We start from the raw sequence: 56,926 nt of genomic DNA, 5'->3' as shown, positions 1-56,926 counted from the left end.
GCGGCGGCCTCCATCACGGATTTTTTTGATGGCTACCTGGCGCGCATCTGGAAGCAGACCTCCAATATCGGCCGCATGCTGGATCCGATCGCAGACAAGCTGCTGGTTGCCTCGGTGCTACTCCTGATGGCAGCAGACGGGACGATTGCCGGCTGGACGATCTGGGCCGCGATCATCATTCTCTGCCGCGAGATCCTGGTCTCCGGCCTGCGCGAATACCTGGCGGAACTGAAGGTCAGCGTGCCGGTCACGCGGATCGCCAAGTGGAAGACGACGATCCAGATGTTCGCCATCGGCTTCCTGCTGGCCGGGCCGGCGGGCGCCAAGTACCTGCCCTATACGACGGAGATCGGCATCGTGCTGCTGTGGATTGCCGCGGCGATCACGATGTATACCGGCTACGACTATTTCCGCGCCGGATTAAAGCATATCGTGGACGAACGATGACCAAGCTTGTCTATTTTGCCTGGGTGCGCGAGCGGATCGGACGGGACGAGGAGGAGATCGACCTTCCCGGCCACGTCAAAACCGCCGGCGACCTGCTGCAGCACCTGAAGACACTCGGCGAGGAGTATCAGATCGCGCTTGAGCACGAGAACGTCATTCGCGTCGCCGTCAACCACGAGCACGTCGAGCATCGGGACTCGATTGCGGGTGCGCGTGAAATCGCCCTGTTCCCGCCGATGACCGGCGGCTGAGCCATGACCGGCGCGGCCACCAATTCCGTTGCCGCCCCGCCCGTTGTGGTGCGGGTCCAGCGCGAGGACTTCGACGCCGCGGCGGAGACGGCGGCCCTGACGGAAGGGCGCCGCCAGATCGGCGCGATCGTCACCTTCACCGGCCTGTGCCGCGACGAACGCGGCAGCCTTTCCGCCCTCGAGCTCGAACACTATCCCGGCATGGCGGAGGCCGAGATCCGGCGCATCTGCAACGAGGCCGTCGAGCGGTTTTCGCTGGAGGGCATCGCCGCCATCCACCGCGTCGGCCGGATCGCGCCGGGCGGGAACATCGTCCTCGTCGTCGCCACCGCCCCGCATCGCCACGCCGCCTTCGACGGCGCCTCCTTCGTCATGGACTACCTCAAGACCTCCGCTCCCTTCTGGAAGAAGGAGCATCGCGCCGACGGCAGCACCGGCGGCTGGGTGGAGGCCAAGGACAAGGACGATCGGGCCCGGGACAGGTGGAAGGAATAGCTGGCCGCCTTCGCTGAACAGGACTCACGCATCGTCCCGTCACGCCGGACTTGATCCGGCGTCCAGCAGCGCCCGTCGGCGGCGCAAAAGATTCTATTGCGCTCAATGACTTGAGCGCGCTGGATGCCGAATTGGGTCCGGCATGACGGGAGTGAGAAAGCGGCGCTGAATTCATTCCTGGCGTTGACGCCGGCAGGGGCACTCGACCTGCCAGCCGCTACGGGATCGCCCTCTCGCGGCGGAAGATCACCAGCAGCAGCACCAGCGCGGAATAGATCGCGAAGTCGCGCCAGAGAAACGCGCCGTAGGCGTTCCAGATCGTTTCGGCGAGCCCGATCGCAGCTCCACCGAGCGCCGACAGGATCGGCGTCGAATAGCCGCCGATGGCGGCGATGAACAGCACTTTGACGCCGAAGTTGAGGCCCGCGCCGAAATCCATGTTGCCGTAATAGCTGGCCGCCAGGATGCCCGCGAGGCAGGCGATCAGGGCGGCAAGCGCGAAAGCGGCGAGGAAGACACCGCCGGAATCGACGCCGCAGAGTTCTGCTGCCTTGCGGTCGTCGCAAACGGCGCGCCAGCGCCGGCCCCACCCGGAGCGGGAGAGGAACAGATGGCCGGCAAGCACAATTGCCGCCATCAGCGCGGCGTTCACCATCTGCAGGACCGTCAGCGTCACCGGGAAGGAAGGATCCCACCACAGATCCAACGGCCGGCTCAGGAGCGGCGGAAGCCAGAGGTTCCGGGTGTTCGAGGCCAGCCGCGCCGTCTCCATCAGCACGAGCACGACGCCGAGCGCGGCCACCACGACCGTGTTGTCCGAGGAAAAGGCAAGCGGACGCATGACGTATCGGCCCGTCACCATGGCCGCCCCCATGCCGAAGACGACGGCCATGGCGGCACCCAGCGCAAGTGCTGCGGGAAAAACGAGCCACAGCCGGTTCCAGCCGTAGTCGGCAAAGAGGATGAACATCTGCGCAGCGAAGGCAAAGATCGCACCGAAGCTGATATCGGCGCGCCGCGTCACCGAAAAGGCGATCGCGTAGCCAAAGGCAAGCACCGCATAGAGCGCGGCAACCGGGACGGCATTGGCAAATTGCTGCAGGAAATAAGCCATTGACAGCCTCGCAGGTGACAGCCGCATTATAACTGGTAAAACGAAAATAACCAGTTAGGATGTGCCGATGACCTTTTCCTGGACACCGCATCGTTTCTCCGGCGGCGCTCTGGCGCTGGACGTGGCGAATTCGGTCGTGCTGCGGTCCGATCCGGCGCGGCGGATCGACCGCTATGACGATGCGAAGACGATGGACGCCTTTGCCGGCGGGGCGAACCACTATTGCGCCGAACGGGCGTGGACGGGACCGCTTGTCCCGGTCGCACCGGAGCGCCGCGCGGCGTTTCTCAGCCTGCGCGAGGCGATCGACGACCATTTTCGCGCCGAGGCGCGCGGCGAAGGCACGCCGGCGCAACTGGCGCTGCTCTTGGAGGCGATCGCCGACACGCTGCGCCATTCGGGCGGCCGTGCCGGCGCGCTCGACGCCGCCACGGCGCATTCGGCTCTGCGCCTGACCGTCAACGCGGCACCGGACCGGCTGAAGATCTGCCCCAATTGCGGCTGGCTCTTCCTCGACAAGAGCCGCAACCGATCGCGAAACTGGTGCGACATGGCCATCTGCGGCAACCGCGCGAAGGCAAGCCGGCACTACTATCGCCACCGCAAGGAACCGGGGACATGAGACGTATGGCCGCTTTCGGCAGACTGCTTTCGCTGGCGCTTTCACTTGCGATGACGCTCGCCGCCTGCCAGCGCGAGACCGGCCCCGATCCGTTGCAACTGACCGGCAAGCTGTTCGTCTTCAACTACAGGCTGGCTTACGCGACCTACATGATCACCCTCGACCGGACCAAGCCCGTGCCCGATGGCTCGACTGTCACCGCCGAATTCGAGAACCCGGCCGGCGGCGAGCCGCTGGTGCTGACGCGCAAGCTCTTTCCGCAACTGGAAAAGGTGGTGCTGGAAAGCCCGGACATCACCTGCGTGAAGAAGGCAAGGCCCTATCGGGTGACGATCCGCGTCAACGGGCCGGATGGGGCCGTGCTTCAGACACTGGAGACGACCGTCACGTCCGATGCCGACCAGAGCATCCTTCCCGCCGAACCCCTCGTCATTGGCCCCGCCTACGAGAAGAACCCGCGCGTCTTCAGAAACGGCAACGCGCCGGAGCACTTCGAGATGGCGAAATGTCCGGCTGACCTCAGCCGCTAAAGGCGTCGGCAAAGGTCCGCGCACATGGGCGTCGGTGACGACGCGATGGATTTCACCCATCGCCACCAAACGAAAATCGCCCGAAGCGCAGGCTCCGGGCGATTTGTCATTTCAGGTGTTCTTGCGCGCCTTCGCCAAGCCCATTCAAGAACTTGCGATCAAGGCCTGCAAAACCGGATCAGCCGACGATCTCGGTGCCGGAGAACCAGTAGGCGATTTCTTCGGCGGCGGTTTCCGGGGCGTCGGAGCCGTGCACGGAGTTTTCGCCGATCGACAGGGCGTGAACCTTGCGGATGGTGCCTTCTTCGGCGTTGGCCGGGTTGGTGGCGCCCATGACTTCGCGGTTCTTGGCGATCGCGTTTTCACCTTCGAGAACCTGGACGACCGTCGGGCCGGAGGACATGAACTCGACGAGTTCGCCGAAGAACGGACGGTCCTTGTGGACGGCGTAGAAGCCCTCGGCTTCGCGGCGGCTCATCCAGACGCGCTTCGACGCGACGACGCGCAGGCCCGCGTCTTCGAGCATCTTGGTGATGGCGCCGGTCAGGTTGCGCCTGGTGGCGTCCGGCTTGATCATCGAAAAGGTGCGTTCAATCGCCATTCTCTCGTTTCCCTTGGTGTTCGTGAAAAGTGGCGGTTCATTACCCGCCAATGCCCCGGAAAACAAGAGGGACGCGACAATCGCGCCGCGCGGCATCGAAGTTTCACGCTGCTGTCACACGATGGCCGACGCCGCCGTGCAGGTCGAGGCAGCGATTGAACCAGTCGGCGACCGGATCGTCGTTTTCGAGCACCTTCGTACAGGCGGTGGTGCGCAGCCATTGCAAGGCACCGAAGACGATGTAGTCCGAAAAAAGCGGGCCCTCGCCGCCGATGAAGGGCTGAAATTTCAGCATGTTGCGCAGCGGCTGCAGTTTTTTCGCGAAGCCTTCGACCTCAGCTCTCCCGGCGGCGGCGATGTCCTCCAGGGAGGCGCCGAGCCGCTCCTCGCGGCTGCGACGGAAATATTCCTGGTCCGCAGGCCGGAGCAGATTGTGGATGTCGAGAATGGCGATGCGGGTGACGGCCATGTGCAGCGTCGATTGCGACCACGTTTCGATGAAGCGCGCCATCGCCTTGCCGCCCTCACCGCCGAACAGCGACGGGCGGTCGGGATAGGCCTCGTCGAGGTAGAGCGCGATATCGTAACTGTCGCGCACCAGCCGTTCGCCGTCGCGAAGCAGCGGCACGGTGGAGCTGCCACCGCCTTCGATGGTCGGGATCTCGGTGAAGCCGACCGGAACCGTCTCGTAATCCAGGCCCTTGTGGGCGAGCGACATCACGCTCTTCCAGACATGCGGGGAAAACTGGCGCGTCCTGTCGGCGCCGCTGAGGGCATAGAGTTTGCGTGTCATTGCTTCTCCCTGGTGAAGCGAGCCATCTGGCACAATCCAGAGTTCCCAATCAAATCAGAAAATTTCATCTGTTGCATCACCGCCAATGAGGCGACGGGATGATAGGCTGTACGCCATCTCCAACGCATCCGCCGGAACCAGCCATGCTCAATCACTACAAGATGTTCGCCGCCTACAACGCCTGGGCAAACAGGATCCTTTATGCGGAGGCCGCGGCCCTGTCGCCCACTGCCTTGCGCGAAAACAAGGGCGCCTTCTTCGGCTCCCTGCTCGGCACGCTGAACCATATCCTCGTCGCCGACCGGATCTGGATGCGCCGCTTCACCGGCTCCGGCGACGTTCCTGCCCGCCTCGACGCCATCCTCTTCGAGGACATCGATGTTCTGCGGCAGGCGCGCATCGCCGAGGATCAGCGGATCATCGACTGGATCGGCTCGCTCGACGAGAAACGGCTCGCCGATACGATCAGCTACGTCACGGTGACCAATCCGGTGCAGATGAGCCAGCCGCTTGGTCCGGCCCTGGCCCATTTCTTCAACCACCAGACCCACCATCGCGGACAATGCCACGCGATTCTGACCTCGCTCGGCCGGCCCAGTCTTGTCCTCGACCTGCTCTACTTCCTGCGCGCCGAAGGCGCTGAGTGGATGCATCGCTGACCCCGTTCCCCTCGATAGACCGGGCATTCTTTCACCCTGTTACCGCGGTGACAGGGTGTCGCTCCGGCGGATGCGATAGTCCGGCCGTCGCGGCAGCCGCAGGGCCCCTGCAACTGACAGCCCGGCGAAACGAGGGAAAGACATGGCAAGAACAACCGAGGAATGGAGCGCCCTTCTGGGCAGCACCCTGTCGAAGATGGCACTGGTCTATGAGACCAACACCCCCGATGCCTATCTGCCAGACGATTGCTACCCGGTCATCGAAAAGATGTTCGAGGCGGCGATGAAGCAGGCGCGCAGCGAGGGCTATGCGGCAGCCGTTCGCGACCTCCAATACGGCGCAGCGCCCCCGAGGGATACGGGCGGCGACGGGGTGATCCGACAGGTGATCCGCGCCGTCCCGCTGGCTCGCCGGTTCGCCTGATGCCGGCACCGGCAACGATCGACGGCGACGACGGTGGCGATGGCGACGATGCACCTTGCCGACACGGCGATGCGGTCGGGATTCAACGCTTCTTAATGCTCTTCAGCTAAAAGTTGTGACCACGGCCGGTTCGAGCCGGTGTTCCAGGCAAACTGCCCAACTGCTGGTGACTTATGAACGCTAAGGTGAATGCATCGGAGACGCTTGCCCGATCGGCGGCGGTCATGGCGAAGGTCTCGCATCTGATGACCCGGCTGGAAATCCCGGCGATCCCGCGCAACTACGCCCTTCTGCACGAAGCCCTCACCGGCAGCAACACCGCGCTCGGGCGCGAGATCACCGCACTCGGCAAGGCTCCGCCGCAGGAGGCACTCGACGCCATCGGCGTTCGACACGGCCTGCCGGACCACAATTCGCTCGTTCTCGGCCATAGCGCCACTGACCTGATGCGTACCATCGAGGCGCTGACGGCAGAAGCCGAAGCCGAGCGGCAGAAGCGGACCAATGCCCTCACCCAGATCAATCACCTGCTCGGCAAGCTCAAGGCCGATCCGGTCATGGCCATGTCCGACTTCGCCGGCCAGGCGGATCTGCTCGTCTCCGCTGTCGAGGCGCTGATCGGCAGCGAGAGCGCCCATTGCCAGCGCCTCGAAGCGCTGGTGGCGCGCCTGGAAAACGTTGCCTCGGGCGCAGCCGCAAGCGAGACGGCGCTGCTGCACGACCCGGTCACCGGCCTCGCCAACCGCGCCGCGCTGATGAACCGGCTGTTGGCCGCCTACGATGGCGAGGACAGCACGGGCAGCGCGCTGCTGCTCATGCGCGTCGACCGGCTGAAGAACCTTTCCGACAGCCACGCCGCCGGGGCCAGCGAGGAGGCGGTCAAGCAGATCGCGACGCTGTTCCGCAAGTCGATCAAGAAGCTCGACTTCGTGGCACGCGTCGGCGGCGACGGCTTCGCCTTCCTGTTCGAAAAGGTCGACCGCGACAGCGTCTTCTCCATCGCCGAGCGCATCCGCAACCGGATCGAGGCGGAGGTGTTCCGGATATCCGGCCGGGAGTACCTTCCCGGAACGCTGTCGCTCACGATCGGAGCGGCCTTCACGGAGGATGCCCCCTCCTCCAACGAGTTGTATCGCCAGGCGATGCTGGCGCTGGATGCGGCCAATGAGAGCGGCACGTGTGTCTATTCGCTGGATCTCTCCGAACGGGCGGGGCGCAACTACCGGCGCGGCGCCGCCTGACGCGACCCCGCTTCTTGCACAGGGGCGGCCGTCCCGGACCTTGAAGCAGTTCGCCTGAAAAGAGGTTTGCTGGGAACTGTCGCAAAGGTTCGTCTCATGCGTGTCTTTGTCCCCGCAACCGGTCCGACTTTCGCAAGACATGCTTGAAAATTTGCTCGTGTGCATGTCTTTGTCCGCAAACCGGTTCCCACTTTCGCAAGACTTGCATTATAGACGCCGATCATGATCACGATTTCCGGCCTTTCCGCCCGCATCGCCGGGCGCCTGCTCCTCGATAATGCCTCCGTTTCGCTGCCGACCGGCACGAAGGCGGGGCTCGTCGGCCGCAACGGCGCCGGCAAGTCCACGCTCTTTCGCGTCATCACCGGCGATCTCGCTTCCGAGGCTGGCACGGTCTCGCTGCCGAAGAACGCCCGGATCGGCCAGGTCGCGCAGGAGGCGCCCGGCACCGACGAACCGCTGATCGAGATCGTCCTGGCCGCCGACAAGGAACGAGCCAGCCTGCTCAAGGAGGCGGAGACGGCGACCGACCCGCATCGCATCGCCGAGATCCAGACCCGGCTTGCCGACATCGGCGCGCATGCGGCCGAGGCGCGTGCAGCCAGCATCCTTGCCGGCCTCGGTTTCGACCACGAGGCGCAGAAGCGGCCGGCCAAGAGCTTTTCGGGTGGATGGCGCATGCGGGTGGCGCTGGCGGCGGTGCTCTTTGCCGAGCCGGACCTGCTGCTGCTCGACGAGCCGACCAACTATCTCGACCTTGAAGGCACGCTGTGGCTCGAGGACTACGTGCGGCGCTACCCGCACACCGTCATCATCATCAGCCACGACCGCGACCTCCTGAACACCGCCGTCAACGCGATCGTTCACCTCGACCAGAAGAAGCTGACCTTCTATCGCGGCGGCTACGACCAGTTCGAGCGGCAGAAGGCCGAGGCCGACGAACTGCAGATGAAGGCGAAGGCCAAGAACGAGGCCGCGCGCAAACATCTGCAGAGCTTCATCGACCGCTTCAAGGCCAAGGCGACCAAGGCCCGCCAGGCGCAGAGCCGCGTCAAGGCGCTGGAACGGATGGGCACGGTCGCCGCCGTGATCGAGGAGCACGTCCAGGGTTTTGCCTTCCCCGAGCCGGAGAAGCAGCCCGCCTCGCCGATCATCGCCATTTCCGGCGGCGCCGTCGGCTACGAGGCGGACAAGCCGATCCTGAAACGGCTGAACCTGCGCATCGACAACGACGATCGCATCGCGCTGCTCGGCTCGAACGGCAACGGGAAATCCACCTTCGCCAAGTTCATCTCGGGCAAGCTCGCCGCCGAAAGCGGCGAGGTCAGAACGGCACCGGGATTGAAGATCGGCTTCTTCGCCCAGCACCAGTTGGACGATCTCGTTCCGACCCAGAGCGCCGTCGAGCACGTGCGCCGGCTGATGCCGGACGCACCGGAGGCCAAGGTGCGCTCGCGGGTCGCCCAGATGGGGCTTGCGACCGAGAAGATGGACACCCCGGCCAAGGACCTCTCCGGCGGCGAGAAGGCGCGGCTCCTGATGGGGCTTGCCGCCTTCGATGCGCCGAACCTTTTGATCCTCGACGAGCCGACGAACCACCTCGACATCGACAGCCGGCGCGCTCTGATCGAGGCGCTGAACGACTATCCCGGCGCCGTCATCCTGATCTCGCACGACCGCCACCTGATCGAGGCGACCGTCGACCGGCTGTGGCTGGTGAAGGACGGGACGGTGTCGAATTTCGACGGCGACCTCGAGGAGTACCGGACACAGATCATCGGCGGGCCGAAGCCGAGGGAGGAGAAAGCGCGTCCGGCCCTGACGGACGAGGGTCTTTCCAAGGCGGACCAGCGCAAGGCGAATGCCGACCGACGCGCCTCGCTCGCGCCGCTGAGAAAAAAGATCAGCGAGATCGAATCCCTGACGGCAAGGCTTGAAAAGCTGATCCAGGCGCTTGATACCGAGCTTGCGGATCCGGCGCTCTACGAAAAGAGCCCGGCCACTGCAGCCAAGAAGGCAAAGGAACGCTCCGATGCGGCCGACCGCCTGGCCGCGGCCGAAGAAGAATGGCTGCTGCTGTCCTCCGAATACGAGGAAGCGATGGCGGGCTGAGCCACGTCGCGGGTGAGTGGCCCAAATGGCGTGCTTTTCATTGCCGCCGAGACCGGTGCAACGCTTTTGGGCCACCTGCGGTGCTCCCAACGTCCGTATTCTGGAGCCGTGCCGCGATCCACTTTCGACTTGGCATCGCGAGCCATGTCGAACACGAACAAGCCACGGCCGGGCGCGCCGATCCGGATGTCAGTCCCAACTCCGCCAGGGCGATGGCTGTAGAGCAGCCGAACACATTGCTCGCCCGCCGGGACAACTCCCGCCAAGATCCGCATCCGCTCGAAACAGGGCGGCAGGCGGCAAGGAATCTCTACAACGAAAGTCGCATCCCTTCGTCGCGCACGGCCTCAGCCCTGCGCTTGAAACGCTGTTGCCGGCATGTTTAGGTTCACCGTGACCAAAACAGCGGACCCGCCGGTCCGCTTCCTGTGGGAGGATAGGAATGGATCGTCGTTCATTTATGAAGAAAGCCGGCGTGGCCGGCGCTGGCGCTGCGGCATCTGCCGTACTGGCCGCACCCGCGCTCGCCCAGAGCAACCCGAAGATCAACTGGCGCCTGGCTTCTTCGTTTCCAAAGTCGCTCGACACGATCTACGGCGGCGCCGAAACGCTGGCGAAATACCTTTCCGAAGCGACCGACGGCAATTTCCAGATCCAGGTGTTCGCCGCCGGCGAGATCGTTCCCGGCCTTCAGGCGGCGGATGCAGCGGCGGCCGGCACGGTCGAGGCCTGCCACACGGTCGGCTACTACTACTGGGGCAAGGACCCGGTCTGGGCGCTCGGCTCGGCGGTTCCCTTCGCGCTGAACGCGCGCGGCATGAACGCCTGGCAGTATCACGGCGGCGGTATCGACCTCTACAACGACTTCCTCGCCAACCAGGGCCTGGTCGGCCTGCCGGCCGGCAACACCGGCGTGCAGATGGGCGGCTGGTTCCGCAAGGAAATTAAGACGGTCGCCGACCTGCAGGGCCTGAAGATGCGCATCGGCGGCTTCGCCGGCAAGATCGTCGAGCGCCTCGGCGTCGTGCCGCAACAGATCGCCGGCGGCGACATCTACCCGGCGCTGGAAAAGGGTACGATCGACGCGGCCGAATGGACGACGCCCTATGACGACGAGAAACTCGGCTTCTACAAGGTCGCGCCCTATTACTACTACCCCGGCTTCTGGGAAGGCGGCCCCACCGTGCACGCCATGTTCAACAAGGCGGCCTTCGAAAGCCTGCCGAAGAACTACCAGTCGCTGTTGCGCACCGCCTGCCAGGCGACCGACGCGAACATGCTGCAGAAGTACGACTGGTTGAACCCGCCGGCGATCAAGCGCCTCGTCGGCGCCGGCGCCAAGCTCGCGCCGTTTAGCCAGGAAATTCTCTCGGCCTGCTTCGACAAGTCGAACGAGGTCTATGCCGAAATGGAAGCCGAAAACCCGACCTTCAAGAAGATCTGGGAATCGATCAAGGCCTTCCGCGGCGAGTATTACCTCAATGCACAGATCGCCGAATACAACTACGACACCTTCATGATGATCCAGCAGCGGAGCGAAAAGCTCTAAGCGGATCGGTCATCGATCAAAAACAGCCCCGGGGCACCGCTCCGGGGTTTTTCGTTGGGGCGATCTTTCCCGGACGTGTCGGCGCCTGCTTGAAGGCGCCGGGGGCAGGCGAGCTGCGCGCAGACGCGCCGCGCGCCGTTACCGAGCATCGCTTCGGCTGTAAACGCCCATCCTTCGGCCCCGATAGGGGCCGTCGAGGATCTGCCGGTAGCCAGCGACTCTTTTGGGGTCCCGGTAAATGACCGCGGCGTACCCATTGGGATGAGCCGAAAACCACGCATCGAGGTCGTCCGGAAGCACGTCGTCGACAGGCTTTTGCAGCCTCGCGAGAAAGCCGAACTCGCCGTGATAGTTGTTCACAAACGCCCAGTCCCTGTCCTGGTTCGCCTGAACGAAGGCTGCAATCGGCGCCAGGTCGTAGCGGTGCAGGAATGTCGCATAGGCAATGCCTTGCCCCACTACGAACAGGCCGACCATGACGGCCACCGTGCGGGCCAGCAGGTGCGTCGCCACGCCCCGGAGGCAAAGGGCCATGAGGAGTACGGCGCCCGGGATCAGCGGCATGAGATAGTGCGGCTGCTTGTTGCTGAACAGGCAGAACCCGAGGAAGGTCGGCACGAGCCAGCACAGCAGGAAGCGCATCCCTTCGGCATCCGGAAGGTGGCTGCGAAGCTTGGCCGCCCCTTTCCACAAGCCTGGAACGAAGATCCACGGAACGAAGATCGCCGGCAGGAGCAGAAAATAGAAATAGAAGGGTGCAAGATGGTCATCGACGCTGCCGGTCACGCGGCCGGCGGTCTGCTTCCACAACAGCCAGTAGGCAAAATCGGCGTCGCTCCGGCTGAGGACCGGGATCAGCCAGACCAGCACGAGGGCAAGGGAGATCAGGCCCGCAAGCGCGTTGCCTGCATACCAGGTGACGACGTTGCCGAGATTCTTGGCCCATAAAGGCGCAAGCAGGATGGGGAAGAAGATGCAGAACGGGGCGAAGGGCCCCTTTGCAAGCCCACCCAGGCCGAGCGAGACGCCGATCAGCACGATGGTGCGCCAATCCCTTTGCCGGGAGTAAAGGACGACACCGATCAGCGACAGCAACACGAAAACGGTCAGCGTTATGTCGAACATGACGATGGTGCCGTAGACGAGGAACGGCACGCCAGCAACCATCACCAGATTGGTGCGATTGCTGTCTGCCAGTGCCTGCGGGAACAGCAGGCGGCCGAGCACGCCGGTAAGATAGACGCTTGCAAGTGCGGACAGAACCACGGGTATCGTTGCCGCCCAGCGGCTGATGCCGAAGGTAGCCCAGCACAGGTTGATCAGCCAGAACAACAAGGGTGGCTTGTGATGGTAGGGCTCGAAGTTCAGGGTCAACGGGTCGAACCAGCCGCTTCGCAGGTACATCTCCCACGCGACGCTCACATACCGTGTCTCGTCGACCGGCAGCAACGGCCGAAAGCCGACCGCGGCTGCGTACAGAACCGCGACCGTTGCCGGGAGCCAAAGCACCCTGGTTAGCGCAGCAAGCTTCATAGTACTGCCTCGCTCAATATGCCGGACGGGAACGCACCGGCGCGGCAATCAGACGGAAACGATTCGACTGACAACAACCTGAACATTCATGATTATCGATGAAGCGGCCGAAAGGAAGAGGCCCGGTTCGGTCTCATTATGCCTGACCGCTGACGACATTCGGCGCTGCACCGGCCGCTTCGCCATAGCCACGAGACATCGGGCGGCCTTTGCGGGCCGCCCGATGCTGGCGTCATTTGAACGACGGCGGCTGGCTGAGGTCATTGGCCGGCGGCTTCGGCGCCTGCCCAGCACCGCTCTGGCCAAACGACGGCGGCTGGCTGAGGTCGGGCGGCTGCTGCGGCTGACCGGAGCCACCGTTGCCCGCCGGCGGCTGGTCGAGCGGACTGCCGCCGGGCAGTTGCAGGCCGCTGGGAGGACCAAGACCACCGCCGTTGTCGGGCAGACCGAGGCCACCGCCCTGCCCGCCAAACGCAGGCACCTCGATCTTGATCGTCGACGGATCGACGGTTGCGGCGTCGCCCTTGTAGTGCATGACCATCTGCGGAAACAGGATGGTCAGCGCCACCATCAGGACCTGGATGCCGACGAAGGGCACTGCACCCCAGTAGATCTGCCCCGTCGTCACCGGCGCGATCGTCTTGCCGGTGATCTTGTCGATATAGGGCACCTTGGCGGCCACCGAACGCAGGAAGAACAGTGCAAAGCCGAAGGGCGGATGCATGAAGCTCGTCTGCATGTTGACGCCCAGCAGCACTCCGAACCAGATCAGGTCGATGCCGAGCTTCTCCGCCGCCGGCGCCAACAGCGGCACGACGATGAAGGCGAGTTCGAAGAAATCGAGGAAGAAGGCCAGGAAGAAGACCAGCAGGTTCACCGCGATCAGGAAGCCCGTCTCGCCGCCCGGCATCGACACCAGCAGGTGCTCCACCCAAAGGTGGCCGTTGACGCCGTAGAAGGTCAGCGAGAAGACGCGGGCGCCGATCAGGATGAACAGCACGAACGACGACAGCCGGGTCGTCGAGGCGAGCGCCGAGCGGACGACATCAAGGTTCAGCCGCCCCTTCGCGGCCGCCATGATGAGCGCGCCGACAGCCCCCATCGCGCCGCCTTCCGTCGGCGTGGCAATGCCGAGAAAGATGGTGCCGAGCACGAGGAAGATCAGCGCCAGCGGCGGGATCAGCACGATGATGACCTGCTGGGCCAGCCGCGACATCGCGTTGACCTTCAGGGTCTTGTCGAGCAGCGCGACGATGTAGATGAAGATGACGCCGACCGTGCCGCCGAGAATGTCGGCATTCTCGCCGTGGGTCGGATAGAGATAGACGTGGGCGCCATAGGCGATGCCGCCTGCGACGACGAGCGCGACCGCAAGCGAGGTGACGCCGGAGCCGAGCGTGCGGGCCTCCAGCGGCAGCGCCGGCATCGAGTTCGGCCGGACGATCGACATGGTCATGATATAGCCGGCATAGAGGCCGGTCAGCACCAGGCCGGGGATCAGCGCGCCGGCATACATGTCGCCGACGGAACGGCCCAACTGGTCGGCAAGCACGATCAGGACGAGCGACGGCGGGATGATCTGCGCCAGCGTGCCGGAGGCGGCGATGACGCCGGAGGCAACGCTGCGATCATAGCCATAGCGCAGCATGATCGGCAGCGAGATCAGGCCCATGGCGATGACCGACGCGGCGACGACGCCGGTGGTGGCAGCCAGCAACGCACCGACGAAGATCACTGCATAGGCAAGCCCGCCGCGGATCGGGCCGAAGAGCTGGCCGATCGTGTCGAGCAAATCCTCCGCCATGCCCGATTTTTCCAGCACGATCCCCATGAACGTAAAGAATGGAATGGCGAGCAGTGTCTCGTTCGACATCACCCCCCAGAAGCGGTCCGGCAGCGCGTTGAGCAGCGGCCAGGAAAGGTTGATCGAATCCGACAGCGGCGCCAGTTCGACGCCGATGATGAAGAAAAGCAGGCCGTTTGCGGCGAGCGAAAACGCGACCGGGTATCCGAGAAGCAGGAACACGACCAGCGACAAGAACATGATCGGCGCAAGGTTCTCGGCGATGAATTCGATCATGCGCGCGCCTCCTCGGAGCCTTCCTCATCGAGGGGCTGGTGGCTGGACACATAGGGGGTCGGGTCGTCCATGTCGCCGCGAATGATGGCGATCTTCTTGATGATCTCCGAAATCCCTTGCGCGCCGAGCAGCAGGAAGCCGGCAAGCAGGATGCCCTTGGCCGGCCACAGGATCAGGCCGCCGGCGCTCGAGGACACCTCGCCCGAGCGGTAGGACATCGCGACGTAGGGAATGAAGTAGTAGATCATCAACAGCACGAACGGCATCAGGAAGAAACAGTGGCCGAACAGGTCGATCCAGTGCTGGGTCCGCCGCGAGAACTTGCTGTAGACGACATCGATGCGGATGTGCTCGTTCTGCGCCAGCGTATAGGCGGCCGCGAGCATGAAGGCGCCGCCGAACAGATACCATTGCGCCTCGAGCCAGGCGTTGGACGAGACGTTGAAGACCTTCCGGACGACCGCGTTTCCGGCGCTGACGAGCACGGCGAGAAGGATCAGCCAGGACACGGCCTTGCCGATCCTTTCGGTGATCAAATCGATAATTCGGCTTAGCCCAAGCAATCCTCGCATCGTTCCTCCCCGCATTGGTCAAATTATTAGCATTTCGCCATGCACAGCCAGACTGCGCATTTCAAGCCCGGTTTCAAGCGCCAGCTCCCGTTTTCCCGGCAGAACCGCCCGCATTAGACGAAAGGCCAATGTCCACCGCGCGCTCCGCGCAAGGGTTGGCGGCGATCGGGAAAAGGTGGTCTTGCCGCTGTTTCGCATTCTGCTACAACAGCCGCCAAATCATCATACAAATCGAGCAAAGCCCCATGTCCCCGATCCATCTCGCCCTCGTCGGCGTCGGCAAGATCGCCCGCGACCAGCACCTGCCCTCGATCGAAAAGAGCCCTGATTTCAAGCTGGTCGCCGCTGCCAGCCATCACGGCACCGTGAACGGGATCGACAACTTCACGTCCATCGAAGAGATGCTTGCCGCCGTGCCGGCGATCGATGCGGTGTCGCTGTGCATGCCCCCGCAGTATCGCTACCGGGCCGCCCACGCCGCGCTTTCGGCCGGCAAGCACGTTTTCCTCGAAAAGCCGCCGGGCGCGACATTGAGCGAAGTGGAGGACCTTCATGCGCTCGCCGCGGCCAGGGGCCTGTCCTTGTTTGCCAGCTGGCACTCGCGCTATGCGCCGGCCGTGGAGGCCGCGAAAGGCTTCCTCGCCTCGACCACCATCCGCTCGATGCGGGTGATCTGGAAGGAGGAAGTGCGCCAGTGGCATCCGAACCAGGAATGGATCTGGCAGGCTGGCGGCCTCGGCGTGTTCGATCCGGGCATCAACGCCCTGTCCATCGTCACCCACATCCTGCCGCGACCAATCTTCATCACGAAGGCGACCCTGCAATTTCCGGAGAACCGCGACGCGCCGATCGCCGCCGACATCACCTTCACTGACGCCGAAGGCCTCGACCTGTCGGCCGAATTCGACTGGCGCCAGACCGGCAAGCAGAGCTGGGACATCATCGCCGAGACCGATTCCGGCCGGATGGTGCTGTCGGGAGGCGGTGCAAGATTGTCGATCGACGGCGTGCTGAAACACGCGGAGCCTGAGCAGGAATATCCGATGCTCTACAAGCGCTTTGCCGAGATCATCAGGGCGGGCCGGTCGGACGTCGACATCGCCCCGTTGCGCCACGTCGCCGACGCCTTCATGCTGGGGCGGCGCAAATTCGTGGACGCGTTCCACGACTGACGACGCGCGGCCGAGCGCAGGTGACGTAGCCCGGCCGACGGCGGCGGCTCCCGGCTGCGCCGCCCCAGCGAACCGCTGTCGTTCCGCATCACCCGCCGTCCTCGATCGCGCTGCTCAAGTGACGGGTAGAGCGGGTTTCGTGTCATCGGTCAATCAGCCACAGCAACTCGATGAACCGCCGGCCGATCCGGATCGGCATCGGGGTGAATTCGGTTCCCCGCGCCAGTTTCTTGCACGATTTGCACAAATATCCGGCACAATTTTTCCCGATTTACGCCCTGATCACCAGATAACTTTCTGACGCCTGTTGCCGGATCATTGTCGAGATCCAAACATTGGTGAGAAACAGATGAGGGTTATTCTAGCCATCATTGCCACGCTTCTTGCCGCACCCAGCAACGCTGACATGCTCAGTACTGCCTCTAAATTCAACAACATGCACGAGCGCTCCATAAATTTTCTCGGGGTCAATGCCCGCAAGATTGCCTGGTGCGGAGCATTTCTTGCCTACGTCGCGAAACGGTCGTTTCGCCAGCCCCCGACGAACCCGAACATGGCCGCATCTTGGAAGAGTTTCGGCAGGCCTGTCGCCTATCGCTTTGCGCGGCCGGGAGACGTCGTCGTTATTCGCAGCGGCAAGCGTTTCCATGTCAGCCTGTTCCATCATTTCGATAACAAGCGTACTTATGTCTACCTGTTCGGTGGCAATCAGTCCGACCGGGTGCAGCTCTCCAGATACCGCATCAGTTCGATCGTCGCGGTTCGGCGATAACGGGCGGGCAGTCCGGGGGCTTGATCCATGATCGACAGCGGATGCAAGGCAGCGCTGCATCAGGCCTTCTTCACCCACCGACCGTCATTGTTCTGCTGCCAGTAGGTCAGCTGATGCCCCTCGCCTTTCAGGCGCTTCCAGTGGCCGCGCGCGGCTTCGAGTTCGCCCTGATCGTATCCGTCGAACATGAAGATCACCCGGTCGTAGGCGTCGAGCGGCGGCGGCTCGGCACCGTCGACGAGGAAGCGGACGGTCGCCGAGTTCTGGTTGTCCGCTCCGCTGGTCAGAAGCACCGGCTGGTCGCTGGCGTTCGGCTGCTCGTCGGTGCCGTGCGGCAGGAAGCTCTCGTCGCGATAGGTCCACAGATGTGCGTCGAGCGCGTCGCGCCGCTCCACCGTGCCCGTCTGGACGACGACCCGCCAGCCGCGCTCAAGGCTCTTGTCGAGCAGCGGCGGCAGGGCGTCCTCCAGCTTCGTTTCGGTCAGGTGGTAGAACAGGATCTCGCTCAACGCGATCAGCTCTCGTAGTTCGCCCGCACCAGTTCGTCGAGCAGGCGCACGCCGAAGCCCGAGCCCCAGGACTGGTTGATCTCGTCCGTCGGCGAGCCCATGGCGGTGCCGGCGATGTCGATGTGCGCCCACGGGGTGTCCTTGACGAAGCGTTGCAGGAACTGGGCGGCGGTGATGGAGCCGGCATGGCGGCCGCCGGTGTTCTTCATGTCGGCAAACTTGCTGTCGATCATCTTGTCGTACTCCTTGCCGAGCGGCATGCGCCAGACACGCTCGTTCGACGCCAGTCCCGCCGCCGTCAGGCGCGCGGCAAGGCTATCGTCATTGGAGAACAGGCCGGCATGGTGAGCGCCCAGGGCCACCACGATCGCCCCCGTCAGCGTGGCGAGGTTGATCATGAACTGCGGCTTGAAGCGGTCGTTGCAGTACCAGAGTGCGTCGCACAGCACGAGCCGGCCCTCGGCGTCGGTATTGATGACCTCGATCGTCTGGCCGGACATGGACGTGACGATGTCGCCCGGGCGCTGGGCGTTGCCGTCAGGCATGTTCTCCACCAGACCGAGGATGCCGACGGCGTTCACCTTCGCCTTGCGGGCGGCGAGCACGTGCATCAGTCCGATCACGGCCGCAGCACCTCCCATGTCGCCCTTCATCTCCTCCATGCCGGCCGCCGGCTTGATTGAGATGCCGCCGGTGTCGAACACCACGCCCTTGCCGACGAAGGCGAGCGGGCGGTCCTTCGGCTTGCCGCCGTTCCACTGCATGATGGCGAGCCGAGGCGGACGCTCGGATCCCTGCGCCACGCCGAGCAGCGCGCCCATGCCGAGGCGCTTCATCTCGCGTTCCGTCAAGATCTCGACCTCGACGCCGAGCTTCTCCAGCGCCTTGGCCTTTTCGGCGAACTCGACCGGGCCCAGGACGTTTGCCGGCTCGTTGACGAGGTCGCGGGCAAGCCGGACACCACCGGCAACCGCCTCGCTGTCCGCATAGGCCTTCTTCGCGGCTGCGGCCGCGGCCGTCACGATGGCGACCTTGGTCGGTTTCTTGTTGGCCCGCGGCTCGTCCTCGTCCTTCTTCGTCTTGTAGGTCTCGAAGCGGTAGGAGCCAAGCAGCATGCCGAGTGCGAAATCGGCCGCCGCCTGACCGCCGGCTTCGATGCCGGCCGCATCCAGGTAGACGGTGACCGAGTCGGAATCGCCAAGTTTTGCCACCGCCGCGCCGCCGGCTTTCAGCCAGTCATGTGCGGCCATCTTGGCGGGGTCGCCGAGTCCGAGGAGCAGAATGCGATCGAAGGGCGATCCTTGCGGCGCGACGATATCCAGTGTCTTGAGCGTCTTCGCCCTGAAGCGTCCGATCTCAGCCGCCTTGGCAACGACGCCGGCCGGATCCACTTCGCCGGGAGCCCCGATGGCTTCCGGCGCCTGCAGCACGACGGCGATCCCGCCGGCGGGCTTCTGCGCCTTGACGAAACTGACATCGAATTTCTGGGACATGATCTACTCCAGGGTATACGCGGGCCAGACGATCGGCCTGCGATTGCAGGGGGCTTTCGGCAATTCCTTGTCGCTTTTGCGACGCTTGGCAAGATGCCATGGCGTGTTTAAAAAGTGGCAAGCCTGTTGTTCGCCGCATTTTTTTCGGCGGCACGGGGTGCCGATTGCACTAGCGCTCGCTGTGTGGCGGTCTATATGCAGGCGATATCCCCTTGCCATGGCGTCGGCGGCAGGACAATACGTTACGGAAATGGGACTTCGGTTCGGGAACAGACATGAAGCTGATTGAGCGCTACGTCCTGCGCCGGACAACGACGATGTTTATGGCGACGCTGCTGCCGCTCCTCGGCATCGTCTGGACCACGCAGGCCTTGTCCAGCATCAATCTGGTCACCGACAGCGGTCAATCGATGATGGCGTTCATGAAGCTCGCCACGCTGATCCTGCCGTCCGTCATCCCGCTCATCCTGCCTTTCGCCTATATCATCGGCGTCGCCCAGACATTGACGGTGATGAACGCCGATTCGGAGCTGACCGTGCTGAACGCCGCCGGCAGTTCACGGATGTTGATCATCAGGCCGGTGATGTATCTCGGGATGGCGCTCAGCGTTCTGTCCTTCACCGTCGACAATTTCATCGAACCCTATACCCGCATGGCGGTTCGCCAGATGATCGCCACCGCGCACGCGGACATGCTGTCTGCCGTGATCCAGGAAAACGCATTCCGCAAGGTGACGGACGATCTCTACGTGCAGGTATCCCGCCGCAAGGGTGGCGGCGTGCTCGAGGGACTGTTCGTCGCCGACACCCGCGACCCGAAGGTGGAGTATGTCTACTATGCCCGTGAGGGCGCCGTCGACGAGAAGACGTCGGCGCTGGTCATGCAGGACGGCGAGGTCCACCGCAAGCTGCCGAACGGCGACGTCTCGGTGATCAAGTTCGACTCCTATGCCTTCGATCTGGCAGACCTGACGGAGCGGGCGGGCGAAGCAACGCTGCGCGCCAAGGACCGCGACCTCCCCTTCCTGCTCGATCCCGATCCCAACGATGCGCAGGTCAAGCGAAATCCCGGAGCCTTCAAGGCGGAACTGCATCGGCGCTTCACCGAATGGCTGCTGCCGGTGCTTTTCGGCCTCGTCGCCCTCGTTGTCAGCGTCGATGCCCGCTCCCACCGCGAGGCACGGGTCCACCCGATGGTCACGGCCTTGCTTGCGGCGCTCGCCACTCGCTGGCTCTTTTTCTACGCCGCCAACGCGGCCGAGCATTCGGCCTACTTCGTCCCGCTGATGTATCTCATACCCGCCGCCGTCGCCGGGCTCGCCCTGCAACTGCTGATGCGTCACAAGAGCCTCGACCTTCCCGTCACCTGGCGATCGCGCCTGCTGGACCTGCGCGACAACGTGCTGTCGCGCCTGCCCGGCCGCTCCAACGCCGCCTCCCCGGGCAACGGACCGCAGTCATGATCCCCACTCTCGGCCTCTACTTCTTCCGGCGTTACGCCGTCACGACGATCTGGTTCCTGATCGGCATCTTTGCGCTGGTGTTCATCATCGACTTCAGCGAGACATCCAACCGCATGGGCGGGTTGCCGAAGTACACCGTCGCCAGCGGCCTGGTGATGACGGCGCTGCGCATTCCAATGATCCTGATGCAGACCATCCCCTTCGTCGCCCTCTTTGCCGGCATGGCGGCGCTGATCTCCCTCAACCGGCGCTACGAACTCGTCGTCACGCGGGCGGCGGGCGTGTCGGTCTGGCAGTTCCTGCGCCCCTTCGCCATCGGCGCCTTTCTGTTCGGCATCCTCGCGGTGTCCGTGTTGAACCCGATTGCGGCGTGGGGAACGCGCCAGGCCCAGGTGCTGGAAGCGGAATGGGGATCCAGTCGCAAGTCGTCCGGATCGGGCATCCCCTGGATCCGGCAGCGCTACGGCGACGACGACGCGATCATCGGCGCAAAGGCGGTCGAGGGCAACGGCACGCGACTTTTGAACGTCAGCATCATTCACTTCGACAAGGATGGCCGCATCAGTTTTCGGCAGGATGCCGATTCGGCGATCCTTCAAGATGGTTACTGGCTGCTTAACAATGTGCTGGAGACACGCAACGGCGAACTGCCCAAACGTTCGCCGACGGCACAACTGCGCACCAATCTGAGACAGGAGTTCGTCCAGGAGAGCCTCGAAAAACCTGAATCCATTTCGTTTTTCAGCCTTCCAAGGAAGATCGAGGCCGCGAAATCGTTCGGATTCGCCACTGATCCGCTCGAAACCCAGTTTCATTCGATGCTGTCGCTGCCGCTGCTCCTCGTTGCCATGACCCTGATCGCAGCTAGCGTCTCGTTAAAATTTAGCAGGTTTAATCAATCACGTGCGGTGATTCTGGGTGGCATCCTTTCGGGGTTCATGCTTTATGTCGTCACCGTGCTTGTGAAAGCATTCGGAAGTAGTGGAATTGTCCCTCCGTTCGTTGCGGCATGGCTACCAGTTGTTGTAGCAATGTCGCTTGGGGCGACGATTCTGCTGCACCAGGAGGACGGCTAGTGGCGGCAGGCAACCGCGGACAATCGAGTGTGATAGCGACCGTGCTCCTTGCGGGTGTCGCAGCGTGCGCGCTTGCGCCATTGACGTCTGCGCCCGCGGCGGCGCAGACCCGTACCATCGAATCACTGGCCCCCCAGATTCCGCCTGAGGCCAAGCTGATCCTGGCTGCCAACGAACTGGTCTATAACAGGGACACCGAAAAGGTGACCGCGCGCGGCGCGGTGCAGATCAACTATGGCGGCTACCAGCTTGTTGCCCAGCAGGTTGTCTACGACCAGAAGACCGGCCAGCTTCAGGCGTCCGGCGACATCCAGTTCGTCGAGCCGACCGGCAACCGCATCTATGCGCAGGAACTGACCCTTTCCGACGATTTCGCCAACGGCTTTGCCAACGCGCTGCGGATCGAGACCACCGATCTCACCAAGATCGCCGGGATCAGCGGCGAGCGCGTCAACGGCGAGGAACTGATCCTGAACCGCGCCGTCTATACGGCCTGTACGCCCTGTGCGACCGACCCGACCCATCGCTCGCTCTGGCAGATCAAGGCCGAGCGCGTCGTCCAGAACGGCAAGACCCACACCCTCCGGCTTGAACACGCCCGATTCGAGATGTTTGGCAAGCCGATCGCCTATTTCCCGGTGCTCGAGGTTCCGGACCATACGGTCAAGCGCAAGAGCGGCTTTCTGTTTCCGCGGATTCGGTATGCGCAGAAGCTTGGGCTTGGCGTCGGCGTTCCGTATTACTTCGCGATCGCGCCGGACATGGACGCGACGGTTACTCCAAACGTCTACACGCGGCAGGGCTTCCTGCTCGACAGCGAGTTCCGCAAGGCCTTCCATAACGGCTTGGTGACCCTGCGCGCGGCCGGCATCGACCAGATGAACCCGGGAGTCTTCACCGACGGCACGAGCGACCGCGAAGTCAGCGGACGCGGCATGGTTTCCTCCGTGGGCGCGTTCCAGATTAATCCGCGCTGGGCTTTTGGCTGGGAGGTCATGGCCCAGACCGACAACAACTTTGCCCGCACCTACGACCTGTCGAACTTCAACGACCGCATCATCAAGAACCAAGTCTATCTGAACGGACTCGGCCGCCGAAACTACTTCGACCTGCGCGCCTTCTATTTCGACGTCCAGGACGCCGATCCGGCCGACGTGGCGGAGCGCCAGCAGGCCATTCCGCAGACCCTCGACTACGAATACATCGCCCCGGAGCCTATTGCCGGCGGCCAGCTCAGCGCCACCGTCAACCTGACGAATGTGGAACGCGACCGTCTCGACGAATACAATGTCGGCCCGTCCTTCCGCTTCCCGGGCCTCGAAGGCGGCACGACGCGGCTTACGGGTGAGCTCGAATGGAAGCGGCAGTACGTCGTCCCCGGCGGCCTCGTCTTCACGCCGCTGCTCGCCGCGCGCGGCGACGCGCTGCGCCTGGACATGACCGATCCCGGCTCGAATTATGACGGTAATTTCGATACAGACGACAGCGCCACGCGCTACATGCTTACGGCCGGACTGGAAGCACGCTATCCGATCCTGATGACGACCGACAACAGCTCGCATGTGCTCGAGCCGATCGCCCAGATCTATGCGCGTCCGGACGAGCAGTTGGCCGGCGGCCTGCCGAACGAGGACGCGCAAAGCTTCGTGTTCGACGCGACGAACCTGTTCGAGCGCGACAAGTTTTCCGGCTTCGACCGGATCGAGGGCGGAACGCGCGCCAATGTGGGCCTGCGCTACACCGGCACCTTCGATACCGGCTATACGCTGCGTGGCCTCTTCGGCCAGTCCTACCAACTGGCCGGCATGAACTCGTTCGCATCCCCCGACCTCGTCAATGCCGGTGCCAATTCCGGTCTCCAACACGATAGCTCGGACTATGTCAGCATGGCCGGTATCGACACGCCGACCGGCTGGGCCCTGGCCTACAGCACCCGGCTGGACCGCAGCGACCTGTCGCTGAACCGCGCCGACACGAGGATCGGCTTCGAGAACCACCGCCTGCAGGCGGCGATGACCTATACCCGGATCGCCGCCCAGCCGCTCTACGGTTCCGACAGCGACCAGGACGAACTCCAGACCATCGCGGCGCTGAAGTTCCGCGATTATTGGACCGTGTTCGGCTCGCTGACCTACGACATCAACAGCAGCAACCTCTCCCGCAGCGGTATCGGGCTGACCTACGACGATCGCGACACGATCTTCTCGATCGTCTACGAGAACACGCGTGACACGGATCAGACGATCGCCAACGACTGGTCGATCGGGGCGCGACTGAGCTTCCGCACGCTCGGCGACATCAACATCGGCGACACCTCCCTCGACGGCTTCGACGACTATTGAAGTCCGCGGACGGGCGTGCTTGTCATCGTTTGGCCGCATGCATTATGCAATTGGCCACGCGAGGGCGAATTGCAGCGGGACACGAACGTCTTGCGAGCGTTCGCACCAGGAGAGAATGCGCGGAGTGCTGCCGGAATGCAGACGCTCCTGACCGGCGAACACGGGCCCAGGATGCAGCCCGGTCGACGGAACGACGAAAGGGATGGGCATGAAGTACACGATGTCGTTGGTGCGGGCCATGGTTCTTGGTACGGCCCTTCTTTCAGCCGCCGGGACTGTGACGATGCCGACCGTGTCGATTGCGGCGACCGGCGTGGCTGCCATCGTCAACGGTGCGCCCATCACTTCCGGCGACGTGGCCCGGCGCGCGGCGTTCCTGAAGCTGCAGCGGGCGAAGAGTTCTACCCAGATCGCGCGCGATCAATTGATCGACGAAGCGCTGAAGCGCGCCGAGATCGCCCGGCTGCGAATGTCCGTCAGCACCCAGGATGTGGACGCTTCCTATGCCCGCTTTTCGGCGAGCAACAAGCTCTCGACGGAGCAGATGGACCAGATCCTCGATCGCGCCGGCGTGGGTGCGGCGCATTTCAAGCAATACATTGCCATTCAGATGAGCTGGCCGCGCGTCGTCAACGCTCGCTTCGGCGGCGCGCAGAACGGCAAGAGCCTGGTTGATCGCATGCAGGAAAACGGCGGCCAGAAGCCATCGACGACGGAGTACTTCCTGCAACAGGTGATCTTCGTCGTGCCGGCGGCGCGGCGCAATGCCATCCTCGGCAAGCGCAAGGCCGAGGCCGAGGCTTCGCGCTCTAAGTATCCGGGCTGCGAAGACGCCAAGATCTTCGCCGCAACCATGCACGACGTGTCGATCCGCAACCTCGGCCGCCTGCTGGCACCGCAACTTCCCGATGACTGGAAGCCTCTGATCGAAAAGGCGGAAGGCAACACCACCGGAGTCCGCGTGACCGATCGCGGCGTCGAGTATCTCGGCATCTGCAAGAAGCGCGAGGTCAACGACGACATGGCCGCGGAGATGGTGTTCCGCGCCGAGGACCTCGGCAAGGGCGACCAGAAGGACGACGGCAACAGCCAGAAATATGTCGAGGAGCTGCGCAGCAAGGCTCGGATCGAACTGCGCTGACCACCATCCATTCGTCGCCGGCGCCAGGTGCGCGCCGGCATCGTCCAGTCCATAGAAGCCTGACCCCGATGACCGTCGCGACCGTTCCCCCGCTGGCCCTGACCATGGGCGACCCGTCCGGGATCGGCCTGGACATCACCCTTGACCTCTGGGCGGCCCGCGCCGCGCTCGATCTCCCTGCCTTTGTCTTCATCGGCGATCCGCAGGCGCTGACGCGCCGCGCCCAGGAGCGGGGTCTCGATGCCGCGGTGACCGACGCGACGCCCGAAACGGCCCGCGCGCAGTTCGACACCGCCATACCGGTGCTGCCGGTCCCGCTCGCCGAACCCGCCGTTGCCGGAGCGCCGTCGTCGCGAAACGCACCGGCGATCATCGGCGCGATCGAAACTGCCGTGCACCTGACGCTAGCAGGGCGAACCGCGGCGGTGGTCACCAATCCGATCGCGAAATCGGTGCTCTACGAGGCCGGCTTCCCCTTCCCCGGCCACACCGAATTTCTCGCCGAACTGGCCGCCCGCGCCACGGGCAGGCCCGTGCTGCCTGTGATGCTGCTCGCCGGGCCGAAACTGCGTAGCGTGCCGGTGACGATTCACATTCCGCTGAGGGACGTGCCGGACACTCTGACCGAGGATCTTGTCTACGAAACCGCGCTGATCACGGCGCACGACCTGAAGCAGCGCTTTGGCATCGCCGCCCCGCGGCTGGCCGTCGCCGGCCTCAACCCGCATGCGGGCGAAGGCGGTGCGCTGGGCAAGGAAGACGAAACGATCGTCGCCCCGGCGATCAGCCGCCTGAAAGCCGCCGGCGTCGACGCATTCGGGCCGCTGCCAGCCGACACCATGTTCCATGACGAGGCGCGCGCGGCCTATGACGTGGCGATCTGCATGTATCACGACCAGGCGCTCATCCCGGCCAAGGCGCTCGGCTTCGACGACTCGGTCAACGTCACGCTCGGCCTGCCCTTCATCCGCACCTCGCCCGATCACGGCACGGCGTTCTCGCTCGCCGGAACGGGACGGGCCAAGCCCGATAGCCTGCTTGCGGCGCTGCGACTGGCGCAGGAACTGGCGGTGCACGAGCGGAGTGGCGGCTGATGGCGGCGATCGACGGCCTTCCGCCGCTCCGCGACGTCATCCAGCGGCACGGGCTGGATGCGAAGAAATCGCTCGGCCAGAACTTTCTGCTCGACCTGAACCTGACCCAGAAGATCGCGCGGACGGCCGGCCCGCTGGAAGACTGCACAGTCATCGAGGTCGGACCGGGGCCAGGTGGGCTGACGCGGGCGATCCTCGCCCTCGGCGCAAGGCATGTCATCGCCATCGAGCGCGACGCGCGGGCGATCCCTGCGCTGCGGGAGGTCGCGGACCACTATCCGGGTCGGCTGACCGTTATCGAGGGCGATGCGCTCAAGGTCGACTTCGAGACGCTGGTGCCGCACGGAGAGCCGGTTCGGATCATCGCCAACCTGCCCTACAACGTCGGCACGCAGTTGCTCGTCAACTGGCTTCTGCCGAAGCGCTGGCCGCCCTTCTACCGCTCCCTGACGCTGATGTTCCAGCGCGAGGTGGGCCTGCGCATCGTGGCGCATGAAAACGACGACCACTACGGGAGGCTCGGCGTGCTATGCGGCTGGCGCACCAACGCGCGGCTGGCATTCGACGTGCCCCCGCAAGCCTTCACGCCGCCGCCGAAGGTCACCTCCTCGGTGATCCATCTCGAGCCGATCGAGCAGCCCCTGCCCTGCAAGGCGGAGGCGTTGGAGCGGATCACGCAGGCGGCCTTCGGCCAGCGTCGCAAGATGTTGCGGCAAAGCCTGAAACCGCTCGGCGGCGAGGCGCTTCTGGCCAAGGCGGGGATCGATCCGCAGCGGCGCGCCGAAACGCTTTCGGTCGAAGAGTTCGTAACGCTGGCGAACGCGCTGGCGTGATCGCCGAACACAGCCTTATGCCACGGCCCCGCCGCCATCTCCCTCAGAGCACCGGCTGTTCCGTCAGAAGCTTCGAGACGAATTCGTACATGCCGTGACGGCGGTCGCGGCGCAGGCGCTCGGCCTTGACGATGCTCTGCACGGCATCGAAGGCGGCGTCGAGGTCGTCGTTGAGGATCACGTAGTCGTATTCGTGCCAATGCTCGATCTCGGCCCGGGAATTGGCGAGCCGGGTGGCGATGACGTCCGCGGTGTCCTCGGCACGGCGATGCAGGCGCGATTGCAGCTCCGTCATCGACGGCGGCAGGATGAAGATCGACACGACGTCGGCCGCCATCTTCTCCTGCAACTGCTGGGCGCCCTGCCAGTCGATGTCGAACAGCATGTCGCGTCCGGCCGCCATCGCTTCTTCCACCGGTTTGCGCGGCGTGCCGTAGAAATTGCCGTGCACCTCGGCCCATTCGAGCAGCGCATCGGAATCGCGCAGCATCTCGAATTCGGGACGGTCGATGAAGTGGTAGTGGCGGCCGGCGATCTCGCTCGGGCGACGCTGGCGCGTCGTCACGCTGATGGAAAGGCTGATGCCGGAATCGGCCTCGAGCAGGTTGCGGGCAATCGTCGACTTGCCCGCTCCGGACGGCGAGGAAATCACGAGCATGAGCCCGCGCCGGGCGATCTCGATCGGTTTTGCGGTCTTCGGCGCGCTCATGATCACTCCAAATTCTGTATCTGCTCGCGAAACTGGTCGATGACGACCTTCAGTTCGATCCCGGCGGTCGTCACGGCGGCCGCGTTGGACTTCGAACAGATCGTATTCGCTTCGCGGTTAAATTCCTGTGCAAGAAAATCGAGCTTGCGGCCGACCGGATGATCGGCCGCAAGCAGTTCTTCGGCGGCGCCGACATGGGCGGCAAGACGATCAATCTCCTCGCGCAGGTCTGCCTTGGTGGCGAGCAGCACAGCCTCCTGATAGAGCCGGTCCCGATCCAGGCCATTACTGCCCTGAAGCAGCATCTGGACCTGGCCTGCCACCCGCTCGGCGATCGCTGCCACGCTTCGGCTCGGATCGGCTTCTATCGTCGCCGCCAGTTCGGCGATCCGTTCCACCTGCCGCCGCAGCACCTGCCGCAGCGCCTCGCCTTCGCCGAGGCGCATCGACAGAAGCCGGTCGATGGCAGCGTCAAGCCCCGCGGCGATATCCTCGTCTCGGCGCTGGCGTTCTGCCTCGCTCTCCTCCGCCTCGCGGAAATCGACGACGCCGCGGACTCCAAGCAGGGTATCCAGCCTGAGCGGCGCGGGATCGACAACGCCGGAAAGTTGTTCGCGCAGGGCAAGGATCGCCGAAAGGGCAGCCTGGTTGACCACCGGCTGCACCTGCGGTTCGGTGATGGAAACGGAAAGACCGATCTGCATGTTGCCGCGAGAAAAGGCCGAGGCGGCCTTCTGACGGACTGCGGGTTCGAAATGCTCAAACCCCTGAGGAAGGCGGACGCGCAGATCCAGCCCCTTGCCATTGACCGAACGAAGCTCCCAGGACCAGCGACAGCGGCCGCTCGTTCCCTCACTGCGGGCAAACCCGGTCATGGATTGCAGTGGCATGTCGAAACTCCGATCGAAAACCCGCGCGGTCGCACGATGGAATCATCGTAGCGGCCCATGTCCTATATAATCCGTTCCGGGACGAAAAGCGCCGGCGTGGGGGCAATTTCCGCCAGCGCAAACGAAAGGGGCGATGTCGTGCATGCCCCTTCTTGCTTCGTCTTGCCGCGCCTCACTGGCCGGCGGTCTGGCCAGCGTCCTGCGTTTCTTGTGTTTCCTGCGTCGCCTGCTTGGCCTTCTCGGCCTCGATCTTGCGCCAGCGCCGGACGTTGGCGTTGTGGTCATCCAGCGTCTCGGCAAAGGCATGGCCGCCGGTGCCGTCGGCGACGAAGTAGAGGTCGGACGTGCGCGAGGGATTGGCAACGGCTTCGAGCGCGGCGCGGCCGGGATTGGCAATCGGCGTCGGCGGCAGGCCCTTGATCACATAGGTGTTGTAGGGCGTTTGTTTCTCAAGGTCCGACTGCAGAATCGGCCGGTCGGCGGGTTTTCCGTCGCCGCCGAAGATGCCGTAGATGATCGTCGGGTCCGACTGCAGGCGCATGCCCTTTTCCAGACGGTTGATGAAGACCGAGGCGACCCGCGGCCGTTCGTCCGCCCTGCCCGTTTCCTTCTCGACGATCGAGGCGAGCGTCACCATCTCCTCCGGGGTCGCGATCGGCAGATCGTCGTCACGCTTTTCCCATATCTGGTTGATCAGCGCCTTCTGCGCCGTCAGCATCTGCTGGAGGATTTCGGCACGCTTCGTCCCGCGCGAGAACTTGTAGGTATCCGGCATCAGCGAGCCTTCGGCCGGCAGTTCGGCTGGCAGGTCGCCTTCCAGCACCGGATCGTCGGCAAGGCGGCGAAATACCTGCTTGACCGTCAACCCCTCGGGCACCGAGACGCTGTAGAGAATGGACTTGCCGGACTTGAGAAGCTCCAGCACGTCATGCATCGACGCATGGGCGCGGATTTCATACTCGCCGGCCTTCAGAACGGCATCCTCCAGGTGGATGCGGCTCAGGGCACGAAACACGCGGCTGTCGGTGATGATGTTGTTGCGCTCCAGGCTGGCGGCGATCTCGTTCAGGCCAGCGCCGTTGCGCACGATGAAATTGGTGTTGGCTGTGAGCGGCCCGGGCTTCTCGAAGCTGTCGAGCGCATAATAGAAGATCGCCGCGGCCGCGAGCGTGACCAGAACGATCGAGGTCATGACGAAGTTCAGGAACACCACCACCTGGCTGCGCGCCTTGCGTGAGCGGCGCGGCGGGCTTGGCACCGGCTCCGGGCGCAGTGCCTCGCTGGCGGACTTCGGGATGATGGGACCCTTGCCGGCGTTGTCGGCGCGGCCGAACGGAATTTCCGTGGAATCGTTGTTATCGCTCACAGACAATCCTCAAATGATCTGGCCACCATCGTCTCCCTGGCGTGAAAACGCGTCCTCTTCCATGGAAGATCATTCGCCTTTTCAGAATGTTACTGCGGGCACCCACAAGCGAATGAGCGACGCAGTAGGGCAGACCAATGCGGCAAAAAGCAGGATCGGAACCCGCCCTTCCGGCGAGATCCGTCTTCGTTTGCCAGTACACGCACCTATCGGCGACGGGTCACAACCGTTGCCTGTTCGCAAGCGCCGTCGGGTTTCAGCCGTAGCGGCGCAGAACCAGCGAAGCGTTCGTGCCGCCGAATCCGAAGGAGTTGGACAGGGCCACGTTGATCTCGCGCTTGCGCGCCTTGTGCGGCACGAGGTCGATGGCCGTTTCCACATCCGGGTTGTCGAGATTGAGCGTCGGCGGGGCGACGTTGTCGCGAATCGCAAGCGCCGAAAAGATCGCCTCCACCGCTCCGGCCGCGCCGAGCAGATGGCCGATCGCCGACTTGGTCGAGGACATCGAGATCTTGCCCGCATGGTCGCCGACCAGCCGCTCGACGGCGCCGAGCTCGATCGTATCGGCCATGGTGGAGGTGCCGTGCGCGTTGACGTAGTCGAGATCGCCCGGCGCCAGGCCGGCGCGCTTCAGCGCCATCTGCATGCAGCGATAGGCCCCGTCGCCATCCTCGGACGGCGCGGTGATGTGATAGGCGTCGCCCGACAGGCCGTAACCGACGACCTCGGCATAGATCTTGGCCCCGCGCGCCTTGGCGTGCTCGAGCTCCTCAAGAACGACGATGCCGGCGCCCTCGCCCATCACGAAACCGTCGCGGTCGCGATCATAGGGGCGCGACGCCTTGGTGGGCTCGTCATTGTATTGAGTGGAAAGCGCCTTGCAGGCCGCAAAGCCCGCGAGCGCCATCCGCGAAATCGGCGATTCGGTGCCACCGGCGACCATCACGTCGGCATCGCCGAACGCGATCAAACGGCTGGCATCGCCGATGGCGTGCGCGCCGGTGGAGCAGGCGGTGACGACCGAGTGGTTCGGACCGCGCAGCTTGTGGCGGATCGAAACCTGTCCGGAAGCGAGATTGATCAGGCGGCCGGGAATGAAAAAGGGAGAGACACGACGAGGCCCCTTGTCGCGCAAGGTGTAGCCGGCTTCGACAATCCCCTCCAGGCCACCGATGCCGGAACCGATGAGCACGCCCGTCGAGGTCTGCTCTGCGTCTGTCTTCGGATGCCAACCGGCATCGTCGAGCGCCATGTCGGCGGCGGCCATTGCATAGACGATGAAGGAGTCGACCTTGCGCTGCTCCTTCGGCTCCATCCACTGGTCGGGATTGTATGTTCCGTCGGTGCCGTCACCGGTCGGAATGTAGCAGGCGATCCTTGCCGGAAGGTCGTCGACCTCGAATCCGGTCGCCTGGCGGGCGCCGCTCTGCCCTGCAAGCAGTCGCGACCAGGTCACTTCGGTACCACAACCCAAAGGAGATACCATGCCGGTACCCGTGATAACGACACGTCTCATCGTCGGTGATCCACCCTATGCATCATTCTTGGACCGAGGCGGTGCGGCGGGTGCGCTCCGCAAGCGGGGTCGCGGCGGGCCCGATGGGCCCGCCGGAAAAGCATTCTCAGGCCTGGGCCTTCTCGATGAACTTGACGGCGTCGCCGACCGTCAGGATCGAGTCGGCGGCATCGTCGGGGATCTCGACGCCGAATTCCTCTTCGAACGCCATGACCAGTTCGACCGTATCGAGCGAGTCGGCGCCGAGGTCATCGATGAAGCTTGCGCCTTCGCTGACCTTATCGGCGTCAACGCCCAGATGATCGATCACAATTTTCTTTACGCGTTCTGCGATATCGCTCATGTCGGATTCCTCGACCTTTGTTTTCGTCGATGCCTTTCACGGCACCGGGCACTCAACCAAGCCCGACACGCCGAGGCATTCCGGGCAATTCGTTTTCAACCGCAGATGCCCCCGGGCGCCGCTTGCGAGCGCCATACAAAGCATGCATCCCCCGGTCGACTGCGGACAGTCATGGCCCGATTAACACGGTTTAACTCTGCCGCAAAGTCCGAAAATGCCCGTCTATTGCGCGGTCAACATGCTATTTCCGCGCGACAAGCCGGGCAATTTCGAGCCCGTTCAGATCATCGCCATACCACCGTTGACGTGCAGCGTCTGTCCGGTCATGTAACCGGCCTCCGACGACGCCAGATAGGCGACGGCCGAAGCGACTTCCGCGCCGGTGCCCATCCGCTTCATCGGGATCGCCCCCATGATCGCTTCTTTCTGCTTGTCGTTGAGCTTGCCGGTCATGGCGCTCTCGATGAAGCCGGGCGCGACACAGTTGACGGTAACGTTGCGGGTGGCGATCTCCTGCGCGAGCGACTTGGTGAAGCCGATCATGCCCGCCTTGGAGGCGCAATAGTTCGCCTGGCCGGGATTGCCGGTGACGCCGACGACGGAGGTGATGTTGATGATGCGGCCGTAGCGGCGGCGCATCATCGGATGCGTCAGCTCGCGCGTCAGGCGGAAGACCGAGGTGAGGTTCACTTCCAGAACCGCGTCCCAGTCCTCGTCGCTCATGCGCACGAACAGGCCGTCCTTGGTGATGCCGGCGTTGTTGACGAGGATGTCGACGCCACCGAGTTCGGCTTCCGCCTTCTCGCCGAGCGCCTTGACCTCGGCGCGGTCGGCAAGGTTGGCCGGGAAGAGCTGCACGCGCTCGCCAAGCGTATTGGCCAGCGCCTCGAGCTTTTCGACGCGCGTTCCGTGCAGGCCGACGATTGCGCCCTGCGCGTGCAGGATCCTGGCGATTTCCTCGCCGATGCCACCGGAAGCGCCGGTTACCAGTGCCTTGCGGCCGGAAAGATCAAACATGGTCGTGTTCCCGTTTGCTGGGTGTCAGCCGCAGAGGGTCTGCAGCAGATTCTCAATATCAGTCGCCGTGTTGACGGCATAGCCGGTCACGGATTTGTCGATGCGACGCGCCAGGCCGGTCAGCACCTTGCCGGAGCCGATCTCGTAGAGCGAGGTGGCGTCGTTGCCGGCGAACCATTCGACGGTCTCGCGCCAGCGCACCTGGCCGGTCACCTGCTCCACCAGCAGCCGGGCGATTTCCTTCGGGTCGGTGACGGGCTGGACGGAGACGTTTGCGATCACCGGAACGACCGGCTCGCGGATCTCCACTTCGGCCAGCGCCGCGCGCATGACTTCAGCCGCCGGCGCCATCAGCGTCGAATGGAACGGCGCCGACACCGGCAGCATCAGCGCACGCTTCGCGCCCTTCTCCGTCGCCGTGCGGGCCGCTCGCTCGACGGCCGGCTTGGCGCCGGAGATGACGAGCTGACCGCCGCCGTTGTCGTTGGCGATCTGGCAGGAGCCATGCACCAGCGCCTCGTCGCAGATCGCCTGCACGTCGTCGTGCTCGAGGCCGATGATGGCGGCCATGGCACCCTCGCCGACCGGAACCGCCGCCTGCATGGCGTTGCCACGGATGCGCAGCAGCCGTGCCGTATCGGCGATCGTGAAGCTGCCGGCGGCGCAAAGCGCAGAATACTCGCCGAGCGAATGGCCGGCGACATAGGAAACCTTGTCGCGCAGGATAAGTCCGCGCGCCTCGAGGACGCGAATGATGGCCATGGACACCGCCATCAGCGCCGGCTGGGCGTTGGCGGTAAGCGTCAGCTCGGCCTCGGGTCCGTCAAACATGATCGCCGACAGGTTTTCGCCCAGCGCGTCATCGACTTCGGCAAACACGCCGGCAGCCTCGGGAAAGGCATCCGACAGTTCCTTGCCCATGCCGACGGCCTGGCTGCCCTGGCCCGGAAAGGTGAAAGCAATGGTCATTGGGCTTCTCCCATGATGTTTTCCCCTCAATTCACGGATTGCCGCAGCGAGTCAAGTTGCGCAGCCAAGGATACACAATGCAGGGCCTGCGGAGCACGGGGGTACCTGAAGGTAACGCACGGGCAACAAACCAATTGCTGATTCCGCCGGCGCCCCCTGCTCCTCACCGCGCGTCGCGCGCGGCCGCGCAGCTTGCATTTTGGACCCTACCGTATATCTCTTGGCCGGTTGCCGGAAACCGGCTTGCAAATCCGTTCCCGCGGCACGTGCCGCCCCCAGCAGAAAAATCTCATCGATGAAATACAACACACTTGGCCGCACCGGAATCGCGGTGTCCGAAATCTGCCTCGGTACGATGACCTGGGGTTCGCAAAACAGCGAAGCCGAGGCGCACGCGCAGCTCGATCACGCGCTCGAACACGGCGTCAACTTCATCGACACGGCCGAACTCTACCCGACCACGCCGCTCTCGTCGGAGACTTACGGCGACACGGAACGCTTCATCGGCTCGTGGCTTTCGGCCCGCGGCAATCGCGACAAGGTCGTGCTCGCCTCCAAGGTGGCGGGTCGCGGCCGGCCTCATATCCGCGGCGGCAGCCCGATCAGCCGCGCGGGCATCCTCGAGGCGGTCGAGGGCAGCCTGAAGCGCCTGCGCACGGACTACCTCGACCTTTACCAGTTGCACTGGCCGAACCGCGGCCATTATCATTTCCGCCATTCCTGGACCTACCATCCCTGGACGCAGGATCGCGCCCGCACGGCCGCCGAACTGGCCGAGGCCCTGGAAACGCTCGGAGAATTGCAAAAGGCCGGCAAGATCCGCGCGGCCGGCCTGTCCAACGAGACGGCCTGGGGGACCATGCAGTTCCTGAAGCTGGCCGAGACGCACGGCTTGCCGCGCATCGCCTCGATCCAGAACGAATACAATCTCCTGTACCGCACGTTCGACCTGGACCTCGCCGAATTGGCCCATCACGAGGATGTCGGGCTGCTCGCCTATTCGCCGCTGGCGGCCGGGCTGCTGACGGGCAAGTACCTGAACGGCGCCCGCCCGGAGGGTTCGCGTCTGACGAAGAACAACGATCTCGGCGGGCGCTACCAACCGCTGCAGGAACCGGCGGTCGAAGCCTACGTGGCGCTGGCGCGCGAGCATGGGCTGGATCCGGCCCAGATGGCGCTGGCGTTCTGCCTGAGCCGCCCCTTCACCACGTCGGTCATCATCGGCGCGACGACGACGGAACAGTTGCGCACCAATATCGCGGCCGCGGACGTGACGCTTGCGCCGGAGGTCGTCGACGGCATTCGCAAGCTGCACCGCCAGTATCCGGCGCCGATCTGAGGGATTGCGACCGGTCGTGGCCGGCAGTTCATGCGGATCGTGAAAAACCCGCCGGTCGAGCGGGTTTTCCATGAGTATTGGCTGCGCGGCTACTGCGCTGGGGCGGGCTGGCTCGGTGCCGGCTGAGCCGGAGTCGGGGCCGGTTGCGTGCCGCTTGCCTGGCCATCTGTCGGGGGAACGGTTGCAGGCTCCGGTGTCTGGGTACCGACCGACGAGGTGTTCGCATTCGGATCGATACCGTCGCCGGTGTTGCTGGCAAAATAGAACACGCCGGCGGCAACAAGCAGCGCGACGACTACCGCGACGGCCCAGCCGCCACCGCTTCCACGCGCACTCGGGCTGACGACGGTGGTGCGGTCTTCGGGCGGACGATTCTCAGGAATACGGTCTTGCATTTGCGGTCGCTCCTCTGTTTCCATCGAGCAGTACAACGTATCTTGCCGCCTTCGGTTCCGCAGGGCGCGCACAGGCCGGAGACAAACGCGTCATGCGCGTCGCAACGCCGCCATGCGCGATGCAGAACGAGATGTCCCGCCCTTGCTTTCCCCGCAAAAATCCGTATAAGCGCGCTGTTCATAACACCCGGTCGCATCGGCTGGTGGCTGAACGGAGGGCCGTTTCCGGCAGCGGAGACGACAGGAACGTGAAGCGTTCCGGCCTCCCGTGTCTCCGCTCTCGACCGTATAGATGAAACGCTTTTCTTGCCCGGGCCGCCTGGCCCAAAGATCAGTCGTTGAGGCTTGGCGCCGGTTTCCGGGTGTGGATCAAACGCAAGAAAGGCAAAGCCAAATGGCTCTCTACGAACATGTATTCCTGGCCCGCCAGGACGTGTCCGCCCAGCAGGTCGACGCACTTGTCGAACAGTACAAGGGCGTGATCGAAGCAAACGGCGGCAAGGTCGGCCGGATCGAGAACTGGGGCCTCAAGTCCCTCACCTACCGCATCAAGAAGAACCGCAAGGCGCACTACGCGCTGATGGACATCGATGCTCCGGCTGCGGCCATCCACGAGATGGAACGCCAGATGCGCATCAACGAAGACATCCTGCGCTACATGACCATCGCCGTCGAAGCCCACGAAGAAGGCCCGTCCGCGATGATGCAGAAGCGCGACCGCGACGACCGTCCGCGCCGCGATGGCGACGACCGCGGCCCGCGCCGCGAGTTCGGTGACCGCCCGCGCCGCGACTTCGGCGACCGTCCGCCGCGTGGCGACCGTCCCCCGCGCGAAGACCGCGCGTAATCGAAGCTGAAGGAGAAAAAGACAATGGCTGAAGTATCTTCCGCTCCGGTTCGCCGCCCGTTCCATCGCCGTCGCAAGACCTGCCCGTTCTCCGGCGCCAACGCTCCGAAGATCGACTACAAGGACGTCCGTCTTCTTTCGCGCTACATTTCCGAGCGCGGCAAGATCGTTCCGTCCCGCATCACGGCCGTTTCCCAGAAGAAGCAGCGCGAACTCGCCAAGGCGATCAAGCGCGCCCGCTTCCTCGGCCTGCTGCCCTACGTCGTCGCCTAAGGCACGACGCGCGCCCGCACCGGCGGACGCGCAACACTTTCGGGAAGGCGTCATAGCCTTCCCATTTCCCTTCCGTGTTGGGCGCGGATCGGAACAGTCACCGGCCACAGTCCGAAAGGCATTCGGGCGACAGCCATCCCATGTTGGGGAGCGGTTCCTGAAGCGACTTTTCAGGAAACTCCTCTAACTGTCTGGCAAGACAGGACAGCGCCGTGCAGAACTTGAACTGGACTTCCATTGCGATCGGGCTCATCGCCGGTGTCACCGCCGCTCTGCTGTCGCTGAGCGCGAATGTCCAGTCGGCGCTTGCGATCTTCTTTTTCGCCGGCTCCGCCCTACCCATCCTGATTGCCGGTCTCGGCTGGGGCAATGCGAGCGCGCTGATCGCCGTGATTGCCGGTGGCGCGGTTGCCGCCGCGATGGCCTCCTCTCATTTCGCGCTGCTGATCGTCATCATCACGCTGATCCCGGCCGGCTGGCTCTCCAACCTGGCAAACCTCGCCCGCCCCGCCTCCGAACTGGGCGGCCCAAAGGATGCGCTCGCCTGGTATCCGCTGTCCAACATCCTGACCCACCTTGCGGTGATGGTCACGCTGGGCATGATCGCCGTCGGCGCGATCATCGGCTACAGCGGCGCGCTGGCCGATCAGATGGTCGACCTGATGCTGCAGGCGCTGAGGCAGCAGGAGCCGCTCTACAATCCCGATCCCGCAGCGGTTGCGCAGATGAAGGCGATCTTCGGCGTTGCGTTGCCGCTCGTGCAGGGCGCGCTCTGGGTACTGCTGCTCTTTGCTGCCTATTACATCGCCACCGCGATCGTGCGGCTGTCGGGCAAGGGGCTGCGGCCGCGCGAGGACATGCCAACGGTGCTGCGCATGCACCGCAATGCGGTCTTCGTGTTTCTCGCCGGGCTCTTGCTCTGCTTCGCCGGGGGCGTTCCCGCCATCATCGGTGCGCTTGTCTGCGGCACGTTCGGCGCTGGCTTCGTGCTGTCCGGCTTCGCGATCCTGCACCAGCGCAGCCGCGGCAAGGCGTGGCGGCTGCCGGCGCTGTGGCTCGCCTACGGCTCGGTGCTCCTGTTCGCCCTCCCCGTCCTCCTCATTCTCGTTCTCGGCCTGACGGATACGCGGCGCACGATTGCGCTGACCCCGGCAGGGCCGAAACCGGAAACGAAATCGAACAACAACTGAACTGAAAGAAAGGAACTGAACATGGACGTGATTCTCCTCGAACGCATCGCCAAGCTCGGCCAGATGGGCGAAACCGTGAAGGTCCGCGACGGCTTTGCCCGCAACTACCTGCTGCCGCTCGGCAAGGCGCTGCGCGCCAACGAAGCCAACAAGAAGCGCTTCGAAGCCGAGCGCGCCACGCTGGAAGCCCGCAACCTCGAGCGCAAGTCCGAAGCCCAGCAGGTGGCCGAGAAGCTCGACGGCAAGTCCTTCGTCATCGTCCGCTCCGCCGGCGAGACGGGCCAGCTGTATGGCTCGGTCGCAGCGCGCGACATCGTCGAGACGCTGACTGAAAACGGCTTCAACATCGGCCGCAACCAGGTCGAGCTGAACACCCCGATCAAGGCGATCGGCCTGCACAAGGTCGTCCTGCACCTGCATTCGGAAGTCGAGCTCGCCATCGAGGTGAACGTCGCCCGTTCCGCCGACGAAGCCGAGCGCCAGGCCAAGGGCGAAAGCCTGACCTCGGCCGATGCGATCTATGGCGTCGACGAGGATGCGCTGAAGCCGGAAGACTTCTTCGATCCGGATGCCGATCTCGAAGGCGAGGAAGCCTGAGAGCGGAATTGCGGCGCACAGTGACCAAGCGCGTGCGCCGCCTCCCGCTATAGATGCGAAAAACCCGGGTTGAAATCCGGGTTTTTTTGTTATTTGCTAGGGAAATCAGACTGGAAAGCGGTCGGGCCGCACCAGGCGGGTTTCCGACCCTGACCCGCTCCGCCGCAGCCTGCGATGGAGTTTCAGATGAAAATCATTCTTGCTTCGATGATTTCACGTCTGGTTCGGCGCGGTAATCTGAAGTTGACCTATCCGGACGGCGAGACGCGCAGCTTCGGCGACGCCACCGGCAAACCGGTTCACATCCGCCTCAACAGCAAGCGCGCCCAATGGGGGCTCGTCCTCGACCCCGCCTTCTACCTCGGCCACCGCTACGGGAGCGGCGATATCGACCTGGTCGAGGGCGACATGTTCGACCTGCTTGAAACGGTCTTCACCGGCAACCCCGAGTTCAAATATTACGACAGCGGCTGGAACCGCTTCCTGGAACGGAGCCGTTATCTTCTGCGCTGGCTGCGGGAGAAGAACGACATCCGCCGCTCGCGCGACAACGTCCAGCATCACTACGACCTGACGGGCGCCCTCTATGATCTCTTCCTCGACGAGGACAAGCAGTATTCCTGCGCCTATTTCGAGACGCCGGACCAGAGCCTCGACGAGGCGCAACTGGCGAAGAAGCGGCACATCGCCGCCAAGCTCACGATCGGCCGCCCCGGGCTGTCCGTGCTGGACATCGGCAGCGGCTGGGGCGGCATGGCGCTCTATCTGGCCCGCAATCTCGGCGCGCACGTGACCGGCGTGACGCTCTCCGACGAGCAGTTTGCGGTCTCAAGCCAGCGCGCCAGGGGCGCAGGGCTGGAGAAGGAGGTGCGCTTCCTGCTGGAGGATTATCGCAACGCGCCCGGCACCTATGACCGGATCGTCTCGGTCGGCATGTTCGAACATGTCGGGCGGCCCAACTACCTCACCTTTTTCCGCAAGGCCGCAGCACTGCTGAAGCCGGACGGCGTGATGCTGCTGCATACGATCGGCAGGACCGACGCCCCCACCAGCAACAACCCGTTCATCGAGAAATACATCTTTCCCGGCGGCTACATTCCTGCCCTTTCCGAGGTAATGCGGGCGGTCGAGAAATCAGGCCTGCGGGTGACCGACATCGAGATCCTGCGGCTGCACTATGCCGAAACGCTTCGACACTGGCGCCAGCGCTTCATGGCCCGGCGGGACGAAGCCAAGGCGCTCTACGACGAACGCTTCTGCCGGATCTGGGAGTTTTATCTCGCCAGTTCGGAGAGCGCTTTCCGCTGGCAGAATCTCGTCGTCTTCCAGCTTCAACTCGCACATGACCAGCAGGCTGTGCCGCTGACGCGCGACTACGTCGGCCAGGGCGAAGGCGCCTTGAAGGCCCACGAGAGCGGCGGCAAGGGCCGCGCCGCCGGGGCGCGCTCGTTCCCACAGGACACAGCGATCAACGGCGTCCCGACCCAGCCGAATCGGACGCCGCGCGCCGGGCACGTCAAGTCCGACCATCGGTTTCAGCCCTGAAACCAGGCGATTGTCCGCCACTGTGGGAATTCCGCACGCTCCTTGCTGTGGATAGGTCGAAGACCGTGCTGAACGACGTCCCCACCGCTCGCTCCGGCCAGTTCGGAAACAGTCGGCGCTTGACCCGTGCGCCTTCCGGGTTGAAGCAGGATCCATCACTGCAATAGGGATTCGGGGAGATTCGGGCCAAATGAACGACGCCGTGCGAAAACTTGCCAGTCCGGGCCGCGACGATCTTGGCGTGCATCATCGCGAAGCGCCGAGCAACATCGAGGCCGAGCAGGCGCTGCTGGGCGCGATCCTCGTCAACAACGACGCCTACTACCGCGTCTCGGATTTCCTGAAGCCGATCCACTTTCACGAGCCGCTGCACCGCAAGATCTACGAGCTTGCCGGCGACACCATCCGCATGGGCAAGATCGCCACCACGATCACGCTGAAGACGCACCTTCCCGCCGATGGGCGCGTCGGCGATCTGACGATCCCGCAATATCTCGCCCGGCTCGCCGCCGAAGCCGTGACCATCATCAACGCCGAAGACTATGGCCGCGCCATCTACGACCTGGCGCTGCGCCGATCGCTGATCACCATCGGCGAAGACATGGTCAACATCGCCTATGATGCGCCGCTCGACATGCCACCGCAAAACCAGATCGAGGACGCCGAGCGGCGCCTGTTCGAGCTCGCCGAGACCGGCCGCTACGACGGCGGCTTCCAGTCGTTCAACGACGCCGTGGCCCAGGCAATCGACATGGCGGGTGCGGCCTTCGAGCGCGACGGCTCGCTGTCGGGCATCTCCACCGGCATCCACTCGCTCGACGCCCGCATGGGCGGCTTGCAGCGCTCCGACCTGATCGTGCTTGCCGGCCGTCCCGGCATGGGCAAGACCTCGCTTGCCACCAACATCGCCTACAACATCGCTGCCGCCTACGAGCCGGAAGTGCAGGCGGACGGCTCGTACAAGGCGAAGAACGGCGGCGTCGTCGGCTTCTACTCCCTCGAAATGTCGTCCGAGCAACTCGCCACCCGTATCATCTCCGAGCAGACGGAAGTCTCTTCGTCGAAGATCCGCCGCGGCGACATCTCCGAGCACGACTTCGAAAAGCTCGTCGCCTGTTCGCAGATGATGCAGAAGGTACCGCTCTACATCGACCAGACCGGTGGTATCTCGATCGCCCAGCTTTCGGCCCGGGCACGGCGGCTGAAACGCCAGCGCGGTCTCGATTGCATCGTGGTCGACTATATCCAGCTGATGACCGGTTCAGGCAAGTCCAGTGACAACCGCGTGCAGGAAATCACCCAGATCACCACCGGGCTGAAGGCACTCGGCAAGGAACTGAACGTGCCGATCATCGCGCTTTCCCAGCTCTCCCGTCAGGTCGAGAACCGCGAGGACAAGCGGCCGCAGCTCTCCGACCTTCGCGAATCGGGCTCGATCGAACAGGACGCCGACGTGGTGCTGTTCGTGTTCCGCGAGGAATATTACGTGAAAAACCTCGAGCCGCGCGACGAGTTCGACCCGAAATACGAAGAATGGAAGATGCAGTTCGAGAAGGTGAAGGGCACGGCCGACGTGATCATCGCCAAGCAGCGCCACGGTCCGACCGGGACCGTCAAGCTCGCCTTCCAGTCGGAATTCACCCGCTTCACCGATCTGGCCGATCCGTCCTTCACCCAGTACGAGCACTGATCCGGCGGTTGGCTTCGGTCAGTGCCGCAAGACCGTGATGTTGCACTTGGCGGCCATCAGGGCGAGCGCCGCCGAAGCCTCGCCCGTCAGCTCGATATCGAGCCGGTCCCGACAGGTGTCGATCGGCTCGTTTCCTTCAGCCTCCAGCGACAGACGCGTCGTGCACCGAAGCCCCTTGCCTTCAAGGACCAACTGCCTGGCGTCCGGATCGTGCGGCGGCAGCGGATTTCGCTCTGCGATGAGGTCGTCGACCGAGCGATAGGCAACGGCGCGCGTGACACTGTGCAGGTCCGTCATGGTCAGGGAAAGCACGGCCCACTGTCCCGGATACTGCAGGGCCGAGGTGGTGCGCGCACGGCATCCGTTTCCACCCACCTCCAGACGGGTCAGCAACCGCGGCGCCGCCGGATCGTCCAGAACCGAGCGATAAACATCGATGCTGCCGTCTTGCATGGCCGTGCTGCCGTTCAAGTCGAGGCCGAGCAGCGTGGCAAAGGCATCGCGCAGTTCCCTTGGGGCACTTGCCGGCTCCTGGGCCCGCAACGGCAACACGCCGTGGGCAGCCACCAACCCCAAGGCCAACACAACCATCGCATGGTGCTTTCCCATTCCGTGCAGCTCGCCTCCCGATTGCGCGCCGGACGTTAAAAGGAACCGGTGCGCGCGAAAAGCCCCGGGGAACACATCGATTGTGAATTCCTTTGCTTTTGCCGTGGTTGCTGCAATCCTGTTGCCGCCCGATGCGTGAACGAGTATTCGAGAACGATGACGAAAAGCAGTATCTCCCCGGCCAGTCCCTTCTCGTCCACGGCGCCGATCGGCGAAGAACATGCGCGGTTGACCATCGACCTTCAGGCGCTCGCCGACAATTGGCGCCTTATGGCCCGGAAGTCGGGGAAGGCCCGCACCGCGGCAGTGCTCAAGGCCGACGCCTATGGCACCGGGCTGGAGCCGGCGGCCCGGACATTCTATGGCGCCGGCGCCCGCGACTTCTTCGTCGCAAGCCCGGCAGAGGGCGTGGCGTTGCGACCGCTCGTGCCGGATGCACGCATCTTCGTCCTTTCCGGGATGTGGCCCGGCTCGGAGCGGCTGTTCTTCGATTACGATCTGGTCCCGGTGCTGGCGTCGCAAGGCCAGCTTGCCGTCTTCATGGCTGCGATATCGGAGCGCGGCGATCATCCATGCGCGCTGCAGGTCGATACGGGCATGAACCGGCTCGGCCTGTCGGTGCCCGATGCAATCGCGCTCGCCCATGACCCGGCCCGGCCGGCGAGCTTCTCGCCGGTGCTGATTCTCAGCCACCTCGCCTGCGGCGACGAGCCGATGCATCCGATGAACCGCATGCAGCTCGATCGTTTTCGCGCGGCCATCAAAGCGTTCGAGGGCGTCGAGGCAAGTCTTGCCAATTCCGCCGGCGTTTTCCTGGGCGAGGAATTCCATTTCGACCTGACCCGACCGGGGATCTCGCTTTACGGCGGCGCGGCGGTGAACGACGAACCGAACCCGATGAAACCGGTCGTCACGGCCGAGGCACGCATCCTCCAGGTGCGCGACGCGCGGATCGGCGAAAGCGTCAGCTACGGTGCTGCCGCCGTCCTGACGCGCGACAGCCGGATCGCCGTCGCCGCGATCGGCTATGCCGACGGCTACCTGCGCAGCCTTTCCGGCGCCGGCGTCCCGCTGCGTCAGACCGGCATTTCCGGCGCCAGCGGATATCTCCACGGGCGCGCCGTGCCGCTGATCGGCCGCGTCACCATGGATCTCACCCATTTCGACGTGACCGACCTTCCGGAAGGTGCGGTGCGCGCGGGCGACTTCATCGAGCTGTTCGGTCCCAACATGCCGATCGAGAAGGTGGCTAAAGCGGGTGGCACAATCGACTATGTGCTGCTGACAAGCCTCGGTCCACGCTACCGACGGGATTATGTCGACGCGAACAGGTAGGCGGCGTTCTCGCTTTGTGCTAACTCGCTTTCAGCGAATCCCTACACGTTGATGTTGAAAGCGAGACCGGATGGCCAAGGCCCGCACCCAATTCGTCTGCCAGAACTGCGGCACGATCCACGCGCGCTGGGTCGGCAAATGTGACGCCTGCGGCGAGTGGAATACCGTCGTCGAGGAAGACCCGATGGGCGGGATCGGCGGCGGGCCGGGCAAGACACCCAAGAAGGGCCGCGTCGTCGCGCTGACCGCGCTGTCGGGCGAGATCGAGGAGGCGCCGCGCATCGAGACCGGAATCGGCGAACTCGACCGCGTCACCGGCGGCGGCTTCGTGCGCGGCTCGGCCGTGCTCGTCGGCGGCGATCCGGGCATCGGCAAGTCGACCGTGCTGATGCAGGCGGCAGCCGCCCTTTCGCGTCGCGGCCAGCGCGTCATCTATGTTTCCGGTGAGGAGGCGGTGGCCCAGATCCGGCTTCGCGCGCAGCGCCTGGGGGCTGCCGAGACCGACGTGCTGCTCGCCGCCGAGACCAATGTCGAGGACATCCTGGCGACGCTCGCCGACGGCAAGCGGCCCGATCTCGCCATCATCGATTCGATCCAGACGCTGTGGAGCGACATCGTCGAATCGGCCCCGGGGACAGTCACCCAGGTGCGCACAGGCGCACAGGCGATGATCCGTTTCGCCAAGCAGACCGGCGCCGCCATCGTCCTTGTCGGCCACGTGACCAAGGAGGGCCAGATCGCCGGCCCCCGCGTCGTCGAACACATGGTCGACGCGGTGCTTTATTTCGAGGGCGACCGCGGCCACCACTACCGCATCCTGCGCACGGTCAAAAACCGCTTCGGGCCGACCGACGAGATCGGTGTGTTCGAGATGTCGGACAAGGGCCTCCGCGAGGTCTCCAACCCCTCCGAACTGTTTCTCGGAGAGCGCAACGAAAAGTCGCCGGGCGCGGCCGTCTTTGCCGGCATGGAAGGCACGCGTCCGGTCCTGGTCGAGGTGCAGGCGCTGGTGGCGCCGACCTCCCTCGGCACGCCGCGCCGCGCCGTTGTCGGCTGGGATTCGGCGCGGCTTTCGATGATCCTTGCCGTGCTCGAGGCCCATTGCGGCGTGCGGCTGGGACAGCACGACGTCTATCTCAACGTCGCCGGCGGCTTTCGCATCTCCGAACCGGCAGCAGACCTTGCCGTTGCCGCCGCCCTCGTTTCGTCGCTGGCCGGGCTTGCCCTGCCGAAGGATTGCGTTTATTTCGGCGAAGTGAGCCTTTCGGGCGCCGTCCGGCCCGTGTCGCACACCGCGCAGCGCCTGAAGGAGGCTGAGAAGCTTGGGTTTTCGCAGGCCGTGCTGCCAACCGGCTCCGCCGAACTGCCGCGGGGCAATGGCAGGCGTTGGGCGGAGATCGACAGCCTGCCGGATCTGGTGGCGCGCATTGCCGGCTCGAAGGGCGCGCTCATGCGCGGCGACGACGACAACTGATGCGGCTGCCGCGAAATTGGCAAACCTTTGTGGAAACAGTTCGTTACTGATGAACCGAATTGAGACGCGCTTGACGCAATCGGCTAATGTGCGCGAGCACATCGCACCCGGGTCGAACGACATTCCAGGTCTGGAGTAGACAACACATGCCCATCACCCTTCTCGACGGTATCGTCATCGGCGTCGCGCTCTTCTCCGCCGTTCTGGCGATGGTGCGCGGGTTTTCGCGGGAGGTTCTGTCGGTTGCAAGCTGGGTCGGCGCCGCCGCCGCCGCCTACTTCCTCTACCCGGTGCTTCTGCCCTACGCCAAGGACTACACGGCCAGCGACACGGTCGCGATCATCGGCTCGGCCGCCGCCGTGTTCCTCGTTGCGCTGATCGTGATCTCCTTCATCACCATGCGCATCGCCGACTTCATCATCGACAGCCGCATCGGTGCGCTCGACCGGACCCTCGGCTTCCTGTTCGGCGCCGCCCGCGGCATCCTGCTCGTCGTCGTCGCCATGCTGTTCTTCAACTGGCTGGTCGCCCCGCAGCAGCAGCCGTCCTGGATCGGCAGCGCGAAGTCGAAGCCGCTGCTCGACAACCTCGGCACCAAGCTGATCGCACTGTTGCCGGAGGACGCCGATACGCAGATCCGCGATCGCCTGCTTGGCAAGCGCGCACCGGCCGAGGGTACGGAAACGCCTGCCGAAGGCACGGACGGCGCAACCGGGCAGGCCCCGGCCACGGGCGAGGAGCCGGCAGAGGAGGCGCCGGCAACGAGCGGATGATCTCGCCGGGCTGCTCCACGTTTTTCGCCAGAGCGGCAGCGGCGGAAATCTGATAGGATTGAAACTTGCCACTGAAGCCTTCGGACTTCGGTGGTTAAGTCGTTAAGGCGTACACATATTGGCGTCGCGGCCAGAAATTGGATATGAGCCTCAGCCATGGAGCCCGGTGAAACCGCCCGGCACCGAGAGGCAAACCCCGTGCAACCCCGAAATGTCCCGAGCAAAGGCTTGCAGCAAATGACCGATTTTTCCGTTTCCGCCCACCGTTCCGACAGCGATCTGGACGGGGATACGCTTCATGAGGAATGCGGCGTTTTCGGCATCCTCGGCCATCCGGATGCGGCCACGCTGACGGCACTCGGGCTGCACGCTCTCCAGCACCGGGGCCAGGAAGCCGCCGGTATCGTCTCCGTCGACGGCAAGCAGTTCCATGCCGAGAAGCACATGGGCCTCGTCGGCGACCACTACACCAACCCGGCAACGCTGGCGAAGCTGCCCGGCAATATGGCGATCGGCCACACCCGCTACTCCACCACCGGCGAGGTGGCGCTGCGCAATGTGCAGCCGCTGTTTGCGGAACTGGAAGTGGGCGGCATCGCGGTGGCGCACAACGGCAACTTCACCAACGGCCTGACCTTGCGCCGGCAGTTGATCGCCGGCGGCGCCATCTGTCAGTCGACTTCGGACACGGAAGTGGTGCTGCACCTGATCGCCCGCTCGCGTTACACGAACACGACCGACCGTTTCATCGACGCCATCCGGCAGATGGAGGGCGGCTACTCGATGCTCGCCATCACCCGCACCAAGCTGATCGCCGCCCGCGATCCCACCGGCATCCGACCGCTCGTTATGGGCGAGCTCGACGGCAAGCCGATCTTCTGCTCGGAAACCTGCGCGCTCGACATCATCGGCGCGAAATTCGTTCGCGATGTCGAGAACGGTGAGATCATCATCTGCGAGATCGAGCCGGACGGTTCGATCTCCATCGAAGCCCGCAAATCGGGCAATCCGACGCCTGAACGCCTGTGCCTGTTCGAGTACGTCTACTTCGCCCGGCCCGACTCGATCGTCGGCGGGCGCAACGTCTACGTCGCGCGCAAGAACATGGGCATCAACCTGGCCAAGGAATATCCGGTGGAGGCCGACGTCGTCGTGCCGGTGCCGGATGGCGGCACGCCGGCCGCCCTCGGCTACGCGCAGGAGAGCGGCATTCCGTTCGAGTACGGCATCATCCGCAACCACTATGTCGGGCGCACGTTCATCGAACCGACGCAGCAGATCCGCGCCTTCGGAGTAAAGCTGAAGCACTCGGCCAACCGCGCCATGATCGAGGGCAAGCGCGTCGTTCTCGTCGACGATTCCATCGTTCGCGGCACGACCTCGGTCAAGATCGTGCAGATGATCCGCGACGCCGGCGCCAAGGAAGTGCATATCCGCGTCGCCAGCCCGATGATCTTCCACCCCGACTTCTACGGCATCGACACGCCGGACAAGGACAAGCTGCTGGCCAACCAATATGCCGACGTGGAGGCGATGGCGAAGTATATCGGCGCCGACTCGCTGCAGTTCCTCTCGATCAACGGCCTCTACCGTGCCGTCGGCGGCGAGGACCGCAACCCCGCCCGACCGCAGTTCACCGACCACTATTTCACCGGCGACTATCCGACCCGCCTGCTGGACAAGGACGGTGAGACGATGGGCCGCAAAGTCTCGGTGCTCGCCAGCAACGGCTGACGTGCGGCGGCGGTTTTCAATCACGCGATAGCCGAACGCGTCATCATGACGCGCCAGCGACGCTGCAATCCGTTGAACCTGCGCATATTTCCTCCCTTCAAATCGTTCCGATTTGCAGGGTTATGCGCTAGAAGGCTGCGGAAACGCGGCCTTCTTCTTTCGGCCGGCATCACACGGGAAGGGTATGATGGACATCGATCTGAAAGACCGAATCGCGCTTGTCACCGGCGCCTCACGCGGCATCGGCTATTTCACCGCCCTCGAACTGGCCAAGCGCGGCGCGCATGTGATCGCCTGCGCCCGGACCGTCGGCGGCCTCGAAGAGCTCGATGACGCGATCAGGGCCGTCGGCGGCACCGCCACGCTCGTGCCCTTTGACCTCGCCGACATGGCGGCGATCGACAAGCTCGGCGGCTCGATCTTCGAGCGCTGGGGCAAGCTGGACATCCTCGTCGCCAATGCCGGCGTGCTCGGCACCATCTCGCCGATCGGCCATGTCGAGGCGAAGGTTTTCGAGAAGGTGATGACGATCAACGTCAACGCGACATGGCGGCTGATCCGCTCGGTCGAGCCGCTGCTGTTGAAGTCGGACGCCGGGCGGGCGCTGATCCTGTCGTCGGCGGCGGCGCACAAGTGCAAGCCCTTCTGGGGCCCCTACTCCGCCTCCAAGGCGGCCGTCGAGGCGCTGGCGCGCACCTGGGCCGGCGAGACGCAGCGCACCGCGCTGCGCATCCTGTCCATCGATCCCGGCCCGACCCGGACCGCCATGCGCGCCCAGGCCGTGCCCGGCGAGGATCCTTCGACGGTGCCGCATCCTTCGGAAGTCGCCGAAGCGCTGATGCCGCTGCTCGGCCCGGACATGACCGAAACCGGCAAGCTCTTCATCGTCCGCGAGAAGAAGATCGTCGACTACAATATGCCGAGCTGATGGCCAGCTGATTCAATCGGCCCAAAGGGCCCCGCGCATTGCAAACTGCGCGGGGCCCTTTGGCGTTTTCAGCACGGCCATGCAGGCGCTTCTTCGTGCACGCGAAGCTCCGTCGCCTCGCTGACGCCGCTCAGTGGATCGCGGCGCAATTCCCTTGCAGAGCATAGGCATGCGATGTCTTGCATCTCAGCCCGGAAAATACGGAGAGCGTGTCCGTCCGTCTTCAGTGTTCGTCGCTTTCGCCGGGAAACGGGTTCTCGACCGACGAATCGGTCGCCGGCCAGCCGCCATATTTGCGGTACCAGGCGCGGGCGCCGAAGGGCAGCGAGGCGAGGTAGAGGGCGACGGTGACGACCATGGTTTCCCAGGTGAAGCTCATCAGCGTCGCCACATAGATGACGATGGCGAGCATGACTGGCAGGACCAGATCCTTGCGGATGCGCCCGCCCTCGGACTTGCCGGACCAGACCGGGACACGGCTGACGAGAAGGAAGGCGATCAGCACCGTATAGGCCGAAGCGATCAGGGCGAAGGGCTGGCTCGGCGCCACCCCCAGGAATCCGACATAGACCGGCAGCAGCACGAGCATGGCGCCGGCGGGCGCCGGAACACCGACGAAATATTCGCTCTGCCAGCTCGCCTTGGTCTCCCGTTCCGCCATCACGTTGAAACGGGCAAGGCGCAGGCCGGCGGCGATGGCGAAGATGAGGGCCGCGATCCAGCCGATCGAGCGGGCCTGGTCGAGCACGAAAACGTAGAGCACCAGCGCCGGCGCAACTCCGAAATTGACGATATCGGCCAGCGAATCCATCTGCACGCCGAATTTCGACGTGGCCTTGAGGAGACGGGCGACGCGCCCGTCGATCCCGTCGAGGAAGGCCGCCAGAAGAACCATGCCGACAGCGAGCTCGTAGCGATTTTCGAAGGCAAGGCGAATGCCGGTCAGGCCGGCGCAGATGGCAAGAATCGTGATCAGGTTGGGAATGATCACCCGCAGCGGGATTTGACGCAATCGCGGACCGCGGGCCTCATCATTCGGCCCGTTCGGTTCATAGGGATGGAACGGCGTTTTCATTTCGGCTCGCTTTGTTTGCAGGCCGGAACGCACTGAAATCGATCCGGCAAGACACCGAACTCCGAAATCACGCGATCCCGCGCCCCTGTCAACCCCGGCGTCCCAGCGTTGGTCCCTTCGCCGAACCGAACTCCGCAAGCACGGTCTCGCCGGCGACCGCGGTCTGGCCGAGCGCAACCCGTGCTTCGGCACCGGCCGGCAGGAAAACGTCGAGCCGCGATCCGAAACGGATCAGACCGAAGCGTTCACCGGCCTCGAGACGATCGAACGTCGAGGTCCAGCAGACGATGCGTCGGGCCACGAGACCGGCAATCTGAACGACGCCGATCTCGCCGTGCACGGTGTCGATCACCAGGCTGTTGCGCTCGTTCTCCTGGCTCGCCTTGTCCAGTTCGGCATTGAGAAACCGCCCGGCGCGATAGGCGATGCGACGGACGCTGCCCCGCATCGGCGCCCGGTTCACATGGCAGTTGAAGACGTTCATGAAGACGGTGATGCGCAGCATCGGCTCGGAGCCAAGCTCGAGCTCGAGCGGCGGTGTCACCATCGCGATCGACGAGACACGGCCGTCCGCCGGGCTGATGACGAGATCCGGATCCTGCGGAGTGACGCGCTCAGGGTCGCGGAAGAAGTAGGCGCACCAGGCCGTCAGGATGAAGCCGATCCACATCAACGGCTCCCACAGGAGCCCGAGCACGAGCGACACCACGAAGAAGATGGCAACGAACTTCCATCCTTCGCGATGGACGGGAACCAGGGTGTTTCGGACCGTACCGACCAGACTCATGCATGCCTCTCCGCTTTTCTTGCGCACTGCAACTAGCGCGAAACGGCCACGGGGGCAATGCGTCGAGGCCGCAGCCCGTCGGCAATCGGGCCGTGCTGTGCCGCGTGTTCTCCGCCACTCTGCGGCAATTCTGCATCACCGCGTCGGTGCTTCACATATTTCTAGATGGCATAATTCTATCAATAGGTGCATAAATTTATTACACAACCTAAAGGAGGATGAAATGGCATTGACGCGAGTTGAAAGCATTGCAGGTCTGCCCCTGTATTACGATCGTTTCAACGGTACATCCTACGGACGGCACGCCGTCGCGATGCGGCCGTTCATCGACAACGACTTCCTGCACCAATGCACGGCGTGCTTCTCGGGGATGCAAGCGGTTCTCAGCAAGCATGGGCTGGAAATCGGTCAGATCTGGAGCGGCGGCGTCGGGCGGTCGGGCGCCGGTGTCTCCTACCACCACAGAAACAGAGCCTTCGACCTCGACGCGCTGATCTTCACGGACGGCAGCCGGTGGGTCGCCGACACGTTTCCCGCCCGCCCCTTCCTCTATCTGGCGATCGAGGCGCTGCTGCGGCTGCATTTCGGCACCGTCCTCAACCACGATTACAATCAGGCGCACAGGGACCATCTTCATTTCGACAACGGTACCGCCCCAAGGTTCAAGCGGGACGCGCGAAGTCACACGCTGTTCGTTCAGCATGCGCTTGTTAAGCTGTTCAACCAGAGTGTTGGAGAAGCCGGGGCTGACGGCGTCTTTGGACCGGAGACCGAGCAGGCCCTGAACCGGGTGCGCCGAAACCTGGGCATTGGCAGCTTCGGCGACAAAGCAAACTGGTTCGCCTTCCTGCAGGAGACGGCGGACGCGGCGCTGCGCTACGAGCGGAGCATTGTGGATGCCCCGGACCTCGTCGCATGATCGATCAGCAGGCGGGCGTCATCAATATCGGGCGGGCATGGCGGCTTTCCGGCCGCCATGCCGCTCATGGTCAGTTCGCTGGAGCACTTCGCACGACCACACCGAGCTCGTCCGCCTCGCGAACCTGTTTGAGATGCTCTTCGGCTTCCGTCGCCTCGCGCTGACGGTTCCACATCGAGGCATAGAGGCCGCCCTGACGCAGAAGGCCGGCGTGGGTGCCGCGTTCGGAGATCCGGCCGTCCTTCAGCACGATGATCTCGTCGGCCGAGACCACGGTCGACAGCCGGTGGGCAATGACAAGCGTCGTGCGGTTCTTCGAGACAAGCTCAAGGGCTGCCTGAATCTCCTGCTCGGTGCGGGTATCGAGCGCCGAAGTCGCCTCGTCGAGGATCAGGATCGGCGGACTCTTCAGGATCGTTCGGGCAATCGCCACGCGCTGCTTTTCGCCGCCGGACAGCTTCAGGCCGCGCTCGCCGACCATCGACTTGAAACCCTCCGGCAGGTGCTCGATGAAACTGCTGATCTGGGCCACGTCAGCGGCCGCCCGCACCTCCTCGTCGGTCGCCGATGGCCGGCCATAGCGGATGTTGTAGGCGATCGTGTCGTTGAACAGCACGGTATCCTGCGGCACCATGCCGATCGCCGCGCGCAGCGACTTCTGCGTCACGTCGCGGACGTCCTGCCCATCGATCGTGATCGCCCCCTGCTGAACATCGTAGAAGCGATAGAGCAGGCGCGACAAGGTCGACTTGCCGGCCCCCGAGGGGCCGACGACCGCGACGGTCTTGCCGGCCGGGACCTCGAACGAGACGCCCTTGAGGATCGGTCGTGCGGGGTCGTAGGCGAAATGGACATCGCGGAAGGAGATGGCGCCGGCGCCGATCGCAAGCGGGCCCGCGCCCGGGCGGTCCTCGACCTCCGCAGGCACCTCAAGAAGATCGAACATCTGCTCGATGTCGGTGAGGCCCTGGCGGATTTCACGGTAGACGAAACCGATGAAGTTCAGCGGGATCGCCAACTGGATCAGCATGGCGTTGACGAAGACGAAGTCGCCGATCGTCTGCTCGCCGCGCTGCACGGCCAGCGCCGACATCACCATCATGATCGCCGTGCCGACGCCGAAGATCAGCGCCTGGCCGAAGTTCAACCAGCCGAGCGAGGTCCAGACCTGGGTCGCCGCGCGCTCGTAGCGCGCCATCGACTGATCGAAGCGTTTGGCCTCCATGTCCTCGTTGCCGAAGTACTTCACCGTTTCGAAGTTGAGCAGCGAATCGATGGCCTTGGTGTTTGCCTCCGTGTCGCTCTCGTTCATCGAGCGGCGGATGGAAATGCGCCAGTCGCTGGCGCGGACGGTGAACCAGATATAGAGCGCGACCGTGACCGCGGTGACGAGCAGGTAACTGAAGCCGTAGCCGATCCAGAACACGGCCGCCGTCAGAAGGAACTCAATCATGGTCGGGACGGAGTTGAGGATGGTGAAGCGAACGATCGTCTCGATGCCCTTGGTGCCGCGTTCGATGACGCGCGACAGCCCTCCCGTGCGCCGCTCCAGATGGAACCGCAGCGACAGACGGTGGAGATGGACGAAGGTCCTGTAGGCCAGTTGACGGACGGCATACTGGCCGACGCTGGCAAACAGGGCATCGCGAAGCTGGTTCAGTCCGGCCTGGAAGATGCGGGCGAAATTGTAGGCGATCACCAGCATCACCGCGCCCAGCATGAAGGGCGGCAGCAAGCCCACCAAGTCCGTCTTGCCGCTCAGCGCGTCGGTCGCCCATTTGAAGAAATAAGGCACCAACAGCAGAACGAGCTTGGCGAGGAGCAGGAACACCGTCGCCCAAACCACCCGCATCTTCAGGTCGGGCCGGCCTGCGGGCCACATGTAGGGCCAGAGATTGACGATGGTTCCGAGCGGATTGCTGGTATCGGCAGAAACCGTTTTCTTCGTTGTGGCCGCCACGCACGCCTCCGAACGCCGGTTGGCTCCGGCTCAAGCTTTCATGAAAAAATGCGGCGTCCCAACAGGGACGCCGCTTCGACTGACATAGGATGCGGCGGAGCGCAATACAATGTGCGAACGCCAAGTCGGTGACGGCGTCGAAGCGCGGCGGGCTATTCAGCTTTCCGTGCCGACTTCAGCTTTATTTTCGCATGCCTTCCCTTTCGGGAGACATGCTAGTCGCCCTGCACGCGCTTGCGATGCATTTCCTCGGCCTCGGCCTCGGGCATGGCCTTGTCCGGCACCCCGAAGATCTGCCCCGGCAGGATGCGATCCGGATTGGTGATCTGGTCCTCATTTGCGAGATAGATCGACGTGTAGCGCACGCCCTGACCATAGACGCGGCGGGCGATCTGCCACAGCGTGTCGCCGCGGCGGATGATGACGGAGGTCTTGCTCTCCTTCAGCGGCGCCTGTTCCACGGTTTTTGGCTGCTCGGCCGACGCCTGCGTCTCGGCACCCGCAGCCGTGCCCACCTCCGCCGGTTTCGTATCGGCCGCTGGCGGCGCGGCGCCCGTGTCCGCTGCCTGGCCGGTGGCTGCGGCGGTTTCGGACGGCGAAGAGAGCGCGACAGGAGGGGCCGCCTTCAGCAAAGCGAGTGCCTCCGCATAGCTCTCCTTCGGCGCATCGGCCGGCAGTTTGGCCAGAGCCTCCTCCGCCGACCTTGCCCAGGCCTTCAGCCTGTCCACCAGCGCCAGCCGGTCGGCGTCCGTTCCGGTCGGCGCGGAGTATGCCGCAACCCTACCGAGGGCGGTCGCTAGCGCGCTGCGCGCCGCCTGAATCGCGTCGGTCTGGACATTGCTCTCCGCCAAAAGGTTCGTGAACTTCGAATTCAGTTCGAACACGTCGGCCTCGAGCTTGCCGATGTCGACCGCCGGAGCCTGCGCGACGCCCGTTGCCGCAGCGCTGCCGTTGGTCGCCGGGGTCAGGGCATCCTTGACCGACGCCTCGATGGCCGCGATGGACTGGCCTACGGTCGCGGCATCGGTCGGAAGCGCCTTCAACTTCGCCAGCACCTCCGCGGCGACGGCGGCGGTGCGTGCGGCGATCGCCTCGCCGGGGCCACCGGGCGGCGCCTTGTAAGCTGCGAGCGACTGCAGGGCAATTTCGGTGGCCGAGCGCGCCGCGGCCAGTTCCTCGGCCGAAGGCAGGTTCCCGTTGGCATAGAGCCCGCTCAGGAGGGCGACGGCCTTGTTCGCCTCCGCCCGAAGCTTTTCGAAAGCGCCGTTGTCGATCAAGGCGAGCTCGTTGCCGGCCTGATCGGCTGCGCCATGGTCCTGGGCCACGACCGCGACCTGCTCGCCTTCGGGGCGATCGAAGGGCACGGATGCACGCAGTTCAACCTTGGCACCGTCCTCACTCATCACGTCGGCACGGACAGTATGACGGCCGACCGGAAGCGACATCTGGCCATCGACCACGTAGCGCCCCTGCGGATCGGACTTGATCTCGCCGAGCAGCTTGTCGTTGGCATAAATGCGGACCAATGCGTCCGGCTTCGTCGTGCCCGCAACGAACATCTTGTCGCCCTCGAGTTCGACAGCCGAGATGCGCACGTTCGGCAGATCACCCTGACCGCCGGCCGCAGTGGCCTCCGAACTGGCTTCAGGAGCCGAAGCAGCGCCGGCTTCCGGCTGGGCAAGAGCGGCGGTATCGGTGGCAGTACCCTGCGATGGCGCTACGCCCGTTTTGGTCGTGCCCTGCGGTCCCTGCAGCACCGTGATCAGACGGCTGGCCGCACCGGGCTTGGTGACCATGGCCAGCAACTCGCCGCTGCCGTCCTTCGGGATTGAAATGGTCGCGACCTCTTCCGACGTCTTGGCCAGGCCGCCCTTGTCCAGGATGCGCAGCGCCAGTTCATGATCGCCGGCAGCGAGCGGCTTGTCGAACACAGCGGCGAAATCCCCGGAAGGGCCGACATCGGTCGTGGCAACGACCGTTTCACCGCTCAGGATCTGCAGCTCCTTGTTCGGCTCGGCGTGGCCGGCGATCACGGTGGAACCGTCCGGTTCGACGCGCAACAGGTCGAAGGACGGCGCCTGCCAGGCGCTCGACGGGTCGGCGTTTGCCGTCTCGGACGCGGCCTTGTTGTCCGTCTGTCCGTCCGTCTGCGTTGCGGCCGCGTCCGGCGCGGTTTCCGTGCGCGCCTGCTTTGCGGCGGACGCAGGCGGCTGCGCCGGTGGCGTTTCAGTCGCGGGCTGAGCTGCCTGCTGCGTGGCTTCGGGCACGTCCTCCTCGTCGATGTTTGGAAGGACGAAAAACACCATCAATGCCGTCGCCGCTGCCAACACGCCTACCGCAACCAGGCCGGTCTTGTACTTCATCTTTTAGAATCTCCACGCGGCACGCCGCTATTCCCCCTGGAATTGCTAGCGATTTCCAAGGGTTTCCACAAGCTTGCGGCCGGTTTGCACACGAATTCACCGTGCCTTTTATGTCATTTTCCTTGACCTGCCCCGCTATGGGATGGCTCAATCTGACCATGAACGACGAAACCATGCCAATTCGAGCCATCTGCGTCTATTGCGGTTCCCAGCCAGGCCGCGATTCCGCCTATATCAACGCCGCAAGGGTGCTCGGCCAGTCCATGGCCGCGAATCACCTCCGCCTCGTCTACGGCGGCGGCACCAAGGGCATCATGGGGGCAGTCGCCAGCGGGGTGCTCGCCGGTGGCGGGCGGGTAACGGGAATTATACCGCAATTTCTCATCGATATGGAGGCGACCCGTCATTCGCTCGGGCAACTCTCCGAACTGATCGTCACGGCCGACATGCACGAGCGCAAGCACAAGATGTTCGAGCGCGCCGACGCCTTCGTGGCACTCCCGGGTGGCATCGGCACGCTCGAGGAGATCGTCGAGATCATGACCTGGGCACAGCTCGGTCGCCACCGCAAACCGATCGTCTTTGCCAATATCGCCGGCTTCTGGGACCCGATGCTGAAGCTGATGCGACACATGGCCGATGCCGGCTTCGTGCACGCCGCCCACCTGATCCAGCCGATCGTCATCGACGAGCCCGACCAGATCGTCCCCGCCCTGATCGATCATTGGGCGGGCGCGGTTGAGCGCGGCGGTGAAGCGGCGATCATCGCAAGGCTTTAGGTCACGGCCCGACCCGGCCAAAGTCCGCCGCGGCCTTTCGGATGGAGGCCGCGCGTTTCCGGTCCCTTTGTCCGGGGCGTTATTCCGCCGGGTTGAGCGTCTCGGCGCGCCGGCGGCGAACACTGGTCAGCATCGATCCCGAGTAGACGATCACTGCCACCCAGATCAACGCGAAAGCCGCCATCTGTGAACGGCCGAACGGTTCTTGGAAGAAGAACACGGCCGTCAGAAAGACCATTGTGGGGGTGATGTATTGCATGATGCCGATGGTGGAGAGCCTGAGCAGTTTGGCGCCATTGGCGAAGACCATCAGCGGCACGGCGGTGATGACGCCGCAGGAAAGCAGCAGGAGGAGGTCGCTCGCGCCGGTGTCACCGAAATGGCCGCGACCCGTAGCCTCCAGCCAGACGATGTAGCCGATGGCGGGAACGCTCAGCAGCATGACCTCCAGGAAGAAGCCCTGGTTCGGCCCGATCGGCAGGGTCTTGCGGAAGAAGGCGTAGAAGCCCCAGGATACGCAGAGCCCAATCGAAACCCACGGCAGGCCGCCCGTTTCAACAGCAAGAATGGCGACAGCCGCGGCGGC

At 64.2% G+C, this 56,926-nt stretch carries 54 protein-coding genes (2 of these 54 cut by a window edge); 32 read left to right on the top strand and 22 right to left on the bottom strand.

The genetic code is table 11. The features are described 5' to 3' along the window. The 3 genes in view from pgsA to JNC62_RS18265 are tightly spaced (at most 3 nt apart) and all read left to right on the top strand, a layout consistent with a single transcriptional unit that may run on beyond the window. Positions 1-447, top strand: partial view of a CDP-diacylglycerol--glycerol-3-phosphate 3-phosphatidyltransferase gene (gene pgsA / locus JNC62_RS18275; RefSeq protein WP_374840539.1) — the 3' portion only. 138 nt of this gene lie to the left of the window's left edge; 447 of the gene's 585 nt are visible here — the last part of the coding sequence; its start codon lies beyond the left edge, outside the window; its stop codon occupies positions 445-447. Beyond that, a complete protein-coding gene (moaD, locus tag JNC62_RS18270) occupies positions 444-698 on the top strand; it encodes a molybdopterin converting factor subunit 1 (protein ID WP_374840537.1) in 255 nt (84 codons plus the stop codon). Before pgsA ends, moaD begins: the two co-directional genes overlap by 4 nt. 3 nt (positions 699-701) lie before the next feature. Beyond that, complete coding sequence (locus JNC62_RS18265; protein ID WP_374840535.1) at positions 702-1,193, top strand: molybdenum cofactor biosynthesis protein MoaE; 492 nt, start codon at positions 702-704, stop codon at positions 1,191-1,193. 217 nt (positions 1,194-1,410) lie between these two features. Here the strand turns inward: JNC62_RS18265 and JNC62_RS18260 are convergent, their stop codons facing one another. Beyond that, positions 1,411-2,307, bottom strand: a complete 897-nt coding sequence (locus JNC62_RS18260; protein ID WP_374840533.1) for a branched-chain amino acid ABC transporter permease — start codon at positions 2,305-2,307, stop codon at positions 1,411-1,413. A 67-nt stretch (positions 2,308-2,374) separates the two neighbouring features. Between JNC62_RS18260 and JNC62_RS18255 the strand changes: the two genes are divergently transcribed. Then, the gene (locus JNC62_RS18255) at positions 2,375-2,929 is read left to right on the top strand and encodes a CGNR zinc finger domain-containing protein (protein ID WP_374840531.1); all 555 of its coding nucleotides are present in this window, start codon (positions 2,375-2,377) and stop codon (positions 2,927-2,929) included. After that, entirely contained in the window at positions 2,926-3,459 is a 534-nt protein-coding gene (locus JNC62_RS18250) for a hypothetical protein (protein WP_374840530.1), read from the top strand. The genes JNC62_RS18255 and JNC62_RS18250 overlap by 4 nt, the downstream gene beginning before the upstream one ends. A 178-nt stretch (positions 3,460-3,637) precedes the next feature. Here JNC62_RS18250 and ndk read toward each other — a convergent pair whose 3' ends face one another. Further along, a complete protein-coding gene (gene ndk / locus JNC62_RS18245) occupies positions 3,638-4,060 on the bottom strand; it encodes a nucleoside-diphosphate kinase (RefSeq protein ID WP_374840529.1) in 423 nt (140 codons plus the stop codon). A 103-nt stretch (positions 4,061-4,163) separates the two neighbouring features. After that, complete coding sequence (locus JNC62_RS18240) at positions 4,164-4,853, bottom strand: glutathione S-transferase family protein (protein ID WP_374840527.1); 690 nt, start codon at positions 4,851-4,853, stop codon at positions 4,164-4,166. Positions 4,854-4,996: 143 nt separating this feature from the next. On the opposite strand from JNC62_RS18240, the gene JNC62_RS18235 reads away from it, so the two are divergent. The 5 genes from JNC62_RS18235 (at position 4,997) to JNC62_RS18215 (ending at position 10,838) form a co-directional block, all read left to right on the top strand. After that, positions 4,997-5,512 (top strand): DinB family protein, encoded by a 516-nt coding sequence (locus JNC62_RS18235; RefSeq protein ID WP_374840526.1) that lies wholly within the window; start codon positions 4,997-4,999, stop codon positions 5,510-5,512. Positions 5,513-5,654: 142 nt separating this feature from the next. Beyond that, positions 5,655-5,936 (top strand): hypothetical protein, encoded by a 282-nt coding sequence (locus JNC62_RS18230; RefSeq protein ID WP_374840524.1) that lies wholly within the window; start codon positions 5,655-5,657, stop codon positions 5,934-5,936. A 185-nt stretch (positions 5,937-6,121) separates the two neighbouring features. Next, the gene (locus JNC62_RS18225) at positions 6,122-7,177 is read left to right on the top strand and encodes a GGDEF domain-containing protein (RefSeq protein ID WP_374840521.1); all 1,056 of its coding nucleotides are present in this window, start codon (positions 6,122-6,124) and stop codon (positions 7,175-7,177) included. A 222-nt stretch (positions 7,178-7,399) separates the two neighbouring features. Beyond that, the gene (locus JNC62_RS18220; protein ID WP_374840520.1) at positions 7,400-9,289 is read left to right on the top strand and encodes an ABC-F family ATP-binding cassette domain-containing protein; all 1,890 of its coding nucleotides are present in this window, start codon (positions 7,400-7,402) and stop codon (positions 9,287-9,289) included. 442 nt (positions 9,290-9,731) lie between these two features. Further along, a complete protein-coding gene (locus JNC62_RS18215) occupies positions 9,732-10,838 on the top strand; it encodes a TRAP transporter substrate-binding protein (RefSeq protein ID WP_374840518.1) in 1,107 nt (368 codons plus the stop codon). A gap of 138 nt (positions 10,839-10,976) precedes the next feature. Here the strand turns inward: JNC62_RS18215 and JNC62_RS18210 are convergent, their stop codons facing one another. From JNC62_RS18210 to JNC62_RS18200, 3 genes are all read right to left on the bottom strand, one after another. Continuing rightward, positions 10,977-12,371, bottom strand: coding sequence for an ArnT family glycosyltransferase (locus tag JNC62_RS18210; RefSeq protein WP_374840517.1), 1,395 nt, complete (start codon positions 12,369-12,371; stop codon positions 10,977-10,979). Positions 12,372-12,603: 232 nt separating this feature from the next. Then, the gene (locus tag JNC62_RS18205; RefSeq protein WP_374840516.1) at positions 12,604-14,451 is read right to left on the bottom strand and encodes a TRAP transporter large permease subunit; all 1,848 of its coding nucleotides are present in this window, start codon (positions 14,449-14,451) and stop codon (positions 12,604-12,606) included. Further along, on the bottom strand, positions 14,448-15,023 hold the full coding sequence (locus JNC62_RS18200; RefSeq protein WP_374840514.1) for a TRAP transporter small permease subunit: 576 nt from the start codon (positions 15,021-15,023) through the stop codon (positions 14,448-14,450). Before JNC62_RS18200 ends, JNC62_RS18205 begins: the two co-directional genes overlap by 4 nt. A gap of 245 nt (positions 15,024-15,268) precedes the next feature. On the opposite strand from JNC62_RS18200, the gene JNC62_RS18195 reads away from it, so the two are divergent. Both JNC62_RS18195 and JNC62_RS18190 read left to right on the top strand, forming a co-directional pair. Then, the gene (locus JNC62_RS18195; RefSeq protein ID WP_374840512.1) at positions 15,269-16,195 is read left to right on the top strand and encodes a Gfo/Idh/MocA family protein; all 927 of its coding nucleotides are present in this window, start codon (positions 15,269-15,271) and stop codon (positions 16,193-16,195) included. A 349-nt stretch (positions 16,196-16,544) separates the two neighbouring features. Beyond that, the gene (locus tag JNC62_RS18190; RefSeq protein WP_374840511.1) at positions 16,545-16,967 is read left to right on the top strand and encodes a TIGR02594 family protein; all 423 of its coding nucleotides are present in this window, start codon (positions 16,545-16,547) and stop codon (positions 16,965-16,967) included. Between the two features lie 59 nt (positions 16,968-17,026). Here the strand turns inward: JNC62_RS18190 and JNC62_RS18185 are convergent, their stop codons facing one another. Then, positions 17,027-17,476 (bottom strand): DNA polymerase III subunit chi, encoded by a 450-nt coding sequence (locus tag JNC62_RS18185; RefSeq protein ID WP_374840509.1) that lies wholly within the window; start codon positions 17,474-17,476, stop codon positions 17,027-17,029. A gap of 5 nt (positions 17,477-17,481) precedes the next feature. Beyond that, on the bottom strand, positions 17,482-18,969 hold the full coding sequence (locus JNC62_RS18180) for a leucyl aminopeptidase (RefSeq protein ID WP_374840507.1): 1,488 nt from the start codon (positions 18,967-18,969) through the stop codon (positions 17,482-17,484). Between the two features lie 275 nt (positions 18,970-19,244). Here JNC62_RS18180 and lptF point away from each other — a divergent pair, with 275 nt between their 5' ends. From lptF to rsmA, 6 genes are all read left to right on the top strand, one after another. Then, positions 19,245-20,432, top strand: a complete 1,188-nt coding sequence (gene lptF / locus JNC62_RS18175) for an LPS export ABC transporter permease LptF (RefSeq protein WP_374840506.1) — start codon at positions 19,245-19,247, stop codon at positions 20,430-20,432. Next, on the top strand, positions 20,429-21,508 hold the full coding sequence (gene lptG, locus JNC62_RS18170) for an LPS export ABC transporter permease LptG (RefSeq protein ID WP_374840504.1): 1,080 nt from the start codon (positions 20,429-20,431) through the stop codon (positions 21,506-21,508). The genes lptF and lptG overlap by 4 nt, the downstream gene beginning before the upstream one ends. Next, complete coding sequence (locus tag JNC62_RS18165) at positions 21,508-23,850, top strand: LPS-assembly protein LptD (protein ID WP_374840502.1); 2,343 nt, start codon at positions 21,508-21,510, stop codon at positions 23,848-23,850. The genes lptG and JNC62_RS18165 overlap by 1 nt, the downstream gene beginning before the upstream one ends. Before the next feature lie 208 nt (positions 23,851-24,058). Then, positions 24,059-24,991, top strand: a complete 933-nt coding sequence (locus tag JNC62_RS18160; protein WP_374840501.1) for a SurA N-terminal domain-containing protein — start codon at positions 24,059-24,061, stop codon at positions 24,989-24,991. Between the two features lie 68 nt (positions 24,992-25,059). After that, positions 25,060-26,085, top strand: coding sequence for a 4-hydroxythreonine-4-phosphate dehydrogenase PdxA (pdxA, locus tag JNC62_RS18155; RefSeq protein ID WP_374840499.1), 1,026 nt, complete (start codon positions 25,060-25,062; stop codon positions 26,083-26,085). Further along, on the top strand, positions 26,085-26,918 hold the full coding sequence (gene rsmA, locus JNC62_RS18150) for a 16S rRNA (adenine(1518)-N(6)/adenine(1519)-N(6))-dimethyltransferase RsmA (protein WP_374840496.1): 834 nt from the start codon (positions 26,085-26,087) through the stop codon (positions 26,916-26,918). The genes pdxA and rsmA overlap by 1 nt, the downstream gene beginning before the upstream one ends. Positions 26,919-26,961: 43 nt before the next feature. Here the strand turns inward: rsmA and gmk are convergent, their stop codons facing one another. The 7 genes from gmk to fabD form a co-directional block, all read right to left on the bottom strand. After that, complete coding sequence (gene gmk, locus JNC62_RS18145; RefSeq protein ID WP_374840494.1) at positions 26,962-27,627, bottom strand: guanylate kinase; 666 nt, start codon at positions 27,625-27,627, stop codon at positions 26,962-26,964. 2 nt (positions 27,628-27,629) lie between these two features. After that, positions 27,630-28,517 (bottom strand): YicC/YloC family endoribonuclease, encoded by an 888-nt coding sequence (locus JNC62_RS18140; RefSeq protein WP_374840491.1) that lies wholly within the window; start codon positions 28,515-28,517, stop codon positions 27,630-27,632. Between the two features lie 172 nt (positions 28,518-28,689). Continuing rightward, complete coding sequence (gene mltG, locus JNC62_RS18135; RefSeq protein ID WP_374840489.1) at positions 28,690-29,883, bottom strand: endolytic transglycosylase MltG; 1,194 nt, start codon at positions 29,881-29,883, stop codon at positions 28,690-28,692. 256 nt (positions 29,884-30,139) lie between these two features. Further along, on the bottom strand, positions 30,140-31,399 hold the full coding sequence (gene fabF / locus JNC62_RS18130) for a beta-ketoacyl-ACP synthase II (protein ID WP_374840487.1): 1,260 nt from the start codon (positions 31,397-31,399) through the stop codon (positions 30,140-30,142). Between the two features lie 106 nt (positions 31,400-31,505). After that, on the bottom strand, positions 31,506-31,742 hold the full coding sequence (locus tag JNC62_RS18125) for an acyl carrier protein (RefSeq protein ID WP_097139127.1): 237 nt from the start codon (positions 31,740-31,742) through the stop codon (positions 31,506-31,508). A gap of 279 nt (positions 31,743-32,021) precedes the next feature. After that, positions 32,022-32,759 carry a 3-oxoacyl-[acyl-carrier-protein] reductase gene (fabG, locus tag JNC62_RS18120; RefSeq protein ID WP_374840486.1) on the bottom strand — a complete coding sequence of 246 codons (738 nt, stop codon included), beginning with the start codon at positions 32,757-32,759 and terminating at the stop codon, positions 32,022-32,024. Between the two features lie 24 nt (positions 32,760-32,783). After that, complete coding sequence (gene fabD / locus JNC62_RS18115) at positions 32,784-33,728, bottom strand: ACP S-malonyltransferase (RefSeq protein ID WP_374840484.1); 945 nt, start codon at positions 33,726-33,728, stop codon at positions 32,784-32,786. 295 nt (positions 33,729-34,023) lie between these two features. Here fabD and JNC62_RS18110 point away from each other — a divergent pair, with 295 nt between their 5' ends. Continuing rightward, entirely contained in the window at positions 34,024-35,067 is a 1,044-nt protein-coding gene (locus JNC62_RS18110; RefSeq protein WP_374840482.1) for an aldo/keto reductase, read from the top strand. Between the two features lie 89 nt (positions 35,068-35,156). On the opposite strand, the gene JNC62_RS18105 is transcribed toward JNC62_RS18110, so the two are convergent. Continuing rightward, positions 35,157-35,462 carry a hypothetical protein gene (locus tag JNC62_RS18105; RefSeq protein WP_374840481.1) on the bottom strand — a complete coding sequence of 102 codons (306 nt, stop codon included), beginning with the start codon at positions 35,460-35,462 and terminating at the stop codon, positions 35,157-35,159. A gap of 394 nt (positions 35,463-35,856) precedes the next feature. On the opposite strand from JNC62_RS18105, the gene rpsF reads away from it, so the two are divergent. From rpsF to JNC62_RS18075, 6 genes are all read left to right on the top strand, one after another. Further along, complete coding sequence (gene rpsF / locus JNC62_RS18100; RefSeq protein WP_374840479.1) at positions 35,857-36,309, top strand: 30S ribosomal protein S6; 453 nt, start codon at positions 35,857-35,859, stop codon at positions 36,307-36,309. A 24-nt stretch (positions 36,310-36,333) separates the two neighbouring features. Beyond that, the gene (gene rpsR / locus JNC62_RS18095; protein WP_108001130.1) at positions 36,334-36,582 is read left to right on the top strand and encodes a 30S ribosomal protein S18; all 249 of its coding nucleotides are present in this window, start codon (positions 36,334-36,336) and stop codon (positions 36,580-36,582) included. A gap of 212 nt (positions 36,583-36,794) precedes the next feature. Next, positions 36,795-37,772 (top strand): DUF2232 domain-containing protein, encoded by a 978-nt coding sequence (locus JNC62_RS18090; protein ID WP_374840478.1) that lies wholly within the window; start codon positions 36,795-36,797, stop codon positions 37,770-37,772. A gap of 21 nt (positions 37,773-37,793) precedes the next feature. Next, complete coding sequence (gene rplI, locus JNC62_RS18085; protein WP_374840476.1) at positions 37,794-38,369, top strand: 50S ribosomal protein L9; 576 nt, start codon at positions 37,794-37,796, stop codon at positions 38,367-38,369. Between the two features lie 186 nt (positions 38,370-38,555). Further along, on the top strand, positions 38,556-39,914 hold the full coding sequence (locus tag JNC62_RS18080; RefSeq protein ID WP_374840474.1) for a cyclopropane fatty acid synthase: 1,359 nt from the start codon (positions 38,556-38,558) through the stop codon (positions 39,912-39,914). Positions 39,915-40,104: 190 nt separating this feature from the next. Further along, entirely contained in the window at positions 40,105-41,604 is a 1,500-nt protein-coding gene (locus JNC62_RS18075) for a replicative DNA helicase (RefSeq protein ID WP_374840472.1), read from the top strand. Positions 41,605-41,622: 18 nt separating this feature from the next. Here the strand turns inward: JNC62_RS18075 and JNC62_RS18070 are convergent, their stop codons facing one another. Then, positions 41,623-42,435 carry a hypothetical protein gene (locus JNC62_RS18070; RefSeq protein ID WP_374840577.1) on the bottom strand — a complete coding sequence of 271 codons (813 nt, stop codon included), beginning with the start codon at positions 42,433-42,435 and terminating at the stop codon, positions 41,623-41,625. On the opposite strand from JNC62_RS18070, the gene alr reads away from it, so the two are divergent. The 5 genes from alr (at position 42,370) to JNC62_RS18045 (ending at position 48,457) form a co-directional block, all read left to right on the top strand. Continuing rightward, the gene (alr, locus tag JNC62_RS18065) at positions 42,370-43,548 is read left to right on the top strand and encodes an alanine racemase (RefSeq protein WP_374840470.1); all 1,179 of its coding nucleotides are present in this window, start codon (positions 42,370-42,372) and stop codon (positions 43,546-43,548) included. The genes JNC62_RS18070 and alr overlap by 66 nt on opposite strands. Before the next feature lie 70 nt (positions 43,549-43,618). Further along, a complete protein-coding gene (gene radA / locus JNC62_RS18060) occupies positions 43,619-45,022 on the top strand; it encodes a DNA repair protein RadA (protein WP_374840468.1) in 1,404 nt (467 codons plus the stop codon). Positions 45,023-45,168: 146 nt separating this feature from the next. Further along, the gene (locus JNC62_RS18055) at positions 45,169-45,795 is read left to right on the top strand and encodes a CvpA family protein (RefSeq protein WP_374840466.1); all 627 of its coding nucleotides are present in this window, start codon (positions 45,169-45,171) and stop codon (positions 45,793-45,795) included. Positions 45,796-46,032: 237 nt separating this feature from the next. Continuing rightward, positions 46,033-47,529, top strand: coding sequence for an amidophosphoribosyltransferase (gene purF, locus JNC62_RS18050; RefSeq protein ID WP_374840464.1), 1,497 nt, complete (start codon positions 46,033-46,035; stop codon positions 47,527-47,529). A 187-nt stretch (positions 47,530-47,716) separates the two neighbouring features. Then, positions 47,717-48,457: an SDR family NAD(P)-dependent oxidoreductase gene (locus JNC62_RS18045; RefSeq protein ID WP_374840462.1), complete on the top strand. Its 741-nt coding sequence runs from the start codon at positions 47,717-47,719 to the stop codon at positions 48,455-48,457. Between the two features lie 223 nt (positions 48,458-48,680). Here JNC62_RS18045 and pssA read toward each other — a convergent pair whose 3' ends face one another. Both pssA and JNC62_RS18035 read right to left on the bottom strand, forming a co-directional pair. Then, entirely contained in the window at positions 48,681-49,532 is an 852-nt protein-coding gene (gene pssA / locus JNC62_RS18040) for a CDP-diacylglycerol--serine O-phosphatidyltransferase (protein ID WP_310418328.1), read from the bottom strand. 88 nt (positions 49,533-49,620) lie between these two features. Then, on the bottom strand, positions 49,621-50,346 hold the full coding sequence (locus JNC62_RS18035; protein ID WP_374840460.1) for a phosphatidylserine decarboxylase: 726 nt from the start codon (positions 50,344-50,346) through the stop codon (positions 49,621-49,623). Between the two features lie 196 nt (positions 50,347-50,542). Between JNC62_RS18035 and JNC62_RS18030 the strand changes: the two genes are divergently transcribed. Beyond that, complete coding sequence (locus JNC62_RS18030) at positions 50,543-51,238, top strand: extensin family protein (protein WP_374840458.1); 696 nt, start codon at positions 50,543-50,545, stop codon at positions 51,236-51,238. Between the two features lie 70 nt (positions 51,239-51,308). On the opposite strand, the gene JNC62_RS18025 is transcribed toward JNC62_RS18030, so the two are convergent. Both JNC62_RS18025 and JNC62_RS18020 read right to left on the bottom strand, forming a co-directional pair. Beyond that, positions 51,309-53,198 carry an ABCB family ABC transporter ATP-binding protein/permease gene (locus JNC62_RS18025; protein WP_374840456.1) on the bottom strand — a complete coding sequence of 630 codons (1,890 nt, stop codon included), beginning with the start codon at positions 53,196-53,198 and terminating at the stop codon, positions 51,309-51,311. Positions 53,199-53,413: 215 nt separating this feature from the next. Then, the gene (locus JNC62_RS18020) at positions 53,414-55,561 is read right to left on the bottom strand and encodes a LysM peptidoglycan-binding domain-containing protein (protein WP_374840455.1); all 2,148 of its coding nucleotides are present in this window, start codon (positions 55,559-55,561) and stop codon (positions 53,414-53,416) included. 158 nt (positions 55,562-55,719) lie between these two features. On the opposite strand from JNC62_RS18020, the gene JNC62_RS18015 reads away from it, so the two are divergent. Next, the gene (locus JNC62_RS18015) at positions 55,720-56,340 is read left to right on the top strand and encodes an LOG family protein (protein WP_374840453.1); all 621 of its coding nucleotides are present in this window, start codon (positions 55,720-55,722) and stop codon (positions 56,338-56,340) included. A 79-nt stretch (positions 56,341-56,419) separates the two neighbouring features. On the opposite strand, the gene rarD is transcribed toward JNC62_RS18015, so the two are convergent. After that, positions 56,420-56,926: the 3' portion of an EamA family transporter RarD gene (gene rarD, locus JNC62_RS18010; protein ID WP_374840451.1), read on the bottom strand. 432 nt of this gene lie beyond the right edge of the window; only the last 507 of its 939 coding nucleotides appear in the window; its start codon lies off the right edge, out of view; it ends in the stop codon at positions 56,420-56,422.

Origin of the sequence: Mycoplana ramosa, from assembly GCF_041930185.1 — a bacterium.
GTDB classification, from domain to species: domain Bacteria; phylum Pseudomonadota; class Alphaproteobacteria; order Rhizobiales; family Rhizobiaceae; genus Mycoplana; species Mycoplana ramosa.
Note: the sequence above shows the minus strand (reverse complement) of the source record. Positions and strands in the feature narration are given on the sequence as shown.

Bases quoted from the DNA above. Each gene is read 5' to 3' on its own strand.
- moaD (WP_374840537.1), top strand. From the start codon at position 444: ATGACCAAGCTTGTCTATTTTGCCTGGGTGCGCGAGCGGATCGGACGG.
- JNC62_RS18265 (WP_374840535.1), top strand. From the start codon at position 702: ATGACCGGCGCGGCCACCAATTCCGTTGCCGCCCCGCCCGTTGTGGTG.
- JNC62_RS18260 (WP_374840533.1), bottom strand. From the start codon at position 2,307: ATGGCTTATTTCCTGCAGCAATTTGCCAATGCCGTCCCGGTTGCCGCG.
- JNC62_RS18255 (WP_374840531.1), top strand. From the start codon at position 2,375: ATGACCTTTTCCTGGACACCGCATCGTTTCTCCGGCGGCGCTCTGGCG.
- JNC62_RS18250 (WP_374840530.1), top strand. From the start codon at position 2,926: ATGAGACGTATGGCCGCTTTCGGCAGACTGCTTTCGCTGGCGCTTTCA.
- ndk (WP_374840529.1), bottom strand. From the start codon at position 4,060: ATGGCGATTGAACGCACCTTTTCGATGATCAAGCCGGACGCCACCAGG.
- JNC62_RS18240 (WP_374840527.1), bottom strand. From the start codon at position 4,853: ATGACACGCAAACTCTATGCCCTCAGCGGCGCCGACAGGACGCGCCAG.
- JNC62_RS18235 (WP_374840526.1), top strand. From the start codon at position 4,997: ATGCTCAATCACTACAAGATGTTCGCCGCCTACAACGCCTGGGCAAAC.
- JNC62_RS18230 (WP_374840524.1), top strand. From the start codon at position 5,655: ATGGCAAGAACAACCGAGGAATGGAGCGCCCTTCTGGGCAGCACCCTG.
- JNC62_RS18220 (WP_374840520.1), top strand. From the start codon at position 7,400: ATGATCACGATTTCCGGCCTTTCCGCCCGCATCGCCGGGCGCCTGCTC.
- JNC62_RS18215 (WP_374840518.1), top strand. From the start codon at position 9,732: ATGGATCGTCGTTCATTTATGAAGAAAGCCGGCGTGGCCGGCGCTGGC.
- JNC62_RS18210 (WP_374840517.1), bottom strand. From the start codon at position 12,371: ATGAAGCTTGCTGCGCTAACCAGGGTGCTTTGGCTCCCGGCAACGGTC.
- JNC62_RS18205 (WP_374840516.1), bottom strand. From the start codon at position 14,451: ATGATCGAATTCATCGCCGAGAACCTTGCGCCGATCATGTTCTTGTCG.
- JNC62_RS18200 (WP_374840514.1), bottom strand. From the start codon at position 15,023: ATGCGAGGATTGCTTGGGCTAAGCCGAATTATCGATTTGATCACCGAA.
- JNC62_RS18195 (WP_374840512.1), top strand. From the start codon at position 15,269: ATGTCCCCGATCCATCTCGCCCTCGTCGGCGTCGGCAAGATCGCCCGC.
- JNC62_RS18190 (WP_374840511.1), top strand. From the start codon at position 16,545: ATGAGGGTTATTCTAGCCATCATTGCCACGCTTCTTGCCGCACCCAGC.
- JNC62_RS18180 (WP_374840507.1), bottom strand. From the start codon at position 18,969: ATGTCCCAGAAATTCGATGTCAGTTTCGTCAAGGCGCAGAAGCCCGCC.
- lptF (WP_374840506.1), top strand. From the start codon at position 19,245: ATGAAGCTGATTGAGCGCTACGTCCTGCGCCGGACAACGACGATGTTT.
- lptG (WP_374840504.1), top strand. From the start codon at position 20,429: ATGATCCCCACTCTCGGCCTCTACTTCTTCCGGCGTTACGCCGTCACG.
- JNC62_RS18160 (WP_374840501.1), top strand. From the start codon at position 24,059: ATGAAGTACACGATGTCGTTGGTGCGGGCCATGGTTCTTGGTACGGCC.
- pdxA (WP_374840499.1), top strand. From the start codon at position 25,060: ATGACCGTCGCGACCGTTCCCCCGCTGGCCCTGACCATGGGCGACCCG.
- rsmA (WP_374840496.1), top strand. From the start codon at position 26,085: ATGGCGGCGATCGACGGCCTTCCGCCGCTCCGCGACGTCATCCAGCGG.
- gmk (WP_374840494.1), bottom strand. From the start codon at position 27,627: ATGAGCGCGCCGAAGACCGCAAAACCGATCGAGATCGCCCGGCGCGGG.
- JNC62_RS18140 (WP_374840491.1), bottom strand. From the start codon at position 28,517: ATGCCACTGCAATCCATGACCGGGTTTGCCCGCAGTGAGGGAACGAGC.
- fabF (WP_374840487.1), bottom strand. From the start codon at position 31,399: ATGAGACGTGTCGTTATCACGGGTACCGGCATGGTATCTCCTTTGGGT.
- JNC62_RS18125 (WP_097139127.1), bottom strand. From the start codon at position 31,742: ATGAGCGATATCGCAGAACGCGTAAAGAAAATTGTGATCGATCATCTG.
- fabG (WP_374840486.1), bottom strand. From the start codon at position 32,759: ATGTTTGATCTTTCCGGCCGCAAGGCACTGGTAACCGGCGCTTCCGGT.
- fabD (WP_374840484.1), bottom strand. From the start codon at position 33,728: ATGACCATTGCTTTCACCTTTCCGGGCCAGGGCAGCCAGGCCGTCGGC.
- JNC62_RS18110 (WP_374840482.1), top strand. From the start codon at position 34,024: ATGAAATACAACACACTTGGCCGCACCGGAATCGCGGTGTCCGAAATC.
- JNC62_RS18105 (WP_374840481.1), bottom strand. From the start codon at position 35,462: ATGCAAGACCGTATTCCTGAGAATCGTCCGCCCGAAGACCGCACCACC.
- rpsF (WP_374840479.1), top strand. From the start codon at position 35,857: ATGGCTCTCTACGAACATGTATTCCTGGCCCGCCAGGACGTGTCCGCC.
- rpsR (WP_108001130.1), top strand. From the start codon at position 36,334: ATGGCTGAAGTATCTTCCGCTCCGGTTCGCCGCCCGTTCCATCGCCGT.
- rplI (WP_374840476.1), top strand. From the start codon at position 37,794: ATGGACGTGATTCTCCTCGAACGCATCGCCAAGCTCGGCCAGATGGGC.
- JNC62_RS18080 (WP_374840474.1), top strand. From the start codon at position 38,556: ATGAAAATCATTCTTGCTTCGATGATTTCACGTCTGGTTCGGCGCGGT.
- JNC62_RS18075 (WP_374840472.1), top strand. From the start codon at position 40,105: ATGAACGACGCCGTGCGAAAACTTGCCAGTCCGGGCCGCGACGATCTT.
- alr (WP_374840470.1), top strand. From the start codon at position 42,370: ATGACGAAAAGCAGTATCTCCCCGGCCAGTCCCTTCTCGTCCACGGCG.
- JNC62_RS18070 (WP_374840577.1), bottom strand. From the start codon at position 42,435: ATGTTCTTCGCCGATCGGCGCCGTGGACGAGAAGGGACTGGCCGGGGA.
- radA (WP_374840468.1), top strand. From the start codon at position 43,619: ATGGCCAAGGCCCGCACCCAATTCGTCTGCCAGAACTGCGGCACGATC.
- JNC62_RS18055 (WP_374840466.1), top strand. From the start codon at position 45,169: ATGCCCATCACCCTTCTCGACGGTATCGTCATCGGCGTCGCGCTCTTC.
- purF (WP_374840464.1), top strand. From the start codon at position 46,033: ATGACCGATTTTTCCGTTTCCGCCCACCGTTCCGACAGCGATCTGGAC.
- JNC62_RS18045 (WP_374840462.1), top strand. From the start codon at position 47,717: ATGGACATCGATCTGAAAGACCGAATCGCGCTTGTCACCGGCGCCTCA.
- pssA (WP_310418328.1), bottom strand. From the start codon at position 49,532: ATGAAAACGCCGTTCCATCCCTATGAACCGAACGGGCCGAATGATGAG.
- JNC62_RS18030 (WP_374840458.1), top strand. From the start codon at position 50,543: ATGGCATTGACGCGAGTTGAAAGCATTGCAGGTCTGCCCCTGTATTAC.
- JNC62_RS18020 (WP_374840455.1), bottom strand. From the start codon at position 55,561: ATGAAGTACAAGACCGGCCTGGTTGCGGTAGGCGTGTTGGCAGCGGCG.
- JNC62_RS18015 (WP_374840453.1), top strand. From the start codon at position 55,720: ATGAACGACGAAACCATGCCAATTCGAGCCATCTGCGTCTATTGCGGT.